This is a genomic window from Acinetobacter sp. SK-43, assembly GCF_015351505.1.
GTDB lineage: Bacteria > Pseudomonadota > Gammaproteobacteria > Pseudomonadales > Moraxellaceae > Acinetobacter > Acinetobacter junii.
In genome coordinates, this window is record NZ_JADKPY010000075.1 from 1 (window position 1) to 48,990 (window position 48,990).

A 48,990-nucleotide genomic window follows, 5' to 3' on the forward strand; every position below is an offset into this window, starting at 1 on the left:
CTTCCATATTGCGTGAAGGATTTTCATTTTCTTCACGCTGAATATATGAATGTGTTTCAACAGGACCAAGCTGACCTCGATGAGTTAAGCTGTATTCTGTTCGATAATAATCTGTAAGTGAATCTACTGGAGGATTTCGACCTGTTTGTACAGGAGAGATACTTTTTCCAACGGTTCCATTACGATTTTGAATTGAACGCTGATAGTCCAAATCAATCGTATGCTGATCATTCGGAGTCAGACTCAAAGCTGCACCACCTGCCCGAATTTTCTGCTCCTTATAACCTCCATATATCTCGTCTTCATCTCGCTGAGAATATAAGCCATTTGCTTTGAACGACAACAGATTTGCAATTAAAGGACCAGCGATATATGCATTGGTTTGATAAAGATGACCTGATTTTGAATTTTCTTGTAGTGTTGTATCTAGCTTAATAGAACCTGTCCATTGAGCTGTATTTTTTTTAGTAATAATATTAATTACACCGCCCATCGCATCCGAGCCATATAAACCAGACATTGGACCGCGAATCACCTCAATTCGTTCAATCGCGCCAATATTGGGCAACCAACCTTGCTCGATCCCAGAATTATCACTATTTGGTCTCACAGAGCGGGTATTCACTTTTTTACCATCGACCATAATCACGGTATAGGCACTTCCCATACCCCGTATACTAATATCACTAGAACTGCCTCCCCCCGTCACGATAACACCTGGAATATCTTTCAGTGCATCTGTGATATCTCGATAAGCTTTTTTATTAATTTCTTCTTGTGAAAGTACTGAGATCGAGGCTGCTGCTTTCTTTATGTCTTGTTCAAAACCACTCGCTGTCACCACGATAGTCTCTAATTGATTAAGCTCTTGTGTTTTAGTTTCTGCTGCATATGCAATGGAAAACATTCCGCTCATCACTGAAAGCGTGAGTAAAGATTTACGGGTTATTTTATTCAACATAGTTTTCACCTAAACGACACAAATCTTAAGATTTGCTTAAAAATTTATGTGAATTCTAACAAAAAACAAGTAAAACTAAATATAAATGATAATTATTATTATTTATATATTCACTAATATACATGATTTTATTGTTATGAAACAATATTAAAAACAAAATAAAGGTTCAAAAATTAAAAAAGAGCCTCATATAGGCTCTTTTTTATTCATAAATGCAATCCTTCAAATTACTTGAAATATGCACCTTCTGATTGAGTATGATCTGTTTGATCTACAACACGCTGTAATTCTGGAACATGCTGTTTTAAAGTGGTTTCAACACCTTGTTTCAAAGTCACATCAATCGCTGAACAACCTTGGCAACCACCGCCAAACTTCAATACGGCTGTTAAACCATGTTCTGGATCATTTTGTACTTCCACAAGGCTACAATTACCGCCATGACCTTCTAAACCTGGATTAATTTCAGATTGTAATACATAAGTAATACGCTCTTCGATTGATGCATCAGGCCCTACACGTGGAACTTTCGAGTTAGGTGCACGGAAAGTCAGCTGACCACCAAAACGATCTTTATTGTAATCAATGACTGCATCAACTAAATAAGGAATCGATGGTGCATCTACATATGCAGGAAAGTCTGGATAATCCTGTTTATAGTCCGTTGGTACCACTTCTTCAGGCGCGCTATAAGCCATACAACATTCAGCGCGTGGTGTTCCTGGATGCTCTACAAAAACTCGAACGCCAATTCCTGGAGTATTTTGTTTTGCTAATAGATCACGTAAATACTCTTGTGCAGAGGGAGTAATCAAAAGGTTTGGAATTTCTTCTGCGACAGCAGTGTTGGTGTTCTCAGTCGACATAACAATAATCCTCAAGCTGATGTCGTTATATTAACCGAAGATGGAGGGTAATAAAAAAAAATCAACCATTTTTGTAGGAATTATATGCAAGATGATTGTTTATTAACTTTTTAATGGCATTATTGCTTAGACACTGATCAATTTAATTCATTTATGCTACATCTACCCTTTGGTCACACTGTGACTCTGATCATTATTACCGTTGCGATTTCTTTATTAGCATTTAGCAATCAAACCGTGATGAACCGTTTGATTTTTTGGCCACCTGCGATGCAACGTGGGCAATTTGACCGTTTTATTACCCATGGTTTTGTACATGCAGATGGGACACATTTACTGTTCAATATGATTACCCTATTTTTCTTCGGTAATATCATTGAAAGCTTTTATCGTGAATTCTTCTACGATATGGGCTTTGTACTGTTTTATTTGGGTGGATTAATTTTTGCTATCTTGCCAAGTTATTTAAAACATAAGAATGATGTCCGTTGGGCGAGTCTGGGTGCTTCAGGAGCAGTCTCAGCCGTTTTATTTGCATATATTTTATTTCAACCGTGGAATTTAATTTTCGTATTCTTTATTCCAGTTCCTGCGATTATTTTTGCTATTTTATATGTGGCTTACAGTATTTGGTCTGGTAAACGTGGAAATACCAATATCAACCATAGTGCTCACTTATGGGGAGCAGCATACGGTCTCATTGTTACCGTTATCCTCGAACCTAAGGTTCTACCACATTTTTTCAGCCAACTCACAAAACTCCCCTTCTAAACTAAAATATTTACACTCAATCCCTTTTGTAAATAACAAAAGGGATTATTGACAATGTATGCCAAGATACAGAAATTGAATAAAAAAATGCGTCATTCATCTAGTAGAAAAATGAATTGCACATTAAAGTCTAAAATGAATAAACAAAACTTTGGGATGAAGTTATGAAGAAAGCATTATTGTGCCTAAGCGCATTGTTCTGTTTAGGTTTATCAGCGTGTGCTGTACATACACCTCATGGTAGCGTCGTTGTTGATCCAGATCGTACCTATGGTGGTGGCCATGGAGATTTCTGTCCTCCTGGACAGGCTAAAAAAGGTCGCTGCTAAGTTTAATTTTGTCTAAACTCACTTGTTGGGTTTAGACAATTTCCCCCTCCCGCAATCAAATGAAAATCATTACTAATTCAAAGACACATTTCATCGAATAATTGCCTAAAACTTCACACTTTTTTACTTCTAGCGATTTCATTTATTAAAATGCCATATAAAATATAAGGAAATCTATTCTCTTCATTTTGATAGGATTTCTTCAATGGATCTAATTCAACGTTGTGCAGTTAAAGAAATCTTGAATCAAGTTCAGAATGCGGATGACTGGGTTATTTTTTTAGAGCATCTCAATCATCATTTTGATGTCCAAGCATCTCAACTTTTAGCAGTTGATCTCGAAGTTCAAGCACTTTCATTTAGTATTCATCACGGTGTCAACCTTGACTCGCATCAACTTGAACAAGCAGCACTCAAGCAAATTCGTCTTGAAATTGACGATGATCCTCGTTTAAAAAAAATGTTATCTTCACCGATGAATGGTTGGATGCATTGCAAAGAGCATTTCCAAGAAGATGAGATCACCCAAACACAAGTTTATCAACAAGTATTAAAACCACTTGATCTAAGATTCTGTTCTGCCATCCAAGTTATTTTTGATCATAAGGTATGTGTCATTCTTTCATTTCTAACCAGTTATGATCGTGGTGCCTTAAGCTGTTCTGAGTTGAAGCCTGTTTATGAAATTTTGCCGATCTTGCAGCAAAAAATTCAGCAATATCGACATCATTTTGAATATTCCACAATGACCCTTTTAGGCTCCCAACTTATTCAAAAGATGAAGCAAGCTATTGCGATTATTAATTTTAACGGTGATATTTTAGAACTTAATGCTGAGGCTCAACAATTATTTGAAATAAATCCTCAAATTCAAATAAAACAGCGACGCTTTGTTTTTACTGGTGAGAATCAAACTATTTTCGACCAAAATCTAATCGAATTGGAGCGAAATTATAAAAATAATCCAGATCTAAGTTATGCCGAGCGAACAAAAATTATGATGTTGGATCACCAACTTTTCCTGAGCCTAGATTTACTCTCTCCTGAAAAAGCGCATAAGATTTTTGGTTTGCGACCAGTTTTGTTAGTAACATTCTCAGGCTTAAAACATAGACCCAAATATCAGAAAGAAATTTGCGCAAAACTATTTATGTTTACACCTGTAGAACACAGAATCTGTGAACAACTCCTAGATGGAAAAACGGTCAAAGAAATTGCTATGTCACAAGATATTCAATCAGATACTGTCAAAAAGCATTTACAGTCCATCTTTAAAAAGACCCAAACTCACCGTCAAAGTGAGTTGATCCAATTATTAATGCAATTTCTATAACAGCTCTAGGCAATTTCAGCAGGAAAAGCGATCACTTGATCAATTTTCATCTTATTCATTACAACCATAAGTAAACGATCAATACCCAATGCAATACCCGAGCATTCAGGCATATGAGGTAAAGCAGATAATAGATATTGATCAATAGGTATCACGGGTAAACCTTGTAAAGCACGTTCTTGATTATCGGCTTCAAATCGTGCTGCTAATACTTCTGCATCCAGAAGTTCGTCATAGGCATTAGCAAGCTCTAAGCCTTCAATATAGACCTCAAAACGAGCTGCAACCCATTCCCCATCTTCATCTTGTTTTACTTTTGCTAATGATGCCATCTCAGGTGGAAAATCTGTCAAAAATACAGGTTTGTCAAAGCCCAAACTTGGCTCTACAAAATGAGAAAATAATAGGTCCATGTAAGCCAAACGATCATCACCCAAATCAAGATTCAGACCGACACGATGTGCGGTGTCCTTAAGCTGTTTTAAGCTGGCTTGTAATGGGTTGATATCTAAACGATCTTGAAAAGCATGCTTATAACTCAAAATAATAGGACGAATTTCACCAAAACGATGTGCTAAACAGGTTTCCAATAGATCCGCTGTCTCATGCATTAAGGCTTTCAAATCCATAGCAGGTCGATACCATTCCAACATGGTGAATTCGCTATTGTGTTTACGCCCATGCTCATCATCACGAAAGACTTTACAAATTTGAAAGATTGGGCCACTACCACTCGCCAACAATCGCTTCATCGGGAACTCAGGCGAAGTCTGTAAATATTGAGTATTTAATTTTCCATGAATATGACGCTGTACTTGTACTGACGCCAAATGCACATCTGTGACCCCTGCTTGAGACAAAACTGGGGTTTCAACTTCTAAAACATTTCGTTCAGCAAAAAACTGACGAATTTTATTGTACATCTCTGCACGGGCTTTTATTGCCTCAAGCGAACAAGTCGGTTGATAAGATTTCATAGTCTGGCTCATGCTTTTGGTCCACCGTGTGCTGCCCATTCACGGCGTAATGGATAATTCTTTCGGAGCAAATCAAACGCTTTTTGTTCAACTTTTCCATCCATGACACAAGCTCTTAATTTTTGATCATCTTCAGCAATATTATAAATTTGGCTAAGATGCTGCTTGAGTACTTCTTTCAAATCTTGTTGTTCAAAGAATTGCTCAACATGCGGTAATTGGGTTTCGAACTGTTTAGATATTGGATAATCAAATTTATGACAAAATGCCTCATAAATCATCTGTGTACCACGAGCCTTACCTTCAAGACTATAACCCGCAATATGCGGTGTTGCTAAAGCCAACATATCTAGTAACTGTTGCGAAATTTCAGGTTCAAACTCAAATACATCTAATACAACTTTTCGATTGTTCCTTTGGATATCTGTCATTAAAGCTGCTTCTTGAATCACTGGACCACGCGCGCTATTAATCAGTATCGCGGATTCTTTCATTTGAGCAAACGTTGCTTCATTAAATAAATGTTGTGTTGGATGATCACCAGTTGACGTTAACGGTACATGAATGGATATGGCATCGGCACGTGCTAGTAACGCATCAAACGATACATTTTCAATACCATCTAGCTGTACAAAAGGATCGTAACCAATCACTGTCCAACCTAATAATTGGGCCATTTTTGCAAGTCGACGACCAACATTACCTAAGCCAACAATCGCTAAAGTAAATTCATGATTTCTTTCTAATAATTTAATGTCTAGGTGCAGCAACGCAGTAATCACATATTCTGCGACTGCTTGAGCATTGCAACCCGCTGCGTTCGTCCACGTGATGTTTTGTTGTTCTAGCGCTTGAATATCGAGATGATCTGTTCCAATCGTTGCACTACCGACAAACTGAATTGTAGTCTGGTCAATTAGGGCATGATTAACTTTAGTAACCGATCTAACCAATAAAGCATCAGCATTTTGAACATCTGCATGAGTCAATGTTCGCCCCGCTCGATGTTGTATTTCTGCAAATTCCGCAAAGAAATAATCGGTAAAAGCCAAATTTTCATCTGCGATAATTTTCATGCAGGATATTCCATCTGTTGAACTAGGCTTATTATCCTTAGCATCAGTCAAATTGACAAATTAAATCTCAACGTTTCCAATAAAATGGCGAGAAACATTACAACTTTGCAGAGATCATGCGACTTATTGCCAATCCTCAGAAGCAGTTTTACTTTTATAATGGTGACATATTTTATCTCTTAAAGTTCTGTTATGACGCCTTACTCCCCCTACAAAGGCAAAAATGGTATCAAGCGTATTTTGAATGCAACGGGTTATTCTCTCGCTGGGTTTAAAGCCGCATTCAGCCATGAAGCCGCTTTTAGACAAATTTTATTACTCAATCTTGTTTTAATTCCAACTAGCTTTTTTGTTCATTTTTCTGCCCTTGAACAAGCATTGATGGTCGCTGTTTGCTTACTTGCTATTATTGTAGAGTTGTTTAATTCTGCAATTGAAGCTGTGGTTGATCGAATATCGTTGGAGAAACATCAACTTTCAAAAAATGCCAAAGATATGGGCAGTGCTGCTCAATTTGTATCTCTTGGAATCATTTTTTCAACATCGATGATTATCCTGTTAAAGTGATTTGTAAATAAGAAATGCTTTTGCATTTCTTATTTTTTCAATACTCATAGTCATTTGATTCTAAATTAAAATCCGAATCCTAGACCAACGACAGGACCTTTTTGTACGGTATCCCATTTAAAGTTACCATCAGGATAGTCTTGTGATACGTATCGATAACCCACTCTAAAATTTACTGGGGTTGAAAATACAGCTTTACGGTATCCCAAATAAGCCTGAGCGATTTGTGTTTGTTCGGTACCGTGAGTGTATTGCGCTGCTAAATTCCACGGAGAAGTAGAGTTGTAACGTATCCGCGCCCCACCAAAATATTCAAACCAGTGTTTTTCAACAGCAACACCTTTGCCCAAAGCATCTAAGGTTCCCTCTAGATCTGTATAATTCACACCTAGAGTGGGTTCAATGATCCAGCCTGTACCATCAGAAAATTGTTCAAATGCGCGATAATAAATTCCTGCATTACTTAAGTTTACAGTGGTCGATAATGCAATTGGGTAATTATAAACTTGCTTTTCTTCTTCAGTCTTTACATATTGAATATCAGTATAAATCCCCCACTTCCCTTTGGTTACTTCCAGATGTCCCATCAAAGCTTGATCAAGCGCCTCTAGGGTATCTTTAAAAGGTTGATCTAACTGATAGTTAATCCCTTGATAACCTATTATTCCATTTATGTCCGCCGCAAAACCATAAATATTCAAAAAAACCTTAGTCTCACCTTGGAATGAATCTTTTATCGTATCCGCGTAGGCTTACGAGCTTAAAGCCATACACCCAAGAATTAATAATGATAACCGAACCATTTTCTACTCCTAAAACCGTTTAATTATTTAAAATTTACTTATCAAGTTATTTATTTAAGTCAGATCATTAATAACGTTTTGATTGTGATTTTTCTATACTTCAAACGTAAAAAATCCCTGCCAAGGCAGGGATTTTTTTAAATATGAGCGACAATGTGATTACATCATTCCGCCCATACCACCCATTCCGCCCATATCTGGAGCAGCTGGTTTATCTTCTGGGATATCAGTGATCATACATTCTGTAGTCAACATTAAACCAGCAACTGAAGCAGCATGTTCTAATGCAGAACGAGTTACTTTAGCTGGGTCAAGGATACCCATTTCTAACATATCACCGTATTCACCAGTTGCAGCGTTGTAGCCAAAGTTACCTTCACCTGCTTTCACTGCGTTAATTACAACTGATGGCTCATCACCAGCATTTGAAACGATTTGACGAAGTGGAGCTTCGATTGCACGACGCAAAATATTAATACCTGCTGTTTGATCTTCGTTAGCGCCTTTTAGACCTTCTAACACATTAACAGCACGTACTAGAGCAACACCACCACCAGCAACAACACCTTCTTCAACTGCAGCACGAGTTGCGTGAAGTGCGTCGTCTACGCGGTCTTTCTTCTCTTTCATTTCAACTTCAGTTGCAGCACCGATTTTAATCACTGCAACACCGCCTGCTAATTTAGCAACACGTTCTTGAAGTTTTTCTTTGTCATATTCAGACGTAGATTCTTCGATCTGCGCACGGATTTGTTGAACACGTTCAGCGATTTGTTCAGCATTACCAGCACCATCAACAATCACTGTGTTTTCTTTAGACACTGTGATTTTATGAGCAGTACCTAAATCTTGAAGAGAAGCTTGTTCTAAAGACATGCCTACTTCTTCAGAGATTACAGTTGCGCCAGTCAAGATTGCGATATCTTGAAGCATCGCTTTACGACGATCACCAAAACCAGGTGCTTTAACTGCACATACTTTGATAATACCGCGCATGTTGTTGACAACAAGAGTTGCAAGCGCTTCGCCTTCAACATCTTCCGCGATGATAAGAAGAGGTTTACCAGTTTTAGCAACTGCTTCTAAAACAGAAATCAATTCACGGATGTTGCTGATTTTTTTATCAACAAGAAGAATGAATGGATTTTCAAGTTCAGCAGTTAAAGTATCTTGTTTGTTTGCGAAGTATGGAGAGATATAACCACGGTCGAACTGCATACCTTCTACAACATCTAATGCATCTTCGAAGCCAGAACCTTCTTCTACAGTGATAACGCCTTCTTTACCTACTTTTTCCATCGCTTGGGCGATAAGCTTACCAACAGTAGTATCAGAGTTTGCAGAGATCGAACCGACTTGTTCAATTGCTTTGAAATCATCAGCAGGCTTTGCATTTGCACGGATGTTCTCAACAACAGTTTTAACTGCAATATCAATACCGCGTTTTAAGTCCATTGGGTTCATACCAGCAGTTACTGATTTGATCCCTTCATTTAAGATTGCTTGAGCAAGTACAGTTGCAGTCGTTGTACCATCACCCGCGATGTCATTTGTTTTTGAAGAAACTTCACGAACAAGTTGAGCACCCATGTTTTCAAACTTGTCTTTTAAAGAAATTTCTTTAGCAACAGTTACACCATCTTTAGTGATGTGAGGTGCACCGAAAGAACGATCGATTACAACGTTACGACCTTTAGGACCTAAAGTGACTTTAACCGCATCTGCAAGTACGTTTACACCTGCAATCATTTTTGAGCGAGCTGAATCACCAAATTTTACGTCTTTAGCTGACATGTTAAACTCCGAATCTTTAAATACTTTATCTGATAATAAATGTGAGTTATGTGTCGATTAGCCTTCAAGCACAGCTAAGATATCTGACTCTTTCATAATCAAGAGTTCTTCACCGTTTACTTTTACAGTTGTACCTGCATAAGTACCGAATAATACTTTGTCTCCAACTTTAACATCCAAAGCACGCAGACCATTGTCAGTGATTTGACCATTACCTACTGCGATCACTTCACCTTGAGAAGGTTTTTCAGCAGCAGAACCTGGAAGTAAAATACCACCAGCAGTCTTGGTTTCTTCTTCTACGCGACGAATCACAACACGATCATGTAACGGACGAATGTTGCTCATAGTTAACTCCATCAGACTTAGTCTTTTTTGATTAATTTGCATTGCTAATCAGTAGCAATGAACAAAAAATTTGATATGCCACATTTGTGGGGTTAAAAAAAAAGGCTTCAAGGGTAAAAATAAAAAAATTTATACTTTTTTGATGATTTTTTAATCCAACAAAAAAAGATTGACTCATAAATCGACACTATTTGATTTTAAAAATTTTTTTTCATTTTCATCAAACCAATAATGTTCGATTTTGCCATTTGCTGAAATTATATTAAAACTGTTAGACAAGCCAAAACGCAATCGATTAGAAATAGCTGTTCCAGCATGAATGTCATAAATTGAATGATCAAATCCCAAATTAAACACCTGATTCAAATCATGAATAGCGACTTTATGCAAATGTCCATGTAACAGTCCCCAAAGTCCTGTCTTACCCCATTGTTCAAGCGCTATCTTCGCCAGTACAGGACAATCTTTATCCCCATGATCATGAGGAAATGTATAAAAAGGTTGATGAAACACAACGAGCTTGGTTTTATTATTCGGAGCATTTCTTAGCTTTTCAGCTACTTCATGTATTTGTTCTAGTGATACATGACCGCGTGTATGATAGCGGCGACGTATGCTATTCACCCCAACAATATAGAAATTCGATGTTTCTAGTGTCGTTTCTAATCGACCAAAAAATGCCTGATAACGAACAAATGGTGAAAAAAAGCGATTCCATACGTGAAACAAGGGAATATCATGGTTACCTGGAACAACCAAATAAGGCAAATCTAAGGAATCGAGAAATTGTCGACAATCAAAAAACTGTTTCAATCTCGCTCTTTGCGTCAAATCTCCACTGACAATCACAGCTTCTGGGCGGTGTAATTCACAAAAATCACGAATTGCCTGAATACAAACTTCACGCTCAGTTCCAAAATGTAAGTCAGACAGGTGTAATAACATGTGGAACCATCACTTTTAATGCTGATTTTTTTACTGCGAAATTTAAAGGAGTTTCCAACTCGACAATTTCACCATCGAGTGCAACCGTTAATTTTTTCTTTTTAGATTCAACCTGAATATGTTCTGCGCAAAATGAATAAACATCAGATGCTTGATCAATTTTTCCTTGAACAAACTGAAATAACATTCTTAATAAACTCAATCGATCATTTTTAGCCACCAAAACACCAGCCAGTTTTCCATTTGCAGCACATTCTGCAATTCTTAATTTCATATCACAAAGTTGCAATTGATTATTTCCAAAAAAAATCAAAGGTGTTTTAACTGGATATTTTTTTTCATCAATACTAATCGATAATTTCAAAGATTGATGCTCACGCAATAAAACATCTAAAGCGGATGTATAAGCATGTAAGGGGAAGCGACCAAAAAGTCGATTGAATGTTTCTCTTTTTTTTATAAACAATGGGTATAAACCTAAACTTGCATTATTTAAATAGATCTGATCATTTAAAGTTGCAATATGCACTTCTCGATAAGTACCTGTCGCGATCACTTCGGCAGCTTTAAAAATATCAATTGGAATTTCTAAAACACGAGCAACATAATTAAATGTTCCTAAAGGAATAATTCCCATAGGAATATCAGTGTGCATTAATTTTTTTGCAACAGCATTCAGAGTACCATCTCCCCCAGCAGCCACAATAACACCAATTTTTTCTGATTGCTGATGTCGTTGTAATACTGTTTCCATCATCGCATCAAAATCATTTCTCGCATTTAGCTCAAATACCTGAATCTCAAAACCATATCGAGTCCAAAATGTCATCAAACGCTCGTACACTTCATCTTGTTGAGCTGCATGAAATCCAGACTTTTGATTATAAATAATAGATAAGGGCTGTAACTCTTGATTCATATACTGCAGCCTTGACGACGATATCCAATATATTTGTTTATAAAAACAACAATTAAAAGCTAGTTTATGTAAAATTCGGATGATGATTATTCAATTTATCAATAATAATTCTCAAGAAAAGTTAAAAATCATAAACTATTGTTTTTAATAAGTATTTATAATAAAAATAACACACATAAAAAAATCACATGCGAACAAAAATCATAACCAAAAACATCAAAAACAATAACTTATGAAAAAATATACATTCTTTCACTAATCGGGAATATGATCCGATAGTCTTATTTTTTTTACGATTTTGTGCTTTAATACAGCCACTTTTTTTACTTCATCTATTTTCATTGTCACCCAATGAATAGAACTGTACGTCGTACACACTTTAAAAAGGCATCACCATGACCCAAGTGAACGCACCAGAATTCGTTCGTCACCCTAAGCTTATTGCATGGGTGGAAGAAATTGCAAAACTAACCAAACCAGCAAAAATCGAATGGTGTGACGGAAGCGAAGAAGAATATCAACGTCTGATCGACTTGATGATCGCTAACGGCACCATGCAAAAACTTAACCAAGAAAAACATCCTGGTTCTTACCTTGCAAATTCCGACCCTTCTGACGTTGCTCGTGTTGAAGATCGCACTTATATCTGCTCTCAAAACCAAGAAGATGCTGGTGCAACGAATAACTGGGTTGCTCCTGCAGAAATGCGCGAAAAGTTAAATGGTTTATTTGATGGCTCAATGGAAGGCCGTACCATGTATGTGGTTCCTTTCTCTATGGGTCCATTAGGTAGCCACATTGCACATATCGGTATCGAATTAACAGATTCACCTTACGTTGCTGTTAGCATGACTAAAATGGCGCGTATGGGTAAAGCAGTTTATGACGTGTTAGGTACAGATGGTGAATTCATCCCATGTGTACACACAGTAGCTGCTCCACTTAAAGAAGGTCAAAAAGATGTTGCTTGGCCTTGTAACAGTGAAAAATATATCGTGCATTACCCAGAAACTCGTGAAATCTGGTCTTACGGTTCTGGTTATGGTGGTAACGCTTTACTTGGTAAAAAATGTTTAGCTTTACGTATTGCATCTGCAATGGGTCGTGAACAAGGCTGGTTAGCTGAGCACATGCTTATTTTGGGCGTAACAAATCCTCAAGGTGAAAAACACTACATCGCAGCAGCATTCCCTTCTGCTTGTGGTAAAACTAACTTTGCAATGTTAATTCCACCAGCGGGTTATGAAGGTTGGAAGATTGAGACTGTAGGTGACGATATTGCTTGGATTAAACCAGGTGAAGATGGTCGTTTATATGCAATCAACCCAGAAGCTGGTTTCTTCGGTGTTGCTCCTGGTACAAATACCAAAACCAACCCGAACTGTATGGCAACTTTAACTAAAGATGTAATCTATACCAACGTTGCTGTTACTGAAGACGGTGAAGTTTGGTGGGAAGGTCTTTCTAAAGAAGTTCCAGCAAACTTAACCAACTGGAAAGGTCAACCTCACGTTGCTGGTGAAAAAGCTGCACATCCAAATGCACGTTTCACAGTTTCAGCAGGTCAATGCCCTTCTATCGACGCTGACTGGGAAAATCCAGCAGGCGTACCAATCTCTGCATTTATCTTCGGTGGTCGTCGTGCAGACACAGTGCCTTTAGTTTCTGAAGCATTTGACTGGGTTGATGGCGTGTATAAAGCTGCAACTATGGGCTCTGAAACAACTGCTGCTGCTGTTGGTCAACAAGGTATTGTTCGTCGTGATCCATTTGCGATGCTTCCTTTCGCAGGTTATAACATGGCTGATTACTTCGGTCACTGGTTACAACTTGGTCAAGAAGTAGGTGCTAAAGCAGAAGCTGCTGGCAATAAATTACCAAAAATCTTCAACGTAAACTGGTTCCGTCGTGATGCTGAAGGCAACTTCGTATGGCCTGGTTTCGGTCAAAACATGCGTGTTCTCGAGTGGATCATTGATCGTTGTGAAGGTCGTGCTGAAGCAACTGAAACTCCTATTGGTTACGTTCCAACTTATGAACAATTGAACTGGACAGGTATCGACTTCTCTAAAGAGCAATTCGAAACTGTTACAGCACAAGACAAAGACCAATGGATCAAAGAGCTTGAAAGCCACACTGAGTTATTTACTAAACTTGGTGATCGTTTACCACAAGCACTTAAAGATCGTCAAAATGAATTATTAGCAGCTGTTAAATCTGCTTAATTACCTTAGCTCCCTCCTTTTAATAAAGAGGGATCAAGGGATAATAAAAAAGATCGCTTCAGCGATCTTTTTTATATTAGTCTATTTAAGCGGCTACAATATGATTCGGCTTATTTGATAAATAGGCATCTAAGCGATCAATTTCATTTTGCGCAAAAACCAATCCTAATTTAGAACGTCTCCAAAGAATATCTTCGCTAGTTGTTACCCATTCAAATCGACATAAGTAATCCACTTCTTTAGCAAATAATCCATGTCCAAAACTCAGTCCAAGCTGATCAATTGAAACAGCATCGCCCAAGATATTCCAAATACGCGAACCATAAGAAGTCGCCCAACGTTTTGCTAAGCTCTCAGAAACATCTGTAATTTGTGCACGAATCTCATTCACTAATTGTTCAGCAGATGCCATATTTTCGCCACCAGGTAAAGCCTCAGTTGCAGTCCAACTCCCCTTCATTTCAGGGAAGAATGCTTTTAACTGCTGCATAGCCGACTCAGCCAATTTCCGATAAGTCGTTAACTTTCCACCAAAAACAGAAAGTAATGGTGCCTGATCATGAGTTTCTTGAGATAAAGCTAAGGTATAGTCTCGTGTAATGGCTGAAGGATTATCGGACTCATCATCACATAATGGTCTAACCCCAGCAAATGTCCAAATAATATCAGCTTGAGTAAGCTGTTTTTTGAAATGTGCATTACTCACTTCAAGCAAATAATCTGTTTCTGCTTGCGTAATTTGTACTTTTGATGGATCACCCTGATATTCACGATCAGTCGTACCAATCATTGTATATTGATCTAAATACGGAATCGCAAACACAATACGGCGGTCATCATTTTGCATAATAAATGCTTTGTCACCTTCATACAGTTTCGGCACAACAATATGACTACCTTGAATCAAACGAATGCCATAAGGTGATTTGAGCTCTAAATCTTGTTTGATAAACTGTGCAACCCAAGGGCCTGCAGCATTAACTAAAGCTTTAGCTTTAATTTTAAATGAACCTTGTGCATTCTCTAGTTCTACAACCCAATAACCCTCTACACGTTGAGCTGATAAACAAAGTGTGCGAGTAACAACATCTGCTCCTTTTTCACGTGCATGCATAGCATTTAACACAACCAGACGTGAATCATCAACCGCACAATCAGAATATTCAAAACCGCGAGTAATTGCTGAATTTAGTGGGCTATCATCTTTAAAATAGACATTATTTGATCCCAATAATTTCTCACGTTTACCTAAATGGTCGTAAAAAAATAGGCCTGTTCGAATCAGCCATGCTGGACGTAGATGTGGGCGATGCGGCATGATAAATCGCATTGGACGAATGATATGCGGCGCTTTAGCCAATAACACTTCACGCTCAGCCAATGCCTCACGGACGAGACGGAATTCTTTATGTTCGAGGTAGCGCAATCCACCATGAATGAGCTTGCTACTTGCAGATGATGTATGGCTTGCTAAATCATCTTTTTCGCATAAGAACACAGACAAACCACGTCCTGCTGCATCTGCAGCGATACCTACACCATTGATACCACCACCAATCACAGCGATATCATAAATTTTGTCTTTTAACAGAGGAGAAGTTTGCATATGTCACCGCAAATTTTCATTATTGTTCAATAATGAAAATTAAAACACATCAAATGAAAATAAACAATAAAAAATAGACATAAAAATGCCAATCAGCAGTCATTTAAAGATAAATGGTAAATTTATAAATCACAGGAAAAATGCTGAAGTATTAAACAAAAAAGATTTTTTGAAAGTTTTTAGACTAAATAATAGAAATATTGAGCTAAATCAATTAGCTCAAATAGTACATCGCAATGTTCGAAAATGAATACTTATTTTGCGACAATCAAACCAACATCCAATTCACGGATTGTCTTCATGTATTCTTCATTAGGCTGCTGATCTGTAAATATACAATCAACTTGTTTGAGTGATCCCAATCGGATCATGGCATTACGACCAAATTTACTACTGTCGGCTGCTAAAAACACTTGCCTAGCACTAGATAAAATTTCTTGAGAAACACACACTTCTTGAAAATCAAAATCAAGAAGCGTTCCATCTTCTTCAATACCACTGATACCAATCAACGCATAATCAGCTTTAAATTGTTTAAAAAAATCAGCCGTAGCTTGACCAATAACCCCACCATCAGGACGAACACGACCACTCGCAATTAAGACCTCAAAGTCTTCCTTATTACTCAAAATCTTAGCCACATTAAGATTATTAGTAATGATTTTTAAACCAGTATGATTTAAAAGTGCATGAGCGATTGCTTCAGTTGTTGTACCAATATTAATAAATAAAGATGCATGGTCTGGAACAGCCGCTGCTACAGCAGCCGCAATCGTTCTTTTTTCTTCAAGCATGTAGCCAACACGAGTCGTGTATTCCGTGTTTTCCACCGTTGAATCATGTGCCGCTCCGCCATGATAGCGACGCAGCAAACCTTCATCAGCAAGGTGGTTGATATCACGACGAATCGTTTGAGGTGTTACATCAAAATATTGAGCAAGCTCTTCAATACTTATATAGCCACGTTCTCTCACTAATTCGAGGGTTTTTTGTTGGCGTAGTATCAAGCTCATGCTCATATATCCTGTGTTGTTGTATATCTTCGGCGGCTATTTTACCCTAATCTTCTGCCCAATCACGAGTACGTCCAACAGCTTTTAACCACCCTTTATAGAGTTTTTCGGTTTCGTCGCGGGTACATTCAGGAGTAAAACTACGCTCAATCGTCATTCTACTCTTTAATTCATTCAAATCAGACCAAAACCCGACCGCTAAACCAGCTAAAAACGCAGCGCCCATACCTGTAGTTTCTTTCATTGCAGGTCGTTCAACTGAAGTGCCTAAAATATCAGCTTGGAATTGCATCAAGAAATTGTTTGCAGTTACGCCACCATCAACGCGTAATGTGCGTAATTTCTCACCCGAATCTTGTTGCATTGCATCTAAAACATCACGTGTTTGATATGCAATCGATTCTAAAGTTGCTCGAATAATATGCTCAATACTCACACCGCGTGTAATACCCAAAATCGCACCGCGTGCTGTAGGGTCCCAATATGGCGCACCTAAACCTGTAAACGCAGGTACAACATAGACCCCATTACTGTCTTTTACTTTCGTTGCGTAGTATTCAGAATCATGTGAGTCATTAATCGCTTTTAATTCATCACGCAACCATTGCACACATGAACCACCATTAAACACAGCACCTTCCAATGCATAATTCACTTCACCTTTTGCACCACATGCAATTGTTGTAAGTAAACCATGTTCAGACTGAACAATTCGCTTGCCCGTGTTCATTAAAAGAAAGCAACCCGTTCCATAAGTGTTTTTAGCTTGTCCAACTTCTACGCACATTTGTCCGAACAATGCGGCTTGCTGATCTCCAGCAATACCTGCAATTGGAATTCCAACTTCTTGCCCACTAATTGTATGCGTATATCCGTACACTTCCGAAGAACTACGTACCTCAGGCAACATTGCTTTCGGAATATTCAAAGCTTCGAGTAACTTATCATCCCATTCCAAAGTTTCAATGTTGAAAAGCATAGTGCGAGAAGCATTAGTATAATCAGTTACATGTGCTTGCCCATTGGTAAGTTTCCAAATCAACCATGTATCAATCGTACCGAAAAGAAGCTCACCACGCTCCGCACGTTCACGACTACCTTCTACTCGATCTAGGATCCACTTAATTTTTGTTGCAGAAAAATAAGGATCAATTACAAGCCCTGTGACTTTACGAATATAGTCTTGCCAACCATCCTGACGAAGCTGATTACAAATTTCATTGCTTTGACGGCTTTGCCAAACAATCGCATTGTAGATAGGTTTACCTGTTTTTTTATCCCAAATTACAGTAGTTTCACGTTGGTTGGTGATCCCAATCGCTGCGATTTGATCACTTGAAATACTTGCCTGTGCAAGTGCCTCAACCCAGACTGCACTTTGTGTTGCCCATATCTCCATCGGATCATGCTCTACCCAACCTGGTTGTGGGTAGATTTGAGTAAACTCACGTTGAGCGATCGTGATTACATTCGCATCGTGATCCAACACGATCGCGCGTGAACTCGTGGTACCTTGGTCAAATGCAACCACATATTTTTTTTGACTATCTGTAGAGATCATGACATACCTATCCAGACTTGCCTTATTTATTTGAGCAACAAATTAAATGCCCGTTAAAAAACGGGCTTCGATACTGCAATAAAGCAATGACTTCTGTATTAAATAAAAAAACTTGGCAGATTATATGCAAAATTGTTCGAAAACGAAAATTCTTTCTTTAACTTTGAACTCATATGCGATGAATAGCTTAGGTTTTAAAGAATCCTAACAACTTAAAGCTGATTTTATGCGATACTTAAAAACAGAAATAACAGGACCATTGATATGAAAAAAACTAATTTATTCGTTATTGTAAGCGGTAGTCTTTTCATTGCAGCATGTCAAACTAGTCCACATCAATACAATGGCGTGACTGGCTATCAAATTGAAAATAAAACAGCAACATCAGCGACTCTAGCATACACCTTAGCAGCACATAGCAATCGTGATGTTGACGAGCGCAAATTACAACATGCTTGTAAACAAGTTTTAGGTGCTGATAAAAATTATAAAATCTCAGTGCTGAGTGTGAATGAAATCATGAACCCAACTCAACAAGAACAATATGGTGTTAAGCTTGGCAATAGCCGTACCACTTTTGGTCTTACAAATTCGCCAGATCTGAACAATAGTGAAGGTTATGCGACTCGTCAGGCTTTAGAAGCTCGACCTTCTACCCTTAAAGTCGTTCGCTATCACTGCAAATAATTCATAAAAGACATAAAACGTATCTGAATCAATTTCAGATACGTTTCATCAATAGTTATACTTTTAGCACATCGTGAATTGACTGATCTTTATCAAAAACAGATTTAGAGAAAGGACACAAAGGAATAACTTTAATCTCTCGTTCACGTGCAAATGCAACCAAAGCATCCAACAATTGACGACCAATTCCTTGTCCACGAAATTGATCTTCGACATCAGTATGATCAATGATGAACATTGAATCACCTGCCCACGTGTAAGCCATCTCACCAGCTTTTACATCAGCATCAAAAATCTCAAAAGTTCCGTGTTTAGTGTCATCTGATTGTTTAATATTCACTATTTAAGCCTCATTTTGATTGTATTGCGATCAAGTACGAAAGCATTTATATGAATTAACTTTCAATACTTGAATCGCTGAGACTTGTTTTATCATCCACACAAAATAATCTCTGTTGCTATTTGATAAACAGAGAACACAGCAAAGTACCCTATCTTGATTTAGAGCCTATTGAGGATGTGTACGATAAAAACTTACATTCCGAAATTCTTTGGCTTCATCTAAATCGGGCCAAGTCGTTGCACTTCGTTCATCTATTTTCAAATATTGCGGATGGCTAAAATTTTTCACACGACTATCCGCCACCCATACTTCAGGTGCGAACTTCAAAAACTCATCTAAAAAGAAACGATTACACTGATCATAAAGTACATCAGCAGCAAGCAAAACATCGACCTGTTCAGATTTGTATAAATCATCTAAATATTCAAGTTCTACATTATTGAGTAATGCATTTTCACGACATGATTCCAAGCTTACTTGGTCAATATCACAGCAAATAACACGTTTTGCACCAGCCATTTTTGCTGCTATTGCAACCACACCTGAGCCTGCACCAAAATCCAATACCACCTTATCTTTTACATGATGTGGTTCAGCGAGTAGCCATTGCGCCATCGCCAACCCCGAAGCCCAGCAAAAGATCCAATAAGGGGTTTCATTCCAAATACGACGAATCACCTCATCATCTAAACGATCAGTTGGGAATACAGGAGGAATTAGCCACAATGAAATTGGGGTTTCAGGTAACTGCTGTGCCAATAAATCAGTGTTTGGAATAACTTCATGTAAGGCTTTAAGCAATTGATCAGGTGCTTTCGCAAATTGAAATGTACAGCTCATATTTCTTAAATTCTTAAAAAAAGCCCCTCTATTTAGAAGGGCTTAAAGTGGATATTTAACCTAAAGCTTTTTCAGCAGCTTCAACTGTTTGACGAATCAAAGTCGTGATCGTCATAGGTCCTACACCACCTGGGACTGGTGTATAAGCTGATGCAACATCTTCAATACCCACTAATTGGATATCACCCACACCACCGCCATCACGTGGATGAAAACCAGCATCAACGACAACAGCACCTTGTTTGATCCAATCTTTCTGAATTAATTCAGCCTTACCTACTGCACCCACAATAATATCGGCTTGCTTCACTAACTCAGGAAGGTTTTGAGTACGTGAATGACAAATCGTCACGGTAGCATTGGCTTGTAATAGCATCATTGCCATTGGTTTACCTAAAATTGCTGAACGACCAACAACAACGGCATGCTTACCTGCAATTTCAATCTTGTTTTCTTTTAAAATCGTCATGATACCCGCTGGAGTTGCTGAACCATACGCGGCTTCGCCCATTGACATACGACCAAAACCAAGACAAGTCACACCATCCACATCTTTTTCGAGTGAAATCGCATCAAAACATGCTCTTTCATCAATTTGTTCAGGTACTGGATGTTGAAGCAAAATACCGTGCACATCAGGATTTGCATTTAATTTTTCAATTTCAGCAAGTAATTGTTCAGTTGTCGTTTCTTTTGGCAGTTCAACCTTTAGAGAATCCATGCCTACACGGCGGCAAGCATTTCCTTTCATACGCACATAAGTTGCAGATGCACCATCATCACCAACTAAAATTGTTGCCAAAATTGGGGTACGACCCGATTTTGCTTTTAATGCTTCTACACGTACCAACAAATCAGCTTCGATTTGTGTTGCCAATGCACGACCGTCTAAAACCAATGCCACAGCGCATCTCCAAAGTGGGTATGAATCAATAATGCAAATAATACATGATAATTTAGCCAATATTCTTTTAGATGTTGTTTTTATGTGCATATTCACCGCAAACACTATTGTTTTTTTTCTAAAGATTGCTAATATGTGCATCACCAAGAGATGGCGGGGTGGCAGAGTGGTCATGCAGCGGACTGCAACTCCGTGTACGCCGGTTCGATTCCGACCTCCGCCTCCATTGGTAAAGCCCGAGTGGTGAAATCGGTAGACACAGGGGATTTAAAATCCCCCGCCCACAAAGCGTGCCAGTTCGAGTCTGGCCTCGGGCACCATCCTTCAACTACTGAAGTTTGGTGCAGTAAAAATCCAGCGTAAGCTGGTTTTTTTATGTCTAAAATTTGATGTTTTATAAAAAGCCAAGCTTTAGATACTTGGCTTTTTTGATTTCAAAATTATGCAACTTGCTGAGCTGTCTGAATGGGCAATAAATTGACATCTAAATTAAGTTGGTGCTGTCGACTTTCATCAACGGAATAGTTTGCTTGCTTAATAGAATCAACAAAAACCCACTTCGACTGCACCTGTAACTGATCAAATTCAACCACCAAATAACCACGTTGATTCAAATTACAATAATTCAATTCATCAATTAGAGTCTTGAATGCAAATTCAAATTGTTGCAATTGTGCCAAAGGAATGTTGAGGTATTTTTCCAATCCTGGTGAAGATACTGAACTGGTAGCTAACTCTACTCCAACGAATGCCCCATCTTTACTGTATAAATTTGAAGACCAAGCATTGTGTGTATCACCCGCCAAGACCACGATTTTCTTTTTCAACTGCGCTAATGTGCCATACAAAATCTCGCGTTCAGTGAAATAACCATCCCAAGCGTCTAAATTATACGGTGCAGTCGTAAGTACACGCGCTTTCTCTTGTTGAGTAAGTGTTGGATCATTATTTTGTAGTCGAACTTTTAGCGTTACCAGTTCAGTAATTTGCGTATTCATTTTTGTGAGTGTTTCAGCTGTTGGATTGCCTGAAGTTATTTCAGCCAAAGAAAGTAACAACTCAGAAGGAATAAACATTTTAGACATTAAAATTTGCTGTCCCAAAACATTCCAAGTTGCATTTGATTGCTGTAATTTGCCTAATAACCAATCACGTTGTTCAAACCCCATCAAAGTACGCGTTGGACTAGTAAGATCAGTTTGAAACTTAGCAACGTCTATGCCCGTCGCAGTTAAATAATTTGCATAATCTAATTGTTGATCTCGAGCAATAATACGGGTATCCAACATAGTCAATTGAACAAGATTACCAAAATCGAATTGGCGATAAATCTTTACATGCTGATCATCTACAGGACGAATTGGCATCCATTCGAAATATGCCTGTAATGCAGCCAACTTACGCTCAAGGAACGAACCTTCATTTGCTTGATGATTTTCAGCACCATTTTTCCAAGTATCATTCGTCAACTCATGGTCATCCCAAATCACGATAAATGGATGACGTTGATGCGCAGCCTGTAAGTCCTGATCTTTTCGATATAGTGCATATCGCTTTCGGTAATCATCTAATTTAATAATTTCTTTATCGTTATCTGCCGCTAAAGTACGACCAAGTTTTGCAGCATCATCAGTGGCATATCCATCAGCACCATACTCATAAATATAGTCACCTAAATGAATCACCACATCTACATTTTGCTTTGCAATTTCACGATATACATAAAAATATCCCGCTGGATAATTTGAGCATGAACATACTGCAAAACTAACTTTAGATGTGCTTATGGGTAACGTTTTAGTCTGCCCTATTGGAGAAATCTTATTTCCAAAAATAAACCGATAATAATAACTTGTATCAGCCCGAAGTCCCGTTGCATCCACTTTCACCGTAAAATCTTGTGATGCTGATGTAGTCACTTTGTCTGTTTTAATGATTTGTTTAAACTGTTGATCTAATGCAAGCTCCCATGTCACTTGTAAACGTGCACTGATTTCATTTGGTGTTAAACGCGTCCATAAAATAACGCGATCTTGCAACGGATCACCACTTGCAACACCATGTTCAAAACTCACCTTTAAACTAGAAGTTTCATTATCTGAACTATCATTACAACCTGTCATTCCCACTGTGAGTGATAATGCACCCAAACCGAATAAACTTTTTTGAATGAGTTCCCGTCGTGAAATATTTACAGTCATTTAAGTACTACCTTATTTTTATCACCTTAAATGCTTAAACCTAATCAGCTAATATGAACAAATGATCTCAATTTTGTGAAAGAACTATGAAAAAGACATAGCACATGATTATTTTTTATAGGTTAAAAACATGTTTTGATTGAAAATAAAGCAAATAGTTGATTTTACTCTTGCCAAGATTTAAAGCCTCCACTATTATTGCGCACATGCCCGAGTGGTGAAATCGGTAGACACAGGGGATTTAAAATCCCCCGCCCACAAAGCGTGCCAGTTCGAGTCTGGCCTCGGGCACCATCCTTCAACTACTGAAGTTTGGTGCAGTAAAAAAATCCAGCGTAAGCTGGTTTTTTTATGCCTGAAATTTATAAAATACAAAAAATACCTCAGTCGAAACTAAGGTATCTAATAAATCTATTAGAATTGAAGGTTATTCCACTCGGATGATTTTACCATTCTCATCATGGTGAACGATTGTGATCTTTTGCTGACGACCAGAAGATATTTCTTGTTCTGATAGTTCAAAATAGCGAGCAAAATCCGTGATTCGCTTTTCGACAGTTTGCCTTTCACTCACTGATTTAGAAGGCAATAAACCCCATAACATGAGTATGACAGCACAAAAAATTAATGCGATTACACCATGTTCAATACCATTACTAAATCCTGACATTAAACGCTGTGCTAGATGGGTTTTCTGAATTTCAATCAATACCCAAACTAAAACGAATGGACGCCATAATAATAACCAGCCTGCCCACATCATCGCTGTTGTTGTGGTCGAAAAATAGCGTTTATGCCATGGGAGTTGGCGACGTAAATCAATAATCAAGCTATTTACTTTCATTTCACTATACTCTGTAAGATTAGACTTACAACTTAACGAATACCACGATCAGGACTAATCCAACGTGCACGTTTTTCCTGTCCACGAAGCAGTACTTTTGGAAAGGCGACGATTGTAGCAGTTATCGTAATTAACCAAAATACAAAGGGATACCAAATCATCCAGTAGTAATTTTTACCCAAGTTTGGTTCATAACGACTATCCATCCATTTGCTTAAAGCAAACTGAATTAAACACGTTGCCCCTAATAAAATCCCACTTCCGTAAGGCAAAAATGGCGAACTTACAATAGCGAGACTTGGGAGTGTAATAACAAAATGTAATAGCCATATGACAGCCATAATTAGCATCAAATATGACCATACCAAGGTCAAGCATAATTCAAGCATTAATGGCCATAAGAAGTTAAGTTTGGGTTTCAAGAAGACATCCAAATTCTTGATTAAGACCTGTGCTCCGCCCATCGCCCACCGTAAACGCTGCTTCCACAAACCATTAAAGGTTTCTGGCATCAAAATCCACACCAAGGCATTCGGTTCAAAACGTACATTCCACCCTGCTCGTTGAAGCTTCCAAGTAATATCAATATCTTCAGTCAACATATTTGGAGACCAATAATCGACTTGATGCACGGCACTTTTACGAAATGCAGTAATTACCCCTGATACCGTAAATAATCGACCAAACGTACGCTGTGCTCTTTTAATCATTCCAACGATAGATGAGAATTCACCCACTTGAATTCGACCAAGTAAGGTTGATCGTGTTCTTATACGTGGATTTCCTGTGACCGCTGCAACCGTTTCATCCTCTAGAAAATGTCGCATCATCCATTTAGCTGCATGAGGATCAAGTAAAGCATCACCATCAATGCCAATCAAGAACTCAGCATCAGTCATCAAGCTACCCACCTGCAATCCCATTGCCTTGCCTTGATTTTGAGCTAGATGTACAACACGTAATTTTTCATATTGACTTGCGAGACGATCAAGTACCTCTCCCGTATTATCTGAACTACCATCATTAATCGCAATCACTTCAAAATTCGGATAATCCAGCTGTAAAGCATGGCTAATGGTTTCTTCAGCATTATCACCTTCATTAAAACAAGGAATAAGAACTGCAACTTTTGGGTAAAGCTCTAAACTTTTTGGCTGTTGATAAGGTGGGTCTTGGCGTTCTTTCCAATAAAATAGAATTGCCCCCATCATCCATAAATAAGACATGAATAACGGATAATAGAATACGAACTTAATGGCATATGACCATAAGGCTGCAATTTCAATCATTTCACATACTCAATTAAGGCACTAGTTGTGATGATTTCTGTGCAAAAGCATCATGCATTTGCTTTACATCAGGGTGATCTTTAATCGGATCATCTGGATAGTAAGCAATGTGCATTGCACCCTGTTGATATAATGATTTGATTGTCGCAGCCATCTCTTCAGATGGTATTTTTTGATCATTTCGCCAGTTCACGGCTTGTAATTCCATCACTGACTTTTTAATACCATTTGGATATTTTTTAAGACGTTTTAAAATGTTGCTATAGAACTGTTCAGGCTGATCTACCTTTTCCATATATGGCATTGCCATAATCGCAGTGAAATCATAACGATTTAAAGATTGTTCTAGTGATTGTGCATACCAGTTTTCTGCATAAGCATTTAATGCAACTTGAGCATATAGATTCCGAGCAGTCATTAAATAAGGTTGGTATTGTCGCACTTCATTTGCTAATTCCATTGCAAAATCATCTAGATATCGAGTTTTGTATGCAGTCCACTTCTGCAGATCAGCATCATTATTCCGAATTTTAGCTAAGTCGGTTGTTAAGCCTTGTTGCGTATAAGCAGCCAAAGCCTGAGGACTAGCATCTTCATAATCAGATAAAGTCACATCATCATGAAATAGCAGACCATCAAATGGTGTGGATTTCCCTAAATCTTGGTAAATTTCTTTGATCGTTTGTCGAGCTTTTGGCGAGAACGGGCTCAGACGTATATAGCCCATGTTTAAATGTTCACCTGCTTTGGCCTGCTGTGTTTGAACCAGCTCATTTGCAACAGGATTAGTCTTTGGTAGCTCCCAAGCCAACATTGGCATCCATGCATAAAGTCGTTGCACTGAGGTACGCGTTTGAATTTGCCAAGCTACACGATTAAATAGATCAGCCCGCATTGGTATATGACGATTTGGAAAATACACCATATCTGCTGAACCATTGGCATCAGGATCAGAGAACGCTTGCAAATAAACTGTATTCACGCCCATACCATTAATACGTTCAAGCAAATGGCTTAAGTTGCGTTCTTCTTGTTGAGGGTCGGGATCATAAATGTAATCAAGGTCGACATGCATAATTTTTTGCGGTCGATTATTGTCATTTAAATTCAATTCTCTATTTTTGATTTCTTGTGCCAAAGCATTTGTCGACATATTACCTTGTATCAATATACGACTCATATTCTGCAAGGACTGTTTGGCATGATCTGCACCATCATCCAAAGTAATGGTGATTGGCATACCAAGTTGTTTTGCTGTTTGCACAAGCTGCATATTGTATCGACCATATGGCCATACCATAACTCGTGGTGATCGCAATCCATGTGCCTGTAGTAAATCATTATTCTTTTTTAAATCTTGATAAATACGTTGCTGGTAAGCTGAATCGCTTTCATAACTTTGATTTTTGGGATCATAAATTCGAGAAATTGCAGCAGGTTCTAAATTACCTTGTGGATTTGCATTGACTCCCTCGTGCAGATGATAACTGTGGCTAGCAATTTCCACTAAACCCGAACTCTGCATTTCTTTAAGTTCACTCCAACTTAAGATTTTATTTCTATCAATCGGCTCACCACCGAAATCGACTTTTTCAAGATTGGATGGCTCTAACCAAGAACCCACCACTGCAAGTAAGACTGGAATTTTATTTTTACGAATAATTGGATAAGCATTTTGGTAGAAAGACTGATAACCATCATCTACTGTTAATAAAACAGGTTTTTTGGGTAATCTATACTTGCCTTGATGAGCCTTAATAAGTTGATCTACATTAATAAAATGGCAACCATTTTTCTTTAACGATTGGATATGCTCACTAAATTGCTGTGTTGTTACCGCATAGCTTGGTATCAGAGCATCTTTTTCATCGGTAATCTCATGATAACCAATCACCGTCAAGGTAGTAGCATCAATTTTGGGGTTGGCTGCGAAAGTTGCCGTGTTGCATAACATACCAACCACGAGCCCTAAAAAGCATTTTAAAGCTGGCGATCTTGAAGGAGTAGACATGGAGAATATTCTCAATAATAAAGAAAAAATCAGTACAGAGATATGCAGAGGGATTTCATCTTATCGACAATTGGATGGCTGACTTTGCCGAGTAATATGAGGATTGTAGTTATAATTTTTTAAACTGAAAATAATCTTAAAATTAAATTGTTATTTTAGACCCACAAAAAAATTTGCCTCGATCATCTTAGATAGTCGAGGCAATCTTTATCAATGTATACAGACTAGTATTGAATAAGTTGGAAATTTGGATGTTCTGCACGGTCTTGTAAGTAGCAGCGCTCTTTATGATAAAAGTAACGATAAAGACGGTTGACCCAATCACCACGACGGAAAGTTAAAATCTTTTTATTGAATCCATCATAATCAAGAAGAACTACATTACCTTCCTCAGGTGAAAGTAATGTAATTTTATAATTACATTCTGCATGAGGATTAGAAGAACTCAACTCTCGAATGATTTCAACTTTGTTGTCTCCATCCATCCAGTAATGTTTATCCGTCAATGCTTTAGAATTTGCCCAAAAACCATTTTCCGAGCCATCATACGTATCAATCATGAAAAAATTATTTAGCTCTTTTAATAGCACAGACGCGGTAATATCCAAATAGTCATTCATACCCACCTCTACTCACTCAATTTTTATCACTTGGTTCACACAAGTGAAATATTTTTATATTTAGCCAATTACATCAATAAGCTAGTTTGCCTAATGATTATCCAGTTTAATCAATTTTTCCAAAAGGCAAACTCAATTCACATTTTATGAAAAAAGTTTGATTCACAAAACACTGCTCTTTTAACTCAAAGATATACAGAACTGTCTACAGAATCAATAACTTTATACTTAAATCGCCTAAAAAAATAATTATATAAAACTTATATAAATCAAATACTTAAATTAATTATCACATATTTATTTGTATTGTTTTTGTACAAATGACAAAAATCACAATAAAATCATAAATTAAGATTGAATTGTGATTTCTATCAACATATTTTTTTAATTATTCATCTCGTGTTTTGACATCAAATAATTCGATCTCAAATATCAAGTTTGAATGTGCAGGAATTATTTTTCCCATTTTTCTTTCACCATATGCCAAGTGTGACGGAACAATCAGCTTACGCTTTCCACCCACGCGCATTCCCATGATACCTTGATCCCAACCTTTGATTACACGACCTGTGCCAATCACGGTTTCAAAGTAATTTCCACGGTCAATTGAAGAATCGAATTTAGTACCATCTTCTAACCATCCCGTGTAGTGAGTGGTAATAAGCGCACCTTTAACTGCTTCTTTACCTTCACCAATTTTTAAATCAATAATTTCTAATTCAGTTATCATCTCAAATTATCTCCTAATATCAATCAAGCCAATTATTGCAATTTTTGCCATTTAATATCGACTTGACCTTTATCGCCCAACAAAGTCCACTCACCATCTAAAATATTCAGTTGTAACTGCATCGTTCTTTCGCACAACTGCTCTAGTTCACTGGTAGTTTTATCATCTAGCTGCCAAACTTCGACATTCGTTAAAGTTTTGATTTTACTATTACGTTTCCACCAATCATCTACTTGCGAACCATATGCAACAACTGCGACTTGCTTGCAACGAGCACTTGCTTTTTTGACTTTATCTTCTGCTGGACAACCTACTTCGATCCACTTTTCCAAAAGCCCTGTTAGATCCTTTTGCCATAAAGCAGGTTCGTCAGTTTCAAACAGATCTTTTGTGAATTCTAAACGCTCGTCAGCGAAACGCGCGTAAGCGAGCACACGAACCATGAGTCGTTCAATTGTTTCAGACGGATGCAGCGCAAGTGTAAGTTGATAATCAGCATAAATATGCTCATCCATATTGGCAATATTCAAATCTGCCTTATATATCGTTGCTTTTAGAGCCATAGAATACATCCTCAAATTTGGCGCTAAGCATACTCTATTTTGAAAAAATAAAGATGCCATTTGGCCGTTATGACGATGAATCATTCATCTTTTAGCTGACAATCTAACAACTCCGATTCAAACTTAAACCAGTCATGTGATGCCTGCGTAATAATTTCAATTCGATTATCTAGCCCTGCTTCAGTTGACTTGTAATTAAATTGCTCAGGATTAAAGTTGAAACTTTTCCAACCTTGATCTGTATTAAAAATACCTTTTATACGCACCCAATCCTGTTGTGCACAAAACAAATCTAAAAGCTCATTAAAATTAAACATCCAACGTTTAGGCAATTTCCATCCTGCAACGGTATAGCCTTGTGATGACTCAACATAATGGTACGGTAGTTGTTTCACTGCGCTGACATTTTCATCTAGCGTTTGATGCTGTTGTAATTTCAATAATGGTTGAATTTTACGTAAAACAGGTCGCTGTGCTTTATCAATCACTTCGAGTTGGACGTGGCCATGTTCAGCTTCAATCCAATCCTGCACATAAGCCTGAAATTCTTTTTTTAGTTCAAAATAAATCTGTTGATCATTATCTGTCATGCAATCAGCATGTGAAATTACAACAATTTGTGCAGCTTTAAGTTGATCTGTATATAAGTTCTGTCTTACCCAATTTTCATCATGTAATCGACTTCCATCAACAACAATGACCAACGCTCGCATATCTAAACTTCGTTGCCAGTGCGGTTCTGTAAGTTGCTCAAGCAATTGGGCGGGATGTCCCAAACCTGTGGGCTCAATAAACAAACGATCTGGTTGTGTTTCACTTAAAAGTCGTGAAAGTGCAATCTGCATAGGAAGCTGACTACTACAGCATAAACATCCACCTAATAATTCTTTAACCGCATAGCCTTGCTGTTGAGTAATAAGCTGCTGATCCACACCAATTTGCCCAAATTCATTCATTAAAACAGCCCAAGTCTCATGTTCAGGTTTTTGAGTCAATAAATACTGGAGTAATGTGGTTTTACCAGCACCGAGAAAACCAGAAATAATATGAGTGGGTACAGCTTTATGGCTAATGAGTTTCACGACAATCTCAATCTAAGTGTTAAGCCTATTGTATCGAGAAAGAAAACTGAAAATGAAGCAATTTATTAAAAACCACCAGTTGAGACTTAAGTCACATAATTATTATTTTCCAGAACAAAATCACCATATTAAATCAAATAAAGAAATTAAATTAAAAAATATAATCGTTTTATACAATCAACAGATTTTATATAAATCCGAGTTTATGTTTCCCATTCGTAATTCATCTGTTCTATTTTTAATCAAAAAAACATATTTGCACACATTTTAATGATTCATTTTGGCGTTTTGTTTTACATGTCTGCAACATAACATTAATTATTATTTCACATTGTTAAGCTAGGCGTAAAACATTGTTAAGAATATTGCTGTAAATAATTTTGGCACTTAGCATGAACCCATGTCGAAATCAGGCTCTGTTTGTTCAGTAAACTTGATAGCGGCTTTTAAAAATTGAATTTAAGGATGCCAATTATGAAACTTGTTAAGACTTTGTTAGCTACTACGCTTACACTTGCTGCTGCAACAACCTTTGCTGCTACAGCACATGATCAATCACATGCTGCGCATGAAACAGAAGAGAAAGTTGTTGTCTCAACTCAAGAACAGCCAGAAACTCAAGGTCAAGCAACAATTGATGCAACTGCGAGTGAAACACCTGCATCTGCACCTGCTGCTACAAACTAAACTGATCTCAAGGTTCCTCCAGACCTTTAGACCACATTAATAACAATAGAATCTTGTTATTAATGCAAAAGAACGAACCATGCTGCGGTTCGTTCTTTTTTTAAATCAGAGAATTAAGCTATTAGCATTGAGAAGATTTTTTGAAAATGCTGCATGATGGTTGTTGCACTTCTTCTAAACGATGAATTTTGCGTAATTCAGCTGCTTCAAAACGACAACGCTTCCAATCTGTATCTAAATTTAATGCTGGAACTGCTTTTGGCTGACGTTGTTCATCTACTGCTACCATCGTGAAGTAGCATGTGTTGGTATGACGAATCGTTCTTTTTTGGATATTTTGAGCTTCCACTCGAATACCAATCTCCATAGATGTACGACCAACATGATTCACACTTGCTAAAAAGGTAACCAGCTCTCCTACATAAATAGGTTCTTTGAAATTGACCTTATCCACAGATAAAGTCACAACATAACTACCTGAATAACGACTAGCGCAGGCGTATGCGACTTGATCAAGTAACTTTAAAATTGCTCCACCATGAACATTGCCTGAAAAATTTGCCATATCAGGTGTCATAAGCACTGACATCGTTAATTCAGATTGATCATCGGGAGCTTGGTTTAATTGATCTAAAGGAGACATGAGTAAAACTCGTAAATATGCTACGCCACTATTATCCTTTATTCAGACAATTAAACATATGCAAATTAGCTCAAAATACCATCAAATATATTTATATAAATTACGATGAATATTTCAAAATGATTACATCGCACTAATTTTCGGATAGAAATGAGAAAATTGTTCATTTGGTATTTATATTTTAAATACCATATATACTTCTATTTAATAATATTAGCACTTTCAATCAACCCCATAATCCCATTAACTATCATATCAACAGCAATTGTGCCAATCAGCAGAGCCGACAAACGACCTACAATGTCAAAATAACGATCAATATATTTTGCATGTTTATAGCGTAAATGATCATGTGCAAATTTCATCAGAATCAAAATACTACACGTTAACATCAACGTAATCGCAATGACTGCAACCGCACCTGAAAATGGAACACTAATCCCCGTGACTACTGCAGCACTTATGGTTCCTGGTCCAATCATAAATGGCATAGCTATTGTTCCAGCTAAATGTTCAGGTGCACCTCTCATCTCACCAATTGTTTCTGCACCTTGAAAAACGTAACGATAACCAATGACTAAAAAGATGAGACCACCGAAAATTTGAAATGATTCAAATCGAACATTCAAATAACGGCTAAAAATACTTTCACCACCCCAAGCAAATAAAATAAAAACAATAAATGCGATTAAACATCCTTGAATCAATGCTTTGCTAAAAACTTTGGCATCCGTATTACGAATCATGCCAATCATGTAAACACTCATAAGGAATGGATTCAGTAATGAAAAAAACAATGCAAATGCATGGATGTAGGGAGAAAACATAAAAAGTCTCTAAATCAGCTTCGGTTTTAGACTTGGATAAACCCAATAGATGGATCAAAATTTCAAATTGGAATGATTAAAAAGATCATCTATTTCCAAATATGGTTTGAACGTTTACACGAGGATTCAATGTCAGCTTCAACACTAAAATTTTGTAAACCACGATCAAAACTATAAAAATTAATTAATTTTTCATATTTTACATTGCAAGAATCATTCTGCTTGGACCCACATGTATAGGAGTAGTATTGAAAATGTAAAAATACGATTTTATTTCTTATTTTTTCAGAGCGGTTTAGAGCTATATCGTTTTGAAGATCAATAACCCAAGAAAGCTGTCACAAGCTTTCTTGAGTTTAACAAATTTACATCAAGTCTTTAAAAGTCAGACTGATTGCTTTGGATGTACCATATTTTTTACAGCTAAAATATCTGCCAAAACTTCATCAGAAATTAGATTTTCAGCTTTAATTAGACTCAGCACACTTTGACTAGATTCATTTGCTTGTTTAGCGATACGTGTCGTGGTTTCATAACCTAAAAATGGATTTAATGCTGTAATAATACCAATCGAATTTTCAACTTGTGACTGACAAAGTTCCGCATTAGCACGAATCGTATCAATACATTTAAGTTGGAACATTTGCATTGCTTTTCCTAGCAAATCAATTGATTCAAATAGTTTGAATGCAATCAATGGTTCCATCGCATTAAGCTGCAACTGCCCTGCCTCAGCAGCTAAAGTGACAGCCAAATCATTTGCAATCACTTGGAAACAAATTAAATTCATTGCCTCTGGAATTACAGGATTCACTTTACCTGGCATGATTGAACTTCCAGGCTGACGTGGCTCAAGATAAATTTCACTTAAACCAGCACGTGGACCACTCGATAATAGACGCAAATCATTGGCGATTTTTGAAAGCTTTGTCGCTGTACGTTTTAGGAAACTCGACAATAAAACAAAATCACCCATATCTGATGTGGCTTCGATTAAATCAGGTGAACTGCTAATCTTACGACCCGTAATTTCTGACAAAGCTTCGATAGCATATTCACGATACTTCACTTCAGTATTGATGCCTGTACCTATCGCGGTACCACCTAGATTTACAACACTCAAAGCATCGGGCATGATCTGATTTAATTTATCTAAATCATTTTGTAATGTAGCAGCGAAAGCCCCAAATTCTTGTCCTAATGTCATCGGCACGGCATCTTGTAACTGAGTTCTACCCATTTTCAAAATATCCGAAAACTCTTCAGATTTTGCTCTAAAACTCGCAATTAGATGATTAAAAGGTACATTTAACTGTTCAATTGCCGCAATTAAACCTATTTTGATTGCAGTAGGATATACATCGTTGGTCGACTGAGACATATTCACATCATTGTTAGGATGTAAGTATTGATATTCACCCTTACTATGGCCTAGATATTCCAATCCAATATTTGTCACAACCTCATTTATATTCATATTGGTTGAGGTTCCGGCACCACCTTGGATCATATCCACCATAAATTGGTCATGATAATGATTATTTAAAATCTGCTGGCATGCATATTGAATTGCTTTGTTTTTATTTTCATCAATTTTATTTAATTTAAGATTTGAATAAGCACACGCAGACTTAACCATTGCCAATGCTTTAATAAAGTTTGGAAACTGGCTTAATTTACTTTGGCTTAAATTAAAATTCTCGATTGCTCTTAAAGTTTGCACACCATAATAACAATTCGAAGGAATTTCTTTAAAACCCAATAAATCTTTTTCAGTCCGCGTATTAATCTTAATGTTCATTTGAATAAATCCTGTACGACTATATTTTTATGTTAAAAGACTGTATGTGTTTTTTCTAATGTAAAAAAATATTACTACATGCATTTTTTGCATAATAGATTATAATAGTGTATGAGCATGCATTAAGGATAATTTATGACCTTGGAAATTCGATGGATTGAAGATTTACTTGCATTAGAACAGGAAAAATCAATCTCCCAAGCAGCAGAGATCAGGCATGTAACTCAGTCTGCCTTCTCACGTAGACTACAAAATATTGAAAATGCTTTGGGTTTCCCAATCCTCGATCGAGAAAGTAAAAATATTGATTTCACTGAAGCTGGACAAATTTTATTAGCTACTGCTAAAAACATTCACAACCAACTTTCAAGCACAATTACCTATTTAGAAAAAAATATTAAAAACAATGAACTAAATACAAAATTCGCTGTTTCGCATTCGCTCATTACGCAGTTTTTCCCGCGGTTTATTCATGAGCTTTCAGAAGATCTGAGTGATTTAAAATTAGAAATTATTGCAGCAAACCTCAAACAAGGCATGCGCTTGCTCACAGATGGTTCTTGCGATTTCTTGATTTGTTATTGTGACCAGAAAACTTTAGCTCAAATGGATTTTTCACTTTTTCTTTTCCACAAAATCGTAAAAATGGAAATTTTGCCTGTCACCGCCCTTTATAATAACCAACCAAAATATTCATTTAATGAATTATTTCCGTTGTTATCATATAGCAAACAAGCTTATTTGAGAAAATGTGTCGATGATATTATAGAAAATCAACTAAACTATCGAATATTATATGAAACTGATAATGCAAGCGATTTAAAAGAACTCGTTTTACAAGGTTTAGGAATTGCTTGGCTACCAAAGCTTCTTGTTGAAAAAGAGATTGCAGAAAATAAACTTAAAATCGTTGAACCAATTAATTTTCACACATATCAAGACGTTTATATCATCAGAAGAAAAATCGTACTCTCCAAAAGAATAAACTATATTTGGGATTTTTTAACCTCACAAGAATTTAAATAATAATAATTATGAAATAAAAATGATTGCTTAATACCGATGATCTAAAATCAGATTCAAAGATATTAAACAATCATTTTAGTTTATAAATTTACTTGTCATCCAATCTTTTTTACTGGTTTCAAAAGTTAGGTGTTATCTGCTAAACGACTCACTGGCACAATTGAATCAACAACCACTTCCTCAACCTCATCGACTTCCTCATTGCCCACCTCAGTTCTAGCAATCACAGCTGTAGCAATACTGTTGCCTATGACATTTGTTGCAGTTCTGCCCATATCCAAAAATTGATCAACCGCAAGGATCAATAAAATTCCAGCCTCAGGCAATTTAAACATCACTAAAGTAGATGCAATCACAACAATTGAAGCCCTTGAAACGCCGGCTATTCCTTTACTGGTGATCATTAACGTTAATAGAATTAAAACTTGTTGAGTAAAACTTAGATCAATATTGTAAGCTTGCGCAATAAAGAGTACTGCAAAAGACATATACATCATTGAACCATCTAGGTTAAATGAATAACCAAGTGGCAACACAAAACTGGTAATCCGTTTCGGTACACCAAACTTATTCAACGCTTCCATTGTCTTAGGATAAGCAGATTCACTACTTGCCGTAGCAAAAGCCAAAGTTGTCGGTTCACGTACAGCTTTGACCAATCTAAAAACATCTTTCTTCAAGAAAATATAACCAAAAGAAATCAGGATCATCCATAAGATCAACAGCCCCACATAGAACTGCCCGATAAAAATACTATAGTCTAAGATCAGCTTCGGACCCTGAACTGTGATTGCAGATACAATTGCCGCAAAAACAGCGATTGGTGCAGCAGCCATCACGTAATCCGTGATACGAAACATCACACGACATAGCTCATCAATAATGCGCCCAATGACGGTAGCCCCAGATTGATGTTGGACATAAGCTAAAGCCGAACCAAAAAATATCGAAAAGACTAAAATCTGAAGAATTTCATTATTCGCCATTGCCTCAGCGAAACTACGCGGGAAAATATGTGTAATAAATGTTTGAAGACTTAAGCTTGATGCACTTACACCCACATCTACAGCTTCCTTTGGTATAACGAGATTCATTCCCACACCCGGTTGGAAATAATTCCCAAGTCCCATACCTAGCAATAGTGAAATAAATGAAGCGCCAATAAACCAACTCATGGCTTTGACTGTAATCGATCCTAAAGAGGATGATTTACCCATCGAAATTAATCCTGAAACAATCGTTGCAAAGACTAATGGAGCAATAATCATCTTGATCAATCGAAGAAAGACATCCGTGACAATCTTAAAATAAGATGCAATATCCGTTGCTTGTGCTGTACTTACTGAGCTATGACATGCCCAACCAACTAATATTCCCGATATCATTGCGATGAGAATATATTTGAGCAACCTTTTTTGGTTCATAATAATTATTCCTTCCCTATCCTTCTTTACACCAATGTGATCAATACACATCAAACCTTGGTGATAATCCATGTTGACTCAGTCAAAATTTTTCAGCCATACAGCAGAACTTTCGACTCAACAATAAGCACAGGCAAGTGTCACTTTTTTCTTTTAAAAACGATAATGCAAAAATTAAATATTTCATGCAAAAAATGCATGATTTTTAAAGCAGTACAAAACATAGATAATAGTTATGCAATGCTATCAGCAAAGATTTTTCTTGTTTTTTAGCATACAAAATTTATTTTTATTTTAGATAACAATTCTCTTAATTTATCAAACAATCAATTTTGTATGAAATTTGCTTGGGTGAATGCATTAACATCAGTATTCTTTTTCACAAAATCTATCCACTTTAGATTCCATAAAAGATTAACTTAATAAATAGAATAGATAGTTGAAATTTTCTTATAGAAATAAAAAAGCCTCTGTATAAACAGAGGCTTTTTAAGTATTTGGCGGAAGCGGTGTCCGTATAACAGTAGTCCAAAGCAATCCAATTAAATATTATAAAAATATATTTTTCAATTATTTACAATCATAGACTTCCAAACACGTCTTGTCTATTCCAATCATTTCCAGTATTTTATGTGGGGTAGGTTGAGGGGTAAGAAAATCATGCCAAAGAAATCTAAAGAGCTATCAGCACTCGGCGTAGCAAAAATTAAAGCGACTGGTCGGCATTCAGTCGGCGGGGTTGATGGTTTGTGCTTGAATGTCGAAGGCAATTCTCGTGTCTGGATTTTACGTGCTGTTGTTGGCAAACGTTTAGATAAAGATGGAAAGTTAAAACCTCATCGCCGTGATATTGGTATTGGCCCCTATCCTGAAGTTTCATTAGCTGAAGCTCGCGCTAAAGCAACTGAATTAAGACTACAAATACGAAGTGGCATTGATCCAATTGCCCATAAACAAGAACAACTTGAAAAGCAACGTATCCAGCAGTTAAGGAACAAAACATTCCGTGAATGTGCAAAAGTTGTTGTAGCAAATAAAACCCGTGAACTTAAAAATGAAAAACATATTGGTCAATGGACTTCTACATTAGAAACCTATATTTACCCAACTTTAGGTAATATTAGTATTGGCTCCATTACTAAAGTTGATATTGCTGAAGCTCTCAAACCTATCTGGGTTGAGAAGAATGAAACAGCCAGACGTATTCGTGGTCGTATAGAAACCATTTTTGATTATGCAAAGGCTATGGGATATTTTGAGGGTGACAACCCTGCTGAATGGAAAGGCAATCTTGAACCTATATTAGGCACCTTAAAGCAGGAATCACGTCCACATCCATCCCTGCCTTATGAACAGGTTGCTGAGTTCATCCATCATCTGAGACAGAAAAAAGGGATTTCACCCAAAGCTCTGGAATTTACGATTTTAACCGCCTGTCGTTCTGGTGAGATTTTTGGTGCGAAATGGCAGGAAATTGATTTTAAGAATAAGGTCTGGATTATTCCCAAAGAGCGTATGAAAGCAGATAAAGAGCATCGTGTACCTTTGTCTAAAGAAGCCATTACGTTGCTTGAATCCATTCAAGAATATAGCCAACCACAAGATTTCATTTTCCCAGCTCCACGTTCTGGAGAAATGCTTTCTGATATGTCATTAACCACATTGATCAAACGAATGCATGAACAAAAGCTTAAAGAAAATGGCTTAGGCTATATTGATCTTAAACAAAACAGAGTGATTACAACACATGGTTTTCGTTCCACATTCCGTGACTGGTCAGCGGACAAAACCGATTATCCTCGTGAAGTCTGTGAGCATGTATTAGCACATAAGCTACCTGATGAAGTTGAAGCTGCTTATTTACGTGGAGCTTACCTTGAGAAAAGGAAAGGTTTGATGGCGGACTGGGCTGAGTATTGCTATCAAGACCTTAAATGTATTAGTTAAGACTTGATCGTACATTCTTCTTGAAAAAGAAGAAGTTACCGATTTTGATTAATGGTGTCGAATCTCAATCAATAAAGGTAACTTCTCATGTTGCATACTAACAATCAAATCATTAAACACAAAGTCGGTCTGCTGAATTTAGCAGAAGAACTCCAAAACGAATCCAAAGCTTGTAAAGTCATGGGCGTATCTAGAGATACATTCTATCGTTATCAAGAACTTGCCAGTACAGGGAATGTCGATGCCCTCATCAATCGGAGTCGTAGAACTCCAAATTTGAAAAACCGTGTTGATGAACAAACTGAATACGCTGTGATTGACTTTGTAATTCAATATCCAGCTTATGGTCAGCATCGAACCAGTAACGAGCTACGCCAGATTGGCATCTTTGTATCTGGGAGCGGTGTACGCTCTATTTGGCTTAGGCACAATCTTGAGAATTTCAAAAAGCGATTAAAGGCACTTGAAATGAAAGTTGCTCAAGAAGGTATTGAACTCAATGACCAGCAAATAGCAGCACTTGAACGCAAGCACGAAGATGATGTGGCTTGCGGTGAAATTGAGACACATCATCCTGGTTATCTTGGAGCACAAGATACTTTCTATGTGGGAAATTTAAAAGGTGTAGGACGTATTTATCAGCAAACTTTTATCGATACGTACAGCAAGGTAGTTCACTGCAAGCTATACACCACTAAAACCCCAATCACTGCTGCCGACCTGCTGAATGATCGGGTTCTGCCATTCTATGCTCAGCATGGTTTGCCGATGCTGAGAATCCTGACCGACAGGGGTACAAAATATTGCGGTAAGGTGGAACACCATGATTATGAGCTCTATTTAGCATTGAATGATATTGATCACACTAAGACCAAAGCGGCATCCCCTCAAACCAATGGAATTTGCGAACGATTCCACAAGACGATCTTGCAGGAGTTTTATCAAATTACATTCCGTAAGAAGCTGTATGATTCACTAGAAACATTACAAACAGATCTAGACGAATGGCTAGTATTTTATAATACTAAACGAACCCATCAGGGCAAAGTGTGTAATGGCAGAACACCATTGATAACATTGCTTGATGGGAAAGACATTTGGGCTGAAAAGAATTTAGCTCAAATTTAACCTGACAGCATAGATCAAATATTGGTAACTGTCAGATCAGGTTTGAGCTACTACAATCAGATTGTTTTCATTCAGTTTATACTAGACCTCTTTCATAAGTCTTTAAAACCCCTCTTGCGGAATATATTCCTCATCCTCCTTCTCAAAGGGGAACTATAGGGGGTTATGAAAGAGGTCTATTGTTTTTATCAAAGCTTTAATTCCTGAATTTTCATATTCAGTATGTAGCGATTGGATTATAATTTTATCAGTTAAAAATTAAAAATAGGATCACCATGAAAAACATTGCTTATCATTTTTTTGCATGTGGTCTGTGTTGTTTTCTTTCTGGCTGTTCGAATCCTCAACCGCAACAGGCTTTGCAGAATCATTTAAATAAAAGCATGGCTCAATCTACGCCATCACAAACTCAAAATTCGCCTGAACAAAATTTAGCATCTTTTGCGAATATTTCTTGTGATGACATTCAAAATCCACAATATCAGCAAGCCGTTTTAAATGCCATTAACGTGATTCGGCATCAACCGCAACAATGTGGAAAAATAGCTTACTCGGCTACCCACTCGCTAAAATGGAATAATCAATTACAAACAAGTTCAACTGCACATGCGCTGGATATTTCGCAACGTCAGATTTTAAGTCATGTCGGTCGAAGTGGTGAAAATCTGAGAGCTCGTATTAAAAAAACAGGATACAAAGGTGGTGGTGGGGAAAATTTAGCAACAGGTCAAAGCAACCTAAAACAAGTTTTAGAAAATTGGCTGGCGCTCAGTCCCGGACATTGCGATAACTTAATGAAACCCCAATTTAAAGATTATGCGATTACCTGCGTTCGAAATGATGTAACTCATCGAACGTATTGGGTGCAACATTTTGGCACTGGAAAAAACTAAAAATGAATTTAGATTTTTTATCTGCTTCAATAAAATGTAAATTTCGCGCGTTTAAAATTTACTTTATAAATCAAAAATCCCTCTTTTCAAAAGAGGGATTTTAAGAGATTTCGGTTTTTATTCGACTTAACGTTCGGTTAAGGCATTATTTTTCGCTTTTAAAATTGGTTTAAGTAAATAAGAAAGAATTGTTTTCTTACCTGTCATAATATCCAATTGAACCGTCATCCCTGGAATCACAGACAATCCTTTACCGAAAGTTGGTTTGTCTGTCACTGCACGGACGATATAAAACATATTGCCTTTTTCATCGGTAAATGTGTCTGGGCTAATATGTTTTACTTTCGCATTCATTCCGCCATAGATTGAAAAATCATAGGCCGTAAATTTAATCACCGCAGGCAAATCTGGTCGTACAAAAGCAATATCTTTCGGAGACACTTTTGCTTCAACAATCAATTGTCCATCTAAAGGTACGATTTCCGCGACTTGATCACTCGGTTTCACCACCCCACCGATGGTATTAAAGAAAATTTTCTGCACGATACCATTGGTCGGTGAACGAATATCTGTGGTTTTTACTCGATCTGCCACGCCTGAAATACTTTCCTTTAAACTCACTAGCTGAGCTTGCGCTTCTGCCAGTTCATTGCGCCATTGATTTTTTAAACTCACCGCAGCCTCAGAAGTGCGTGATTGCGCTTCCCCAATAGATGCCTGCGTAGCTCTTAAATTCGCTGCCGCCTGTTTGCGTTCGCCATCGGCATTCGATACGTCACGTTCAAGGCGCAAAATATCCATTTCTGACACTGCACCCGTCTTTAACAACGGTCTTGTGGTATTTAACTCCCGCACCGCAATTTGATATGCTCTTTCGGCTTGGCCGAGCGCAGCTTGCGCCCGTTGTGACTCCTGTTGACGGGTCGAAACCGTGCCTTGATTGGTCATGGTTCTTTGACTCAGTTCACGTAGACTTTCTGCATAATATTGGCTTTCTTGCGCCATAATGATTGCAGCTGCATCAGGTGAAACCCCCGCAGGGACACTGCCTGAGGTATAGCCCGAGCCATTTAATTGTGCACTTAAACGTCTAACTTTGGTTTGCAAGGCAAAAATCTTGGCATTAACTTCATTCAAATTTGAGGTGAACCGTGTCGGGTCAATACGAATCAATAGATCGCCTTTTTTGACGTGCTCACCTTCCTGCACATACACCTTTTCAACCACGCCACCATCAACCGATTGAATCACTTGCATCTGTTGAGATGGAATCACTTTTCCTTCACCACGAGTAATTTCATCGACTTTGGCAAAACCTGCCCAAAGCAACAGGCAGACAAAAGTCACCACAATAATATAAAGGGTCATTCGTGTCTTGAGTGGTTTTTGTGATTGTGTGACTTCCTTAACCTGTCGCTGCCAATCATTTGCATCGGCAGGTTGATATTGTTTAAATAAACGCAAACGACCGAAAATAGGATTCATCACCTTTTCAGAGTTTTCGATACTTTTACCTACACCTTGAAATAATTTCTCGCGATTGGTTTTATTTTGTTCTTCGCTCACGACGTTACTCCTACAGTTTTTTCTTGTTGAGGAAACATCGCTTTCAAGACAGTTTCTTTCTCGCCATTTGCAATGACTTTGCCATCTTCAAGAATGATAATTCGATCGACCAAAGCCAATAACGCAGGTTTATGCGTGACCAAGATCAAGGTGTGTTGGGCTGTCATGTATTGTTTTAAATGATGAATCACATGATTTTCCAATGGCGTATCCATGGCACTGGTCGGCTCATCGAAAATCAAAATTTTCGCATTTTGAGCAATTGCACGTGCAACTGCGATTGCTTGACGTTGCCCACCCGACAGTTTGTGCCCTCGCTCACCGACTTGCAAAGACAAACCATCTTCATGTGCTTTTAGAATCTGCCCTAAACCCGAAATGACTAAACTTTGTTCCAAAACCGTTCGGCTGACATGTGGATTGCCCAACACAATATTCGACAACACCGTACCATTCAATAAGTCGATGTCTTGTGGAATATAACCAATTTGGTTGCGTAATTCCGCAGGATCAATCTGTGCAATATTGGTTTGATCAATAAATACCGTACCCTCTGTAGGTCGATAAAGTGACAATAATATTTTTTCAATCGAGCTTTTACCAGAACCGACTTTACCCAATATCGCCACTTTTTCACCTGCGCGAATCGATAACGTAATATCTTCCAAAGCTGAACGTGACTCATTCGGATAGCGCAAACTGACATTTTTAAATTCAATATTACCAATAAGATTGGTATGACTGACCCAACCTTTTAGATTTTCTCGCTCTTGTTCCGCTTCAACTGTTTTGTTCAATAAATTTAATGCACTTGACGCTTGATAATATTGAGTAAGTAAGCCTGCAACCTGTGCAATTGGGGCCAACGCACGAGTCGAAATCATATAACAGGCAATGAGTGCGCCTTGCGTGAGCTTGCCTTCAACAATCAAGTAAACCCCGATGATGATAATGACCACGCCAACGGTTTGTTGAACCCATGACGCAAAGTTTCCAACCGTTCCACCTAAAAAACGTAACTTTGCAGAATAATGCACGGTAAAACGGGTGGCTTTTTCCCACAAAGCTTGCATACGACCGTTAGCATTAAAACTCTTAATGGTTTCTTCATTGTTTAAAGTTTCAATTAACAAGGCTTGACGTTGTTGTGAAGCTTCTGCCATCGCATCAGATAATTTTTTCAAATTGACATGCACTGACAACGCGTGCAATAAAATGATAAATGCTGCAATGAGCAGCGGAATCACAAACACCCATGAAATGATACAAATGACCGCAAGGAACAATACAAAAAACGGCAGATCGACTAAGGAAACAACAGTCAATGAACTGGTAAATGAACGAATCGATTCATAGGATTGAATATTTGATGCCGTCATACCCACCGACATATTATTCTGCTCCATGCGACGACCAAGCACTTTTTCCATGATATAAGCAGATAGTTTATTGTCTGCACGCGTCGCAGCTAAATCGACAAAATAACTGCGTCCTAACTTTAAAACAAAATCGGCGGTAATAATAATCATGATGCCGAGTGCCAAAACCCATAACGTATCTAAGGCATGGTTCGGTACCACTCGGTCATAAACGTTCATGACAAAAAATGGAGAACATAAGGCGAAAATATTGATGAATAATGCACCGAGCAAAATATCTTTATAAATTGAACGGTGTTCACGAATTACACGCCAAAACCAGTGTTGCTGATTTTTTTCCATTTTCAGTTTGTTATCGACAATAAACTGACGTTGCTGTAAATAAATCACTGAACCGACATACTGCGCTTGCAATTCCGCAATTGGAATTTGTTTAACGGTATCGGCCAATTCTGGAAAATAAACGGTTGCTAGTTGCTGTTCATGATCAATTCGATACAACACACACGCAGTATTATTTTTTAACAATAAAATTGCAGGAAACACAAAGTGATTTAACTGTGCTAAACCTTGCTGCACTATATTACTGCTTAAGCTCACACGATCTGCAGCACGTGCTACAAAGTGAGGAATCAGCAAGCCATTCGGCAAAGGTAAACCCGAAAGCAGCCCTTCTTGCGTAATACTTACCTCATAATCTTTAGCGACCCGAATGAGGCATAACGCTAAAGGATCAAATATTTGTGTTGTCACTTATTCACCATAGGTCAAAATGTATTTTGATTCTTTTGAACTTAAACTTGCAGATGAGTTAATGTATTGCTTCCAATTGTTCAATAACAATAACTTCTCTTATATAAAATGTATATTTACAAGTAAAAATAGGGCGCACGTTTCACCCTATTTTTAATTCATCAGATCATTATTCAGCGACTTGTGCTTGCACATTCGCAGAACAAACATTTGCAGCATTAATTTCACGCTGACTCACGTCTGATACAGCAGGTAAATTATCACGTTGAATACCGAGCGCAGGCAATAATTGACCCATGCTATACAGTGTTTGGAATTGTGCAACTTTCAAGTCATATTGCGTAGTTACATAAGCACGATTGGCTTGGAATGCTTCATTTTCCGAGTCTAAAACATCAAGTAATGTACGACGACCAATATCAAACTGATCGTTATATGCTTTTACAACTGAAGCCGATTCATCACGATGACGTTGTAACCATTGTAACTGGCTGCTGTAGTTATTCACATTGTTATAAGCCACAGTTGATGTTTGGCGAATATCGACACATGCTTTGTTTTTCAAATCATTAGATAATGAAACACGTGCATTGGCAGCATTCATGGCTGCTCTGTCTGCAAAACCATTAAATAGATTGTAGTTGAGTCTTAATTCAACTGCGCTATCTTGCCCGTATTTATCGTTATCGGGATTGCTACGCTCATCAAAACTATTACGGTTTTGATATAAACCTGTACGCGCTACAAACGAAAGTTTCGGGTACATATTGGCTTTAAATTCTTGAGCACTCGCACGCGCATATTGCATTTCACTTAACGCAGCTTTTAAGCTGTTGTTATTGTTATACGCAGAGGTAATCAATTCTTGTGTGTTGTTTGGCAGTGCCACATTCACACTTACTGGCGCAAGATTACTACTTGGCTCCACCCCAACAATTCGTGCAAAACGTGCAGATACATCATTTAAGTTGGCCTGTTCAGTCATCAAGTTGGTTTGAGCAAGTGATAAACGACCTGTGATTTGTGACAAATCTGCTCTATTACCTACACCCTGATTGGTACGTTGTAATACTTGATTATAAACACGTTGATGATTGGCAAAATTTCCTTCTGCCAAACCAACTAGTTCGCGATAACGCTGTACATCTAAATATGCTTGAGTTGCTTCAAGTGCTTTTTGTTCAATACCTGCATTCAAATCGTAATAACGTTTTAGCGCAGCATAATCGCCTTGTTCAACTTTGCTTTTAATACGAAAACCATCGAACAACACTTGCGTTAATGCAATTTCTGCCTGACCTTGATTGAACCAACCACGATCGCCATCGAATTCACGGTTGCCTTTGCCGTACGCTGCATTTAAATCTAACGACGGTAAATAGCCAGCGCGTGCTTGTTTTTGATTTGCTGTTGCTTCAAGAAAGCTAAACCATTGTGTTTGTATTTCTGGGTTATTTTCAATAGCAGTTTTAGTCACAGATGTTAGGTCTGCTGCTGAAACATTCATCGCTGCACTCGCTGCTACGAGCATTGCGATTTTAGTTAATGTTAATTTTTTCACAGGTTTCCCCTCTTTTAAAGCATGTGGTATATGTTTAATGCGGACATCAGTTTTTTAAGCAAAATAGAGGGTGAAATTATTCCACCCTCTATCTAGGTTATGTTGTTTGGAAATTGGTTTTAGCAATCATGTCATTTAAATCAGTAAATGTTTGACCTTCAACCACAATATTGACGCTTAATGTATCTGCTACATTATGGATATCAATGGTATTACCACTCACACTCACAAATTGGCTTAAAGTTCCCATACTGCCATTCCAACCTAAAGCATCCAACAATGCTTTGGCATCAATTTTGTCACTCTCTGCAAGGCTAAAGCCCTTGATTGTGTCGGTAGAGCCATCAGCATTGTTTGTACCATTAAGATCCAAATTACCCGTCGTTGTATTCAGCGTTTTACCCCAAACAAAGGTATCAGCACCTGTACCACCAAACAGAATATCATTTCCTGCTCCGCCGATTAAAATGTCATTACCACCTTGACCATACAAAATGTCATTACCTGCACCACCATCAAGCACGTCATTTCCGCCACGTGTATCTGCTGTCGCATTAAAACGGCTGATGCCCGTTGTGGTATTCGATTCCGCTTTGATGTAGTTATACAAATCAATAGCTTGCACACCTAAACCTGCGTTCACCAAGGTATAATCAGATGGACTGCGACTTAAATACTCTTTTAATGCTGCCATACCTGAACCTGCGGCATCTGGCTGATTGGCTGCATCCAAATTACGGCCTGTCCAGTCCAACCAATCCGTATTGATGGTATCGCCAAACATGACATCATTTCCATTACCACCAAACAGTTTGTCATTACCAACAGGCGTTAGGGTTGTAGATAGTCCACCAGCCTCTAAAGCATATTGGAATTGATCTGCGGTTAAGACAATATCAGGTTGACCGCCTGTCGTTATAATAGTGTCCGTTCCCGCACTGGTATTGAGTTGGACATTATCAATTCTAACCCGATAGTTACCTGTGCCCGTACCAGACTTATCTTCAACTTCAAACTGCAAACGATATGTTCCCGCAAGCAAGATACCTGATTGCATAAAGAGCCCTGTAGAATCAGTTCCCGATGGAGCATGGTCATTCGATGCAGCATTTGAACCCACTTCAACAGTTTCCCAAACACCACCCACTTGACGTTGCAATTTCCAAGTAAAGGTATCACCAGCAACCCAATTACTACGTCCATATTCGAAGGATACAAATGTGCTACTTCCTGTCACTGCAAAGCTTGGACCTTGGTACACTGCAGCCACGCCATTCCCTTGTGTAGTATCAGACAGCAGTAATTTATTAAAAGAAGTTCGCGTAGCGGCAGCAGCATCACCACTTGCCACCCAAGCACTTGGGGCATTATTACCCACCGCATTGTCAAAGTTAGCGATAGATGTGGCGGTAGGTGCTGATGAATTAGTGATTGATGCACCTGATACATTTTGGGTTCCCAAATCAATCGTAATGTTGCCAATACTATCCGTATTATCAAACATTTGAAGCCAAGGTTTTTTAACTCCAATACCTAGCCCAATTGCTGCTACAGTACTTATTGAGCCTATCCCACCATTACCACTAGTTAAATTATAACCGTGATCAAACGTACTCTTCGACTGACTGAGAATGGTATTGAATGCAGCGGCATTTTGATTTTCCGATCCACTGCCATCTTCTGTATTGCCATTCATATAGAAAGTTGGGTTACCGTCGGTAATAAAGAAAGTTAAATTCTTGTAACCTGCAATCGCAGTACCATCGGCATTTGTCGATGCTCTGTCGCTAGCATTAGTACCAGTATTCGCATCATTCGCTCCAGTTGATAGACCTTTAAACCATCGTTCTGCTTGATTGAACGCCGCTTCATAGTTAGTTCCGCCACCTTGGGTTAAACTATTAATTGCCGTTTCTAACGCAGTCCAATCACCGTTGACAACATCTGCAATACTAATGGTTAAACTGGTTTCTGCTAAACCTGCAAACTTGATCAATGCAATATTGATATGGCCACCATCTACTGTTCCTGCTTTTGCTGCAAATGGTAAAACGGTATTCTGAATATACTGTTTTAAGCCATCTTTCAATAAATTCAAGCGTTCTTGGGAAGTGCCAGATCCCTGATCTAGATCAAATGCCATACTGCCCGATACATCGAGAATGAAGGCTATGTTGTAGTTTGTACCAGCTTGGAGAACGGTTTTTACACCACCCGCATCTCCAAGTAATACGTCATCACCATCTCCACCTATTACTGTATTATCACCATTATTCACTGGAGAACCTGGCGTTCCCGGTGCTTGAATAACATTCACGGTAATGGTTGTAAATGCATTATTACTAACGTTATCACCGATATCCGTAACATTCACTTTAACAATTCGATCTACCGTTGCATTTGGTGTATTGGCATCCGCTGCGAATGTAACAGCTTTAATTGCGCTTTCAAAAGCATCTAAAGTCGAACCATTTGGATCGGTTGAAGTTAAAGTAATGATATTGCCTGACTTACTTGCCGTAATACCACTTGGCATTGTACCGAAGTTAAATGCATCTCCAGTTTGTGCGTTAGTTAATTCAACAGTTGCACTCTTAATATGCTTAGTCGTTGCATCTGTACCAACAGGAACATTTACATCCGTAACATTAGTGTCAATATCACTGATCGAAACAGCAAGACCTCCACCAACAGTATAGAATGTGCGGTAATCATCGCCTGTTACTCCAGCACTATTATTCGCATCTAAATCTACATGTGGCGCAAAGTCATCATCAATAATTGATGTAGTTACGCTTCCAGTATTGATCGTGGCATTTGTCGGAGAACTCAGTGAAATTGTGTAATTTTCTGAATTCTCAACTTTAAAGTCATTCAATATCGGAATAGTAATCGTTTTGCTCGTTTCTCCTACAGCAAACGTTAATGTTCCTGATGTGCTAGTGTAGTCTGTTCCTGACGTTGCCGTACCATTCGCTGTAGCATAATTAACCGTTACAGGTAGGCTTGTATTTCCTGTCAAAGTAACCGTATATGTAGCCGTACCTGCTGTTTCATTGATGGTTGCTGGACCAGTGATATTCAGAACTGGGGCTGGATCGTTATCCACGATCGTACCTACACCGGTCGCACTTGTATTCGCTGTGC

At 37.9% G+C, this 48,990-nt stretch carries 42 protein-coding genes and 3 tRNA genes; 14 read left to right on the forward strand and 31 right to left on the reverse strand.

Annotated features, from left to right (window positions below; all coding sequences use genetic code 11):
• Positions 1-961 (reverse strand): TonB-dependent receptor plug domain-containing protein (locus IRT38_RS13995; RefSeq protein ID WP_194598040.1); only part of this gene is annotated, 961 nt, incomplete at its 3' end.
• A 227-nt stretch (positions 962-1,188) separates the two neighbouring features.
• On the reverse strand, positions 1,189-1,827 hold the full coding sequence (gene nfuA / locus IRT38_RS14000) for a Fe-S biogenesis protein NfuA (protein ID WP_004956172.1): 639 nt from the start codon (positions 1,825-1,827) through the stop codon (positions 1,189-1,191).
• Between the two features lie 153 nt (positions 1,828-1,980).
• On the opposite strand from nfuA, the gene IRT38_RS14005 reads away from it, so the two are divergent.
• The 3 genes from IRT38_RS14005 to IRT38_RS14015 all read left to right on the forward strand — a co-directional run bounded on the left by IRT38_RS14005 (position 1,981) and on the right by IRT38_RS14015 (position 4,260).
• A complete protein-coding gene (locus IRT38_RS14005) occupies positions 1,981-2,598 on the forward strand; it encodes a rhomboid family intramembrane serine protease (RefSeq protein ID WP_194598041.1) in 618 nt (205 codons plus the stop codon).
• A gap of 164 nt (positions 2,599-2,762) precedes the next feature.
• Positions 2,763-2,927 carry a hypothetical protein gene (locus IRT38_RS14010; protein ID WP_004912673.1) on the forward strand — a complete coding sequence of 55 codons (165 nt, stop codon included), beginning with the start codon at positions 2,763-2,765 and terminating at the stop codon, positions 2,925-2,927.
• A gap of 205 nt (positions 2,928-3,132) precedes the next feature.
• Complete coding sequence (locus tag IRT38_RS14015; protein ID WP_194598042.1) at positions 3,133-4,260, forward strand: helix-turn-helix transcriptional regulator; 1,128 nt, start codon at positions 3,133-3,135, stop codon at positions 4,258-4,260.
• A gap of 5 nt (positions 4,261-4,265) precedes the next feature.
• On the opposite strand, the gene epmA is transcribed toward IRT38_RS14015, so the two are convergent.
• Both epmA and IRT38_RS14025 read right to left on the reverse strand, forming a co-directional pair.
• Positions 4,266-5,249, reverse strand: a complete 984-nt coding sequence (gene epmA, locus IRT38_RS14020) for an EF-P lysine aminoacylase EpmA (protein WP_194598043.1) — start codon at positions 5,247-5,249, stop codon at positions 4,266-4,268.
• A complete protein-coding gene (locus IRT38_RS14025) occupies positions 5,246-6,313 on the reverse strand; it encodes a 4-phosphoerythronate dehydrogenase (protein ID WP_194598044.1) in 1,068 nt (355 codons plus the stop codon). Before IRT38_RS14025 ends, epmA begins: the two co-directional genes overlap by 4 nt.
• Before the next feature lie 192 nt (positions 6,314-6,505).
• Here IRT38_RS14025 and IRT38_RS14030 point away from each other — a divergent pair, with 192 nt between their 5' ends.
• Positions 6,506-6,880, forward strand: a complete 375-nt coding sequence (locus IRT38_RS14030) for a diacylglycerol kinase (protein WP_194598045.1) — start codon at positions 6,506-6,508, stop codon at positions 6,878-6,880.
• A gap of 65 nt (positions 6,881-6,945) precedes the next feature.
• On the opposite strand, the gene IRT38_RS14035 is transcribed toward IRT38_RS14030, so the two are convergent.
• From IRT38_RS14035 to IRT38_RS14055, 5 genes are all read right to left on the reverse strand, one after another.
• Positions 6,946-7,617, reverse strand: a complete 672-nt coding sequence (locus tag IRT38_RS14035) for a hypothetical protein (RefSeq protein ID WP_227592173.1) — start codon at positions 7,615-7,617, stop codon at positions 6,946-6,948.
• Between the two features lie 225 nt (positions 7,618-7,842).
• Positions 7,843-9,477, reverse strand: coding sequence for a chaperonin GroEL (gene groL, locus IRT38_RS14040; RefSeq protein WP_004956155.1), 1,635 nt, complete (start codon positions 9,475-9,477; stop codon positions 7,843-7,845).
• Between the two features lie 57 nt (positions 9,478-9,534).
• A complete protein-coding gene (groES, locus tag IRT38_RS14045; protein ID WP_194598047.1) occupies positions 9,535-9,825 on the reverse strand; it encodes a co-chaperone GroES in 291 nt (96 codons plus the stop codon).
• A 174-nt stretch (positions 9,826-9,999) separates the two neighbouring features.
• Positions 10,000-10,770, reverse strand: coding sequence for a metallophosphoesterase family protein (locus IRT38_RS14050; RefSeq protein WP_005402232.1), 771 nt, complete (start codon positions 10,768-10,770; stop codon positions 10,000-10,002).
• The gene (locus tag IRT38_RS14055; RefSeq protein ID WP_194598048.1) at positions 10,751-11,689 is read right to left on the reverse strand and encodes a diacylglycerol/lipid kinase family protein; all 939 of its coding nucleotides are present in this window, start codon (positions 11,687-11,689) and stop codon (positions 10,751-10,753) included. The genes IRT38_RS14050 and IRT38_RS14055 overlap by 20 nt, the downstream gene beginning before the upstream one ends.
• A 395-nt stretch (positions 11,690-12,084) precedes the next feature.
• Between IRT38_RS14055 and IRT38_RS14060 the strand changes: the two genes are divergently transcribed.
• Positions 12,085-13,914, forward strand: a complete 1,830-nt coding sequence (locus IRT38_RS14060) for a phosphoenolpyruvate carboxykinase (GTP) (RefSeq protein WP_194598049.1) — start codon at positions 12,085-12,087, stop codon at positions 13,912-13,914.
• A gap of 85 nt (positions 13,915-13,999) precedes the next feature.
• On the opposite strand, the gene glpD is transcribed toward IRT38_RS14060, so the two are convergent.
• The 3 genes from glpD to glpK all read right to left on the reverse strand — a co-directional run bounded on the left by glpD (position 14,000) and on the right by glpK (position 18,094).
• Positions 14,000-15,520, reverse strand: coding sequence for a glycerol-3-phosphate dehydrogenase (glpD, locus tag IRT38_RS14065; RefSeq protein ID WP_194598050.1), 1,521 nt, complete (start codon positions 15,518-15,520; stop codon positions 14,000-14,002).
• A 254-nt stretch (positions 15,521-15,774) separates the two neighbouring features.
• Positions 15,775-16,533, reverse strand: a complete 759-nt coding sequence (locus IRT38_RS14070) for a DeoR/GlpR family DNA-binding transcription regulator (protein WP_004912731.1) — start codon at positions 16,531-16,533, stop codon at positions 15,775-15,777.
• Between the two features lie 46 nt (positions 16,534-16,579).
• Positions 16,580-18,094, reverse strand: a complete 1,515-nt coding sequence (gene glpK / locus IRT38_RS14075; RefSeq protein ID WP_004912734.1) for a glycerol kinase GlpK — start codon at positions 18,092-18,094, stop codon at positions 16,580-16,582.
• A 264-nt stretch (positions 18,095-18,358) separates the two neighbouring features.
• Between glpK and IRT38_RS14080 the strand changes: the two genes are divergently transcribed.
• Positions 18,359-18,781 carry a hypothetical protein gene (locus tag IRT38_RS14080; protein WP_168154196.1) on the forward strand — a complete coding sequence of 141 codons (423 nt, stop codon included), beginning with the start codon at positions 18,359-18,361 and terminating at the stop codon, positions 18,779-18,781.
• Positions 18,782-18,836: 55 nt separating this feature from the next.
• Here the strand turns inward: IRT38_RS14080 and IRT38_RS14085 are convergent, their stop codons facing one another.
• The 3 genes from IRT38_RS14085 to folD all read right to left on the reverse strand — a co-directional run bounded on the left by IRT38_RS14085 (position 18,837) and on the right by folD (position 20,868).
• Complete coding sequence (locus IRT38_RS14085; RefSeq protein WP_194598051.1) at positions 18,837-19,121, reverse strand: GNAT family N-acetyltransferase; 285 nt, start codon at positions 19,119-19,121, stop codon at positions 18,837-18,839.
• 168 nt (positions 19,122-19,289) lie between these two features.
• Positions 19,290-19,964, reverse strand: a complete 675-nt coding sequence (locus IRT38_RS14090) for a class I SAM-dependent methyltransferase (RefSeq protein WP_004956126.1) — start codon at positions 19,962-19,964, stop codon at positions 19,290-19,292.
• A gap of 55 nt (positions 19,965-20,019) precedes the next feature.
• On the reverse strand, positions 20,020-20,868 hold the full coding sequence (folD, locus tag IRT38_RS14095; protein ID WP_004956122.1) for a bifunctional methylenetetrahydrofolate dehydrogenase/methenyltetrahydrofolate cyclohydrolase FolD: 849 nt from the start codon (positions 20,866-20,868) through the stop codon (positions 20,020-20,022).
• A gap of 152 nt (positions 20,869-21,020) precedes the next feature.
• Here folD and IRT38_RS14100 point away from each other — a divergent pair.
• Both IRT38_RS14100 and IRT38_RS14105 read left to right on the forward strand, forming a co-directional pair.
• Positions 21,021-21,094, forward strand: a tRNA-Cys gene (locus IRT38_RS14100).
• Positions 21,095-21,102: 8 nt separating this feature from the next.
• A tRNA-Leu gene (locus tag IRT38_RS14105) sits at positions 21,103-21,188 on the forward strand.
• A gap of 120 nt (positions 21,189-21,308) precedes the next feature.
• Here IRT38_RS14105 and IRT38_RS14110 read toward each other — a convergent pair.
• Positions 21,309-23,069: an alkaline phosphatase D family protein gene (locus IRT38_RS14110; RefSeq protein WP_194598052.1), complete on the reverse strand. Its 1,761-nt coding sequence runs from the start codon at positions 23,067-23,069 to the stop codon at positions 21,309-21,311.
• Positions 23,070-23,277: 208 nt separating this feature from the next.
• On the opposite strand from IRT38_RS14110, the gene IRT38_RS14115 reads away from it, so the two are divergent.
• A tRNA-Leu gene (locus IRT38_RS14115) sits at positions 23,278-23,363 on the forward strand.
• A gap of 133 nt (positions 23,364-23,496) precedes the next feature.
• On the opposite strand, the gene pgaD is transcribed toward IRT38_RS14115, so the two are convergent.
• The 7 genes from pgaD to IRT38_RS14150 all read right to left on the reverse strand — a co-directional run bounded on the left by pgaD (position 23,497) and on the right by IRT38_RS14150 (position 30,208).
• A complete protein-coding gene (gene pgaD, locus IRT38_RS14120; protein ID WP_112986581.1) occupies positions 23,497-23,913 on the reverse strand; it encodes a poly-beta-1,6-N-acetyl-D-glucosamine biosynthesis protein PgaD in 417 nt (138 codons plus the stop codon).
• Positions 23,914-23,945: 32 nt separating this feature from the next.
• Complete coding sequence (gene pgaC / locus IRT38_RS14125; protein WP_194598053.1) at positions 23,946-25,202, reverse strand: poly-beta-1,6-N-acetyl-D-glucosamine synthase; 1,257 nt, start codon at positions 25,200-25,202, stop codon at positions 23,946-23,948.
• A 13-nt stretch (positions 25,203-25,215) separates the two neighbouring features.
• Complete coding sequence (gene pgaB / locus IRT38_RS14130; RefSeq protein ID WP_194598054.1) at positions 25,216-27,213, reverse strand: poly-beta-1,6-N-acetyl-D-glucosamine N-deacetylase PgaB; 1,998 nt, start codon at positions 27,211-27,213, stop codon at positions 25,216-25,218.
• A gap of 224 nt (positions 27,214-27,437) precedes the next feature.
• Complete coding sequence (locus IRT38_RS14135; RefSeq protein WP_194598055.1) at positions 27,438-27,833, reverse strand: hypothetical protein; 396 nt, start codon at positions 27,831-27,833, stop codon at positions 27,438-27,440.
• Between the two features lie 388 nt (positions 27,834-28,221).
• On the reverse strand, positions 28,222-28,563 hold the full coding sequence (locus IRT38_RS14140) for an FKBP-type peptidyl-prolyl cis-trans isomerase (protein ID WP_004912770.1): 342 nt from the start codon (positions 28,561-28,563) through the stop codon (positions 28,222-28,224).
• A 32-nt stretch (positions 28,564-28,595) separates the two neighbouring features.
• Positions 28,596-29,126 (reverse strand): YaeQ family protein, encoded by a 531-nt coding sequence (locus tag IRT38_RS14145; protein WP_194598056.1) that lies wholly within the window; start codon positions 29,124-29,126, stop codon positions 28,596-28,598.
• Between the two features lie 80 nt (positions 29,127-29,206).
• Positions 29,207-30,208, reverse strand: a complete 1,002-nt coding sequence (locus IRT38_RS14150) for a CobW family GTP-binding protein (protein ID WP_194598057.1) — start codon at positions 30,206-30,208, stop codon at positions 29,207-29,209.
• Positions 30,209-30,682: 474 nt separating this feature from the next.
• Here IRT38_RS14150 and IRT38_RS14155 point away from each other — a divergent pair, with 474 nt between their 5' ends.
• Positions 30,683-30,895 (forward strand): hypothetical protein, encoded by a 213-nt coding sequence (locus IRT38_RS14155; RefSeq protein ID WP_194598058.1) that lies wholly within the window; start codon positions 30,683-30,685, stop codon positions 30,893-30,895.
• Positions 30,896-31,016: 121 nt separating this feature from the next.
• Here the strand turns inward: IRT38_RS14155 and IRT38_RS14160 are convergent, their stop codons facing one another.
• From IRT38_RS14160 to IRT38_RS14170, 3 genes are all read right to left on the reverse strand, one after another.
• On the reverse strand, positions 31,017-31,538 hold the full coding sequence (locus IRT38_RS14160; protein ID WP_004912784.1) for an acyl-CoA thioesterase: 522 nt from the start codon (positions 31,536-31,538) through the stop codon (positions 31,017-31,019).
• A 200-nt stretch (positions 31,539-31,738) separates the two neighbouring features.
• A complete protein-coding gene (locus tag IRT38_RS14165) occupies positions 31,739-32,365 on the reverse strand; it encodes a MarC family protein (protein WP_004956101.1) in 627 nt (208 codons plus the stop codon).
• A 385-nt stretch (positions 32,366-32,750) separates the two neighbouring features.
• A complete protein-coding gene (locus tag IRT38_RS14170) occupies positions 32,751-34,166 on the reverse strand; it encodes an aspartate ammonia-lyase (protein ID WP_194598059.1) in 1,416 nt (471 codons plus the stop codon).
• Between the two features lie 135 nt (positions 34,167-34,301).
• Here IRT38_RS14170 and IRT38_RS14175 point away from each other — a divergent pair, with 135 nt between their 5' ends.
• Positions 34,302-35,192 carry a LysR family transcriptional regulator gene (locus tag IRT38_RS14175; RefSeq protein ID WP_125299621.1) on the forward strand — a complete coding sequence of 297 codons (891 nt, stop codon included), beginning with the start codon at positions 34,302-34,304 and terminating at the stop codon, positions 35,190-35,192.
• Positions 35,193-35,317: 125 nt separating this feature from the next.
• On the opposite strand, the gene IRT38_RS14180 is transcribed toward IRT38_RS14175, so the two are convergent.
• A complete protein-coding gene (locus IRT38_RS14180) occupies positions 35,318-36,616 on the reverse strand; it encodes a dicarboxylate/amino acid:cation symporter (protein ID WP_194598060.1) in 1,299 nt (432 codons plus the stop codon).
• Positions 36,617-37,276: 660 nt separating this feature from the next.
• Between IRT38_RS14180 and IRT38_RS14185 the strand changes: the two genes are divergently transcribed.
• From IRT38_RS14185 to IRT38_RS14195, 3 genes are all read left to right on the forward strand, one after another.
• Positions 37,277-38,563, forward strand: a complete 1,287-nt coding sequence (locus IRT38_RS14185) for a tyrosine-type recombinase/integrase (RefSeq protein ID WP_194598061.1) — start codon at positions 37,277-37,279, stop codon at positions 38,561-38,563.
• Between the two features lie 87 nt (positions 38,564-38,650).
• Complete coding sequence (locus IRT38_RS14190) at positions 38,651-39,691, forward strand: IS481 family transposase (RefSeq protein WP_194598062.1); 1,041 nt, start codon at positions 38,651-38,653, stop codon at positions 39,689-39,691.
• A gap of 275 nt (positions 39,692-39,966) precedes the next feature.
• Positions 39,967-40,584 carry a CAP domain-containing protein gene (locus IRT38_RS14195; protein ID WP_176538068.1) on the forward strand — a complete coding sequence of 206 codons (618 nt, stop codon included), beginning with the start codon at positions 39,967-39,969 and terminating at the stop codon, positions 40,582-40,584.
• Positions 40,585-40,710: 126 nt separating this feature from the next.
• On the opposite strand, the gene IRT38_RS14200 is transcribed toward IRT38_RS14195, so the two are convergent.
• The 4 genes from IRT38_RS14200 to IRT38_RS14215 all read right to left on the reverse strand — a co-directional run.
• On the reverse strand, positions 40,711-42,150 hold the full coding sequence (locus IRT38_RS14200) for an HlyD family type I secretion periplasmic adaptor subunit (RefSeq protein WP_004732699.1): 1,440 nt from the start codon (positions 42,148-42,150) through the stop codon (positions 40,711-40,713).
• A complete protein-coding gene (locus IRT38_RS14205; RefSeq protein WP_078426796.1) occupies positions 42,147-44,282 on the reverse strand; it encodes a type I secretion system permease/ATPase in 2,136 nt (711 codons plus the stop codon). The genes IRT38_RS14200 and IRT38_RS14205 overlap by 4 nt, the downstream gene beginning before the upstream one ends.
• Before the next feature lie 169 nt (positions 44,283-44,451).
• Positions 44,452-45,843 carry a TolC family outer membrane protein gene (locus tag IRT38_RS14210; RefSeq protein WP_135925539.1) on the reverse strand — a complete coding sequence of 464 codons (1,392 nt, stop codon included), beginning with the start codon at positions 45,841-45,843 and terminating at the stop codon, positions 44,452-44,454.
• 97 nt (positions 45,844-45,940) lie between these two features.
• Positions 45,941-48,990, reverse strand: a 3,050-nt coding sequence (locus IRT38_RS14215; RefSeq protein ID WP_194598063.1) for a Calx-beta domain-containing protein, incomplete at its 5' end; no start/stop codon positions are given.

What these genes read in the sequence shown, in the direction of transcription:
- nfuA (WP_004956172.1), bottom strand. Translation starts at nt 1,827, where the DNA reads ATGTCGACTGAGAACACCAACACTGCTGTCGCAGAAGAAATTCCAAAC.
- IRT38_RS14005 (WP_194598041.1), top strand. Translation starts at nt 1,981, where the DNA reads ATGCTACATCTACCCTTTGGTCACACTGTGACTCTGATCATTATTACC.
- IRT38_RS14010 (WP_004912673.1), top strand. Translation starts at nt 2,763, where the DNA reads ATGAAGAAAGCATTATTGTGCCTAAGCGCATTGTTCTGTTTAGGTTTA.
- IRT38_RS14015 (WP_194598042.1), top strand. Translation starts at nt 3,133, where the DNA reads ATGGATCTAATTCAACGTTGTGCAGTTAAAGAAATCTTGAATCAAGTT.
- epmA (WP_194598043.1), bottom strand. Translation starts at nt 5,249, where the DNA reads ATGAGCCAGACTATGAAATCTTATCAACCGACTTGTTCGCTTGAGGCA.
- IRT38_RS14025 (WP_194598044.1), bottom strand. Translation starts at nt 6,313, where the DNA reads ATGAAAATTATCGCAGATGAAAATTTGGCTTTTACCGATTATTTCTTT.
- IRT38_RS14030 (WP_194598045.1), top strand. Translation starts at nt 6,506, where the DNA reads ATGACGCCTTACTCCCCCTACAAAGGCAAAAATGGTATCAAGCGTATT.
- groL (WP_004956155.1), bottom strand. Translation starts at nt 9,477, where the DNA reads ATGTCAGCTAAAGACGTAAAATTTGGTGATTCAGCTCGCTCAAAAATG.
- groES (WP_194598047.1), bottom strand. Translation starts at nt 9,825, where the DNA reads ATGAGCAACATTCGTCCGTTACATGATCGTGTTGTGATTCGTCGCGTA.
- IRT38_RS14050 (WP_005402232.1), bottom strand. Translation starts at nt 10,770, where the DNA reads ATGTTATTACACCTGTCTGACTTACATTTTGGAACTGAGCGTGAAGTT.
- IRT38_RS14055 (WP_194598048.1), bottom strand. Translation starts at nt 11,689, where the DNA reads ATGAATCAAGAGTTACAGCCCTTATCTATTATTTATAATCAAAAGTCT.
- IRT38_RS14060 (WP_194598049.1), top strand. Translation starts at nt 12,085, where the DNA reads ATGACCCAAGTGAACGCACCAGAATTCGTTCGTCACCCTAAGCTTATT.
- glpD (WP_194598050.1), bottom strand. Translation starts at nt 15,520, where the DNA reads ATGCAAACTTCTCCTCTGTTAAAAGACAAAATTTATGATATCGCTGTG.
- IRT38_RS14070 (WP_004912731.1), bottom strand. Translation starts at nt 16,533, where the DNA reads ATGAGCTTGATACTACGCCAACAAAAAACCCTCGAATTAGTGAGAGAA.
- glpK (WP_004912734.1), bottom strand. Translation starts at nt 18,094, where the DNA reads ATGATCTCTACAGATAGTCAAAAAAAATATGTGGTTGCATTTGACCAA.
- IRT38_RS14080 (WP_168154196.1), top strand. Translation starts at nt 18,359, where the DNA reads ATGAAAAAAACTAATTTATTCGTTATTGTAAGCGGTAGTCTTTTCATT.
- IRT38_RS14090 (WP_004956126.1), bottom strand. Translation starts at nt 19,964, where the DNA reads ATGAGCTGTACATTTCAATTTGCGAAAGCACCTGATCAATTGCTTAAA.
- IRT38_RS14110 (WP_194598052.1), bottom strand. Translation starts at nt 23,069, where the DNA reads ATGACTGTAAATATTTCACGACGGGAACTCATTCAAAAAAGTTTATTC.
- pgaD (WP_112986581.1), bottom strand. Translation starts at nt 23,913, where the DNA reads ATGAAAGTAAATAGCTTGATTATTGATTTACGTCGCCAACTCCCATGG.
- pgaC (WP_194598053.1), bottom strand. Translation starts at nt 25,202, where the DNA reads ATGATTGAAATTGCAGCCTTATGGTCATATGCCATTAAGTTCGTATTC.
- pgaB (WP_194598054.1), bottom strand. Translation starts at nt 27,213, where the DNA reads ATGTCTACTCCTTCAAGATCGCCAGCTTTAAAATGCTTTTTAGGGCTC.
- IRT38_RS14135 (WP_194598055.1), bottom strand. Translation starts at nt 27,833, where the DNA reads ATGAATGACTATTTGGATATTACCGCGTCTGTGCTATTAAAAGAGCTA.
- IRT38_RS14140 (WP_004912770.1), bottom strand. Translation starts at nt 28,563, where the DNA reads ATGATAACTGAATTAGAAATTATTGATTTAAAAATTGGTGAAGGTAAA.
- IRT38_RS14145 (WP_194598056.1), bottom strand. Translation starts at nt 29,126, where the DNA reads ATGGCTCTAAAAGCAACGATATATAAGGCAGATTTGAATATTGCCAAT.
- IRT38_RS14155 (WP_194598058.1), top strand. Translation starts at nt 30,683, where the DNA reads ATGAAACTTGTTAAGACTTTGTTAGCTACTACGCTTACACTTGCTGCT.
- IRT38_RS14160 (WP_004912784.1), bottom strand. Translation starts at nt 31,538, where the DNA reads ATGTCTCCTTTAGATCAATTAAACCAAGCTCCCGATGATCAATCTGAA.
- IRT38_RS14165 (WP_004956101.1), bottom strand. Translation starts at nt 32,365, where the DNA reads ATGTTTTCTCCCTACATCCATGCATTTGCATTGTTTTTTTCATTACTG.
- IRT38_RS14170 (WP_194598059.1), bottom strand. Translation starts at nt 34,166, where the DNA reads ATGAACATTAAGATTAATACGCGGACTGAAAAAGATTTATTGGGTTTT.
- IRT38_RS14175 (WP_125299621.1), top strand. Translation starts at nt 34,302, where the DNA reads ATGACCTTGGAAATTCGATGGATTGAAGATTTACTTGCATTAGAACAG.
- IRT38_RS14180 (WP_194598060.1), bottom strand. Translation starts at nt 36,616, where the DNA reads ATGAACCAAAAAAGGTTGCTCAAATATATTCTCATCGCAATGATATCG.
- IRT38_RS14185 (WP_194598061.1), top strand. Translation starts at nt 37,277, where the DNA reads ATGCCAAAGAAATCTAAAGAGCTATCAGCACTCGGCGTAGCAAAAATT.
- IRT38_RS14190 (WP_194598062.1), top strand. Translation starts at nt 38,651, where the DNA reads ATGTTGCATACTAACAATCAAATCATTAAACACAAAGTCGGTCTGCTG.
- IRT38_RS14195 (WP_176538068.1), top strand. Translation starts at nt 39,967, where the DNA reads ATGAAAAACATTGCTTATCATTTTTTTGCATGTGGTCTGTGTTGTTTT.